The 57671-nt window shown below is 69.0% G+C and carries 48 protein-coding genes and 1 pseudogene (1 of these 49 running past the window's edge); 28 read left to right on the top strand and 21 right to left on the bottom strand.

Features of this window, described 5'->3' with window-relative positions:
* The 4 genes from ALI22I_RS19860 to ALI22I_RS19845 all read right to left on the bottom strand — a co-directional run.
* Positions 1–63, bottom strand: the 5' portion of a protein-coding gene (locus ALI22I_RS19860) for an IS256 family transposase (RefSeq protein WP_238598482.1). Its footprint begins 1149 nt before the window's first position; only the first 63 of its 1212 coding nucleotides appear in the window; its start codon is at positions 61–63; the stop codon falls past the left edge of the window.
* Between the two features lie 169 nt (positions 64–232).
* The gene (locus ALI22I_RS53770) at positions 233–1330 is read right to left on the bottom strand and encodes an integrase core domain-containing protein (RefSeq protein WP_077007024.1); all 1098 of its coding nucleotides are present in this window, start codon (positions 1328–1330) and stop codon (positions 233–235) included.
* A 192-nt stretch (positions 1331–1522) separates the two neighbouring features.
* Positions 1523–2587 carry a hypothetical protein gene (locus tag ALI22I_RS19850; RefSeq protein WP_143532308.1) on the bottom strand — a complete coding sequence of 355 codons (1065 nt, stop codon included), beginning with the start codon at positions 2585–2587 and terminating at the stop codon, positions 1523–1525.
* Positions 2584–3225: a recombinase family protein gene (locus ALI22I_RS19845; RefSeq protein WP_143532307.1), complete on the bottom strand. Its 642-nt coding sequence runs from the start codon at positions 3223–3225 to the stop codon at positions 2584–2586. The genes ALI22I_RS19850 and ALI22I_RS19845 overlap by 4 nt, the downstream gene beginning before the upstream one ends.
* Positions 3226–3432: 207 nt before the next feature.
* On the opposite strand from ALI22I_RS19845, the gene ALI22I_RS49375 reads away from it, so the two are divergent.
* On the top strand, positions 3433–7428 hold the full coding sequence (locus ALI22I_RS49375) for a hypothetical protein (protein ID WP_077007021.1): 3996 nt from the start codon (positions 3433–3435) through the stop codon (positions 7426–7428).
* A 233-nt stretch (positions 7429–7661) separates the two neighbouring features.
* Here ALI22I_RS49375 and ALI22I_RS47850 read toward each other — a convergent pair whose 3' ends face one another.
* From ALI22I_RS47850 to ALI22I_RS19820, 4 genes are all read right to left on the bottom strand, one after another.
* Complete coding sequence (locus tag ALI22I_RS47850) at positions 7662–8075, bottom strand: zinc ribbon domain-containing protein (RefSeq protein ID WP_083751861.1); 414 nt, start codon at positions 8073–8075, stop codon at positions 7662–7664.
* Positions 8076–9059 (bottom strand): recombinase family protein, encoded by a 984-nt coding sequence (locus ALI22I_RS47845; RefSeq protein WP_083751860.1) that lies wholly within the window; start codon positions 9057–9059, stop codon positions 8076–8078.
* A 170-nt stretch (positions 9060–9229) separates the two neighbouring features.
* Positions 9230–10300 carry an integrase core domain-containing protein gene (locus ALI22I_RS53765; RefSeq protein ID WP_077007020.1) on the bottom strand — a complete coding sequence of 357 codons (1071 nt, stop codon included), beginning with the start codon at positions 10298–10300 and terminating at the stop codon, positions 9230–9232.
* 194 nt (positions 10301–10494) lie between these two features.
* Complete coding sequence (locus ALI22I_RS19820) at positions 10495–13410, bottom strand: AfsR/SARP family transcriptional regulator (protein ID WP_077007019.1); 2916 nt, start codon at positions 13408–13410, stop codon at positions 10495–10497.
* A 711-nt stretch (positions 13411–14121) separates the two neighbouring features.
* Here ALI22I_RS19820 and ALI22I_RS19815 point away from each other — a divergent pair.
* The 10 genes from ALI22I_RS19815 (at position 14122) to ALI22I_RS19765 (ending at position 28623) form a co-directional block, all read left to right on the top strand.
* On the top strand, positions 14122–17004 hold the full coding sequence (locus tag ALI22I_RS19815) for an AfsR/SARP family transcriptional regulator (RefSeq protein WP_083751859.1): 2883 nt from the start codon (positions 14122–14124) through the stop codon (positions 17002–17004).
* Positions 17005–17260: 256 nt separating this feature from the next.
* Entirely contained in the window at positions 17261–18034 is a 774-nt protein-coding gene (gene thyX, locus ALI22I_RS19810) for an FAD-dependent thymidylate synthase (protein WP_202971019.1), read from the top strand.
* A complete protein-coding gene (locus ALI22I_RS19805; protein ID WP_077007016.1) occupies positions 18034–18636 on the top strand; it encodes a TIGR00730 family Rossman fold protein in 603 nt (200 codons plus the stop codon). The genes thyX and ALI22I_RS19805 overlap by 1 nt, the downstream gene beginning before the upstream one ends.
* On the top strand, positions 18633–19667 hold the full coding sequence (locus ALI22I_RS19800; protein ID WP_202971018.1) for an isopenicillin N synthase family dioxygenase: 1035 nt from the start codon (positions 18633–18635) through the stop codon (positions 19665–19667). The genes ALI22I_RS19805 and ALI22I_RS19800 overlap by 4 nt, the downstream gene beginning before the upstream one ends.
* 40 nt (positions 19668–19707) lie before the next feature.
* The gene (locus ALI22I_RS19795) at positions 19708–20961 is read left to right on the top strand and encodes an MFS transporter (RefSeq protein ID WP_077007015.1); all 1254 of its coding nucleotides are present in this window, start codon (positions 19708–19710) and stop codon (positions 20959–20961) included.
* Positions 20962–21010: 49 nt separating this feature from the next.
* Positions 21011–22246, top strand: a complete 1236-nt coding sequence (locus ALI22I_RS19790; RefSeq protein ID WP_077007014.1) for an ATP-grasp domain-containing protein — start codon at positions 21011–21013, stop codon at positions 22244–22246.
* Complete coding sequence (locus ALI22I_RS47840) at positions 22243–24540, top strand: aspartyl/asparaginyl beta-hydroxylase domain-containing protein (RefSeq protein ID WP_083751858.1); 2298 nt, start codon at positions 22243–22245, stop codon at positions 24538–24540. The genes ALI22I_RS19790 and ALI22I_RS47840 overlap by 4 nt, the downstream gene beginning before the upstream one ends.
* Before the next feature lie 55 nt (positions 24541–24595).
* Entirely contained in the window at positions 24596–25021 is a 426-nt protein-coding gene (locus tag ALI22I_RS19775; RefSeq protein ID WP_077007013.1) for a PPOX class F420-dependent oxidoreductase, read from the top strand.
* 177 nt (positions 25022–25198) lie between these two features.
* Positions 25199–26995, top strand: coding sequence for an integrase core domain-containing protein (locus ALI22I_RS52445; RefSeq protein WP_238598481.1), 1797 nt, complete (start codon positions 25199–25201; stop codon positions 26993–26995).
* Positions 26992–28623, top strand: a complete 1632-nt coding sequence (locus tag ALI22I_RS19765; RefSeq protein WP_202971016.1) for a hydroxysqualene dehydroxylase — start codon at positions 26992–26994, stop codon at positions 28621–28623. The genes ALI22I_RS52445 and ALI22I_RS19765 overlap by 4 nt, the downstream gene beginning before the upstream one ends.
* 46 nt (positions 28624–28669) lie before the next feature.
* On the opposite strand, the gene ALI22I_RS19760 is transcribed toward ALI22I_RS19765, so the two are convergent.
* Positions 28670–29272 carry a hypothetical protein gene (locus tag ALI22I_RS19760; protein WP_143532306.1) on the bottom strand — a complete coding sequence of 201 codons (603 nt, stop codon included), beginning with the start codon at positions 29270–29272 and terminating at the stop codon, positions 28670–28672.
* Between the two features lie 198 nt (positions 29273–29470).
* Here ALI22I_RS19760 and ALI22I_RS50985 point away from each other — a divergent pair, with 198 nt between their 5' ends.
* From ALI22I_RS50985 to ALI22I_RS53755, 3 genes are read left to right on the top strand one after another with little or no spacing between them, the layout of a single operon-like run.
* Positions 29471–30058 (top strand): hypothetical protein, encoded by a 588-nt coding sequence (locus ALI22I_RS50985; RefSeq protein WP_238598471.1) that lies wholly within the window; start codon positions 29471–29473, stop codon positions 30056–30058.
* The gene (locus ALI22I_RS53760; RefSeq protein WP_238598470.1) at positions 30046–30207 is read left to right on the top strand and encodes a hypothetical protein; all 162 of its coding nucleotides are present in this window, start codon (positions 30046–30048) and stop codon (positions 30205–30207) included. The genes ALI22I_RS50985 and ALI22I_RS53760 overlap by 13 nt, the downstream gene beginning before the upstream one ends.
* Positions 30208–30255: 48 nt before the next feature.
* Positions 30256–30540 (top strand): transposase, encoded by a 285-nt coding sequence (locus ALI22I_RS53755; protein WP_238598469.1) that lies wholly within the window; start codon positions 30256–30258, stop codon positions 30538–30540.
* A 259-nt stretch (positions 30541–30799) separates the two neighbouring features.
* On the opposite strand, the gene ALI22I_RS19750 is transcribed toward ALI22I_RS53755, so the two are convergent.
* Complete coding sequence (locus ALI22I_RS19750) at positions 30800–32134, bottom strand: hypothetical protein (RefSeq protein WP_077007010.1); 1335 nt, start codon at positions 32132–32134, stop codon at positions 30800–30802.
* Positions 32135–32609: 475 nt separating this feature from the next.
* Positions 32610–32762, bottom strand: a complete 153-nt coding sequence (locus ALI22I_RS50975; protein ID WP_179118286.1) for a hypothetical protein — start codon at positions 32760–32762, stop codon at positions 32610–32612.
* 273 nt (positions 32763–33035) lie between these two features.
* Between ALI22I_RS50975 and ALI22I_RS19745 the strand changes: the two genes are divergently transcribed.
* Positions 33036–34244, top strand: coding sequence for a helix-turn-helix transcriptional regulator (locus tag ALI22I_RS19745; RefSeq protein ID WP_077007009.1), 1209 nt, complete (start codon positions 33036–33038; stop codon positions 34242–34244).
* 106 nt (positions 34245–34350) lie between these two features.
* Positions 34351–35313: a phosphotransferase family protein gene (locus tag ALI22I_RS49365; protein WP_077007008.1), complete on the top strand. Its 963-nt coding sequence runs from the start codon at positions 34351–34353 to the stop codon at positions 35311–35313.
* A 61-nt stretch (positions 35314–35374) separates the two neighbouring features.
* On the opposite strand, the gene ALI22I_RS19735 is transcribed toward ALI22I_RS49365, so the two are convergent.
* Positions 35375–35803 (bottom strand): Imm1 family immunity protein, encoded by a 429-nt coding sequence (locus tag ALI22I_RS19735; protein ID WP_077007007.1) that lies wholly within the window; start codon positions 35801–35803, stop codon positions 35375–35377.
* Positions 35800–36648, bottom strand: a complete 849-nt coding sequence (locus ALI22I_RS49360; RefSeq protein ID WP_143532305.1) for a DddA-like double-stranded DNA deaminase toxin — start codon at positions 36646–36648, stop codon at positions 35800–35802. Before ALI22I_RS49360 ends, ALI22I_RS19735 begins: the two co-directional genes overlap by 4 nt.
* A gap of 614 nt (positions 36649–37262) precedes the next feature.
* On the opposite strand from ALI22I_RS49360, the gene ALI22I_RS19725 reads away from it, so the two are divergent.
* The 3 genes from ALI22I_RS19725 (at position 37263) to ALI22I_RS19720 (ending at position 41081) form a co-directional block, all read left to right on the top strand.
* Entirely contained in the window at positions 37263–38603 is a 1341-nt protein-coding gene (locus tag ALI22I_RS19725) for a tetratricopeptide repeat protein (protein ID WP_143532304.1), read from the top strand.
* 82 nt (positions 38604–38685) lie between these two features.
* Positions 38686–38823, top strand: coding sequence for a hypothetical protein (locus ALI22I_RS50970; protein ID WP_179118285.1), 138 nt, complete (start codon positions 38686–38688; stop codon positions 38821–38823).
* A gap of 1592 nt (positions 38824–40415) precedes the next feature.
* The gene (locus tag ALI22I_RS19720; RefSeq protein ID WP_077007004.1) at positions 40416–41081 is read left to right on the top strand and encodes a transposase; all 666 of its coding nucleotides are present in this window, start codon (positions 40416–40418) and stop codon (positions 41079–41081) included.
* A 939-nt stretch (positions 41082–42020) separates the two neighbouring features.
* Here the strand turns inward: ALI22I_RS19720 and ALI22I_RS19715 are convergent.
* Positions 42021–42677, bottom strand: coding sequence for a response regulator (locus tag ALI22I_RS19715; RefSeq protein WP_077007003.1), 657 nt, complete (start codon positions 42675–42677; stop codon positions 42021–42023).
* Positions 42674–43816: a sensor histidine kinase gene (locus ALI22I_RS19710; RefSeq protein WP_077007002.1), complete on the bottom strand. Its 1143-nt coding sequence runs from the start codon at positions 43814–43816 to the stop codon at positions 42674–42676. Before ALI22I_RS19710 ends, ALI22I_RS19715 begins: the two co-directional genes overlap by 4 nt.
* A gap of 210 nt (positions 43817–44026) precedes the next feature.
* Here ALI22I_RS19710 and ALI22I_RS19705 point away from each other — a divergent pair, with 210 nt between their 5' ends.
* Positions 44027–44467 (top strand): DUF6326 family protein, encoded by a 441-nt coding sequence (locus tag ALI22I_RS19705; protein WP_238598468.1) that lies wholly within the window; start codon positions 44027–44029, stop codon positions 44465–44467.
* 329 nt (positions 44468–44796) lie between these two features.
* Here the strand turns inward: ALI22I_RS19705 and ALI22I_RS47825 are convergent.
* The 4 genes from ALI22I_RS47825 to ALI22I_RS19680 all read right to left on the bottom strand — a co-directional run bounded on the left by ALI22I_RS47825 (position 44797) and on the right by ALI22I_RS19680 (position 47975).
* Positions 44797–45629, bottom strand: a protein-coding gene (locus ALI22I_RS47825; RefSeq protein ID WP_443216950.1) for an IS5 family transposase whose coding sequence is annotated in 2 segments (ribosomal slippage) — positions 44797–45285 and positions 45288–45629 — 831 coding nt in all. Because the reading frame shifts where the segments join, the coding sequence is not laid out codon by codon here.
* Positions 45630–45738: 109 nt separating this feature from the next.
* Positions 45739–46230, bottom strand: coding sequence for a gamma-glutamylcyclotransferase family protein (locus tag ALI22I_RS19690; protein ID WP_083751878.1), 492 nt, complete (start codon positions 46228–46230; stop codon positions 45739–45741).
* A complete protein-coding gene (locus ALI22I_RS19685) occupies positions 46115–47302 on the bottom strand; it encodes a hypothetical protein (protein WP_077006998.1) in 1188 nt (395 codons plus the stop codon). The genes ALI22I_RS19690 and ALI22I_RS19685 overlap by 116 nt, the downstream gene beginning before the upstream one ends.
* The gene (locus ALI22I_RS19680) at positions 47289–47975 is read right to left on the bottom strand and encodes a hypothetical protein (RefSeq protein WP_077006997.1); all 687 of its coding nucleotides are present in this window, start codon (positions 47973–47975) and stop codon (positions 47289–47291) included. Before ALI22I_RS19680 ends, ALI22I_RS19685 begins: the two co-directional genes overlap by 14 nt.
* Positions 47976–48126: 151 nt before the next feature.
* Here ALI22I_RS19680 and ALI22I_RS19675 point away from each other — a divergent pair, with 151 nt between their 5' ends.
* A complete protein-coding gene (locus tag ALI22I_RS19675; RefSeq protein ID WP_179118283.1) occupies positions 48127–48969 on the top strand; it encodes an aminoglycoside phosphotransferase family protein in 843 nt (280 codons plus the stop codon).
* A 102-nt stretch (positions 48970–49071) separates the two neighbouring features.
* Complete coding sequence (locus ALI22I_RS19670; RefSeq protein WP_238598467.1) at positions 49072–49299, top strand: hypothetical protein; 228 nt, start codon at positions 49072–49074, stop codon at positions 49297–49299.
* 11 nt (positions 49300–49310) lie between these two features.
* Here the strand turns inward: ALI22I_RS19670 and ALI22I_RS19665 are convergent, their stop codons facing one another.
* Together ALI22I_RS19665 and ALI22I_RS19660 are read right to left on the bottom strand one after the other, a co-directional pair.
* Entirely contained in the window at positions 49311–51530 is a 2220-nt protein-coding gene (locus ALI22I_RS19665; RefSeq protein ID WP_238598466.1) for a tyrosine-type recombinase/integrase, read from the bottom strand.
* Positions 51524–53080 (bottom strand): tyrosine-type recombinase/integrase, encoded by a 1557-nt coding sequence (locus ALI22I_RS19660; RefSeq protein WP_238598465.1) that lies wholly within the window; start codon positions 53078–53080, stop codon positions 51524–51526. Before ALI22I_RS19660 ends, ALI22I_RS19665 begins: the two co-directional genes overlap by 7 nt.
* 68 nt (positions 53081–53148) lie before the next feature.
* Here ALI22I_RS19660 and ALI22I_RS47820 point away from each other — a divergent pair.
* The 6 genes and pseudogenes from ALI22I_RS47820 to cas2e all read left to right on the top strand — a co-directional run bounded on the left by ALI22I_RS47820 (position 53149) and on the right by cas2e (position 57429).
* Positions 53149–53980, top strand: a protein-coding gene (locus tag ALI22I_RS47820; RefSeq protein ID WP_238598464.1) for an IS5 family transposase whose coding sequence is annotated in 2 segments (ribosomal slippage) — positions 53149–53303 and positions 53302–53980 — 834 coding nt in all. Because the reading frame shifts where the segments join, the coding sequence is not laid out codon by codon here.
* 1 nt (position 53981) lies between these two features.
* Positions 53982–54686 carry a type I-E CRISPR-associated protein Cas7/Cse4/CasC gene (cas7e, locus tag ALI22I_RS19650; RefSeq protein WP_238598463.1) on the top strand — a complete coding sequence of 235 codons (705 nt, stop codon included), beginning with the start codon at positions 53982–53984 and terminating at the stop codon, positions 54684–54686.
* On the top strand, positions 54683–55417 hold the full coding sequence (cas5e, locus tag ALI22I_RS19645; protein WP_077006995.1) for a type I-E CRISPR-associated protein Cas5/CasD: 735 nt from the start codon (positions 54683–54685) through the stop codon (positions 55415–55417). Before cas7e ends, cas5e begins: the two co-directional genes overlap by 4 nt.
* Positions 55417–56085, top strand: a complete 669-nt coding sequence (gene cas6e / locus ALI22I_RS19640; protein ID WP_077006994.1) for a type I-E CRISPR-associated protein Cas6/Cse3/CasE — start codon at positions 55417–55419, stop codon at positions 56083–56085. Before cas5e ends, cas6e begins: the two co-directional genes overlap by 1 nt.
* Before the next feature lie 8 nt (positions 56086–56093).
* A pseudogene (cas1e, locus tag ALI22I_RS19635) lies at positions 56094–56858 on the top strand (type I-E CRISPR-associated endonuclease Cas1e); the annotation flags it as partial.
* 211 nt (positions 56859–57069) lie between these two features.
* Positions 57070–57429, top strand: coding sequence for a type I-E CRISPR-associated endoribonuclease Cas2e (gene cas2e / locus ALI22I_RS19630; RefSeq protein WP_077006993.1), 360 nt, complete (start codon positions 57070–57072; stop codon positions 57427–57429).
* Positions 57430–57671 lie beyond the last annotated feature (242 nt).

Raw genomic sequence — 57671 nt, 5'->3', positions numbered from 1 at the left:
CAGCTTGAGCAGGCCGTCGGGGCCGGTCAGCGCCAGCCCGCGCGCCTTGGCCTCGGCCACCATCGCCGCCGCGGCGGCCTGCTCCGGCGACAGCTGCCGCCCGGTCCCGGTCTCGCTCTTCCGTGCGCTCACAAGCTCAGATGTCATCACTCACAGTGCCCATCCCGCCGGACCCCGGGCCCGGCGTGTCGGGCCGAACACACCGATCTTGAAACAGTCCCGTCCGTGCAGGTCAGGCGGCGTGGTGGTACTCGTTGAGGATGCCGCCCAGTCGTTGCCGTCGGCGGATGTCGAGTCGGGTGACGACTGCTTGGTCGGTGGTCGGTTGTGGCAGTGGTTGTAGTGGTCGGGCGTTGTCGATGCCTTGGTGGGGGCGGTGGGTGTTGTAGAAGTGCTCGTACTGGCGCAGGGCGTGGAGCAGGTGCCGTTGGTTCCAGATCAGCGTTCGGTCGAGGAGTTCGCGGCGGCAGCTGCGGATCCAGCGTTCCATGATCGCGTTCATCTGCGGTATCCGGACGCCGGTGAGGACGACCTGGATGCCCGCGTCGGCGAGGACGGCATCGAACAGCGCTGGGTACTTCCCGTCCCGGTCGCGGATCAGGTACCGCATGGAGCTGCCCGCGTCTTCGAGGTCCATGGCGAGGTTCCTGGCGGCTTGGGTGACCCAGGACGCGGTCGGGTGCGCGGTGACGCCCAGGATCCTGATCCGGCGGTTGGCGTGTTCGATGACCGCAAGCACATACAGGCGCGTGCCGATCAGGGTGGATGTCTCGAAGAAGTCGCAGGCCAGTAGTGCGTTGGCCTGGGAGCGGAGGAAGGCCGACCAGGTTGTCGAGGCGCGCTTGGCAGCTGGGTCGATTCCGGTGTCCTTGAGGATCTGCCATACCGTGGAGGCTGCGACCTTGACGTCGAGCACGAGTAGTTCGCCGTGGATGCGGCGATAGCCCCAGGTGGGATTCTCTCGTGCCAGGCGCAGCACGAGGAGCCGGATCGAGCGAACGGTTCGTGGACGGCCGGGGCGCTTGGGGCGGGACTGGGCAGCGTGGCGGTGGGCGAGGAGGTTGCGGTGCCAGCGCAGGACCGTCTCCGGGCGTACCAACAGCCTGAACCGACGAAGGGACTCAATCGGCAGTCGGTGCAGCAGTGCCGCGAGGAACGCCCGGTCGCCGGAGGAGAACCGCGGACGGGTCTTGCCGAGTTGGCGTTCCAGGACGGTGATCTGGTGCCGTAGCGCCAGGATCTCCGCGTCCTTGTCCCGGTCGCTCATGGGCAGCAGGCGCAGCAATGCGAAGGCGTTGGCCACGCCCAGGTAGGCCAGTCGAAGCAGCACAGCCGGTCATCATGCCGTGCTGGTCGACGTTACGACGGATGGCAACCCTGCCGGTGAGCGCTTCGAGGTCTTGAGCTTCATACGCTCTCTACCTGCATGGATGAGGTTGTCGGCAGGCACAACGTCACCCGGAACTCCCCGCACACTTATAGTGTGACTCCCGGCCGACTGACGTCAGTAAAAACAGTTGCATCAGAGCGGTAGGTTTGCCGCCACATGCTCACGAATCAACGGCATGACTGCAGGTTTCAAAGCGTCTCCGATTTCGGTTGGACTTCCAAGCAGGTCTTCGACCACGACTCGACCGGCAGATGCAGCCAGGTCCGCGAGCTGGATAGAGGGATGTTCGCGAGAGTCACCCGTCCAGAACTCCGCCACCCGAGTGCGTGGGACGTGGCCTGCAAAATCTGGGTGGACGTACCACAGCAAGGGGAAGAACTCTTGGACGAACTCAGGACTGAAGAGCTTCTGCTGGTCGTGTAGAAACCGCACGGCGCCGTGGTCGGCGTAGGCATGGTGCATCGTCATCGGGAGCATGGTGACGAGCGGATCCAGGCCAGGGAACAGCGGCGAGTGGCGCTGCGCCGTGGACAACACGAGGTCGTCGGCGTGAGCGCGGGTCTGGAGCAGCAGGTCCAGCAGCGGCTCGACCGACCGCCGCCGGCAGTGCGACTGTGCTTGGCCGAGCCGGGCGAAGAACGAGTCGACGGTTTCCTTCTTGCCTCCGCCGCGCTGGGTCGCCCTGGCCAGGCTGACGAAGCTCGCCATCAAGGGATCCCATAGTTCGCCCAGTTCGCGAGGACCGTCTCGGAAGAGGGTAAGCGCCAAGTTCCGGGCCGTACCGTCGACGTAGAGGTCAATGCCTCGCTCATGGGTCAGTTCCTCGACCAACAAGTCGATCATCTTGGAGACGATCAGGTAACGCTTGTCGGCAACTGTGATGACGACTCGGTTCTCCAGGGCACCGCCGGGTGCCAATGCGCCAGCTAGGGCTTCTCGTCCGCGTCTGGTTCTGAATTGTGCGAACTTCGCCTCGGGAGCCTGGGTGGCCCCGGCCTGCTGGCGCAGGTCGGCGAGGAGCGGACCTGCGGTCTCATCGTCGATCCGCACAGAGGCATGCGCGAACACGCCGCCTTGCGGATCGACGAGGTTCTCGCCTGAGGAGCCGGACTCATCCGCAGCTACCCAGACGGGACCGGTGTCGTCGACGGTCGCGGTGGCGGCCCACAGCGGCCACGCCCGATCCACAACCTTCATGATCTGGTCGCCACAGAGCTGCACTGGTCGTGGTTGCCCGATATGCGCAGCATGGTTACCGGGAAGGGGTACCGGCCTTTCTTCTTGCATGTGCTGATGACGAGATGGGAGACAATGTCGCGCAGGCTGACGTCCTGCTGGTCGCGCAGGTACATGGCGTAGGGGAGCATGACCTCGGCGGTGCCGCCGATACGTTCGCCGCATACCTGGGCAGCTTCATGTCCGTCGAGAGCGCGGTCGCGGTCGTAACCGCGCTTCGTCCCCGACAGCGCAGCCAATACAATGGACGCAACGCCGTCCGGTTCGCGGGAGCCTTGCAGTTCGTCGGTGAGGAACCTCAGGCCGATGCTCGCGGTACGCAACTGCTCGGCGAGCGCGGCCAGCTCAACCCTGCGGCCGAACCGCTTGTGCTCGAGTACGGCCAGGGTGACAGCTTTGTCCAGTTCAGGACGACGTAGCGCGTGGGTGGAGATTTTCTTAAAGAAGACCTGGGTGACTTTAGCGCGGGTGACCGAGTCCGGTCGGATGACCGGCAACTGGTGGACGCTGAAGGCGCTGACGTAGTCGGTCCGGAAATGTTCGGACGGCTCAGTATTGACCGTCATTGGCCGAGGCAGCTCGACCCAAGTCGCGACCATTGGCCCTCCAGAGCTCGTGTCGGACCGTCTGGTTCCTGTCACGGCATCGGACAGCTAAGGGTATACCGTCAGGCCGGATGACATTGTGACAACATGGCCAGAACACGGAGTTAGCCTCCTGAGACGTCTGTGTATGTCGAGCAGCGCAGAAGCAGAGTCCTGTTCTAGGTACGCTCGGCAAACCCATAGCGGTTCGGAGGTGTCAAGGTGGCCGATGCTGGCGAACTGAGTCGTTACGTGCTGCCCGTACAGCGACCGGTGCTGCTCGACGAGCACGGTTTCCTGCTGCCGGTGTCGGACAACCAGTGGTGCCTCGGTGAGTACGTGCGGCCGACAGCGGTCAGCGCCCTGCCGGGCACCGGTCACAGCTTCGCGGTTCTCGCGGCGGCCGGTGCGGGCAAGACGACGACCTGCAAGGCGCTCTCCGAGCATGAGCCGAACGCGACCTACCTCAACGCGGCACCGCTGACCAGGGACAACCTCGAACGGAAGATCGGTATCGCCTGCGGAGAGCAGCGTCCGGTCTACCTCGACGGCTTGGACCAGGCGGTGCTGCACGATCCTCGTCTGCTTCAGTGGTTGGAGGAGGAACTCACCACCGAGGCGGCGCGGAGTGTGCCGTGGCGTCTAGCCTGCCGCTCTGCGGCCTGGGAGGCATCGCTCACCGCGGCGCTGAAGCGCGGGTTGCCCGGCTTCGATGAGTGGAAGCTGTTGCCGCTGGACCGTGCCACTGCCGAGTCCGTCGTCTCGGTTCAGGGCTACGACGGCGTGAGGTTCATCGAAGCGCTGATCGACGCTCGTCTGGGCAGGCTGTCAGCCTGTGCCGGGCAGTTGCTTACCACCGCGCGGTACTGGACCGTCCAGGGACGGCTGCCGGCGGGATCGGTCGAGGCAATGCAGTTCGAGATCGACAGATTCCTCGCCGAGCCGAACACCAAGGTGCGGCCGAGAATGCCACTCGATCAGGCTCGCAGGATCGCCAAACGGCTCGGGGCCTTCACCGTGTTCTCCGGTACTCAAGCGCTGAGCCTGGCGCCTGCCGCCGATGAGGCCACGCTCAGTGTCGACCGCCTCCCTTCCGGCGCCGAATCCATCGAGCCCACCCGCCCGATCACTCCCGAGGACTACGGGGACGTACTGGGAACCGCGCTGTTCGATCCGGGAGCTCCCGGAGTTGTGACGTTCCGGCACCAGATGTACGCCGAGTACCTGGCGGCGGCCTACCTCGTCGATCGCGACGCCGCACCGGAGCAGGTCGCCGACTTGCTCGGCACCAGTGTCAACGGGGTGCTTCCTCCGTCCAGGATCGGCGTCGCCTCGTGGCTGGCCGCGTTGAAGCCACGACTGGTTGAACAGCTGATCGCCGACAACGTCACGACATTCGCCTTCTCCGCTGCCACAGTCGAACTCACCTCCGACACCGCTCGTGCCGCGGTCGTCGAGGCACTACTGGACACGGCGGCACGGGATGACCAAATGCCTGAGTCGGGCCTCGACCTCAAGGGACTGGTCCACTCCGCGCTGGAGGATCAACTTTCACGCCACCTGGTCGAGGGACCGGCGACCTCTCAACACCTGTGGTGGCTGGCCCGCTTGGCCGTCGCAGGCCAGTGCACGCGGCTCGCCTCCGCGTTCGCCGACGCCGCCCAGGACCGCAGGTGGTACTTCGCCCGACGAGGGGCGATCATCGCGGCCGATCGGCTCGGCGACGACACCATCCGCTGCTCCCTGCGTTCCCTGCTCGACCCGGACCCGACCGACGAGGACAACCAGGTCTACTCCACCACCCTCGACGTGCTCTATCCGCGGTTGCTGAGCACTGACGACCTCAGCGCGGTTCTACGCCCCCACCGTTCGACGTTCCACGGCAACTACCGTCGGACTCTGCACTCGCTCGCCGACCGCATCCCCGAAGACGACCTGGCCCGATTCATCAGTGCGTTCGCCGCGGGCATCGACGACGACTCGGATTTGCTCAAGCACTATTACGACCTGCCCGTCGGCCTGATCCGCCGCGCCTGGCAGCACGCCGACCACACTGCGACACGGCAGGCTCTCGCTCAGCTACTGGCGGCCAGTGTCCGCAGCCACTACTGGCACCGCGTCAAGCCACGAGAAGCAGCCGTATGGATCGAGGGGCCTGTCGACCGCCGACGCGCACTGGCCATCGATCTCGCCGGCCTAGATCCTCGAACCTGGTACGCCGTCATCAGCACCGGTCTGCTGATCCACGATGACGTGCCCTGGCTCCTGGACCGGCTTCCGGCCCTTCCCGTCGGAGTCGCCGAAACGTTGATCGATTGCCTGCCGCAACTCCTGCTTGACGTTCCGGCCAGTACGGCCGATCTCATCCTCACTCTGCCCGAGGACCATCCCGCGTACGCCGCCACAGACCATCTCCGCGGCGCCGTCGATGTGAACTCCTCCGATGTAGCTCAACATCGCAAGCTCGCGGCCGAGGATCACGCCTACGAACAAGGGCTCATCGAACAGCGCACGACCGCGCGTCGCACCGCCACCGAGCTACTCAACCACCTCGACGCAGGCCCTACGTCGTGGTGGCAGCTGACCTACCAACTGGCTGAAGGAGACTCTGATCCCCTTTTCGGGGAAGACCTCACCCAACGCCCAGGCTGGCAGCACCTCACCGAGGAGCAGCGCCACGCAACCCTGCTCGGCGGACTGCGTTACCTGCACGCCCACACACCCGACCACCAGCAGTGGTGCGGATTGGAATCGCTGAATCCCACCGTCGTCGTCCCCGACTGGGAGGGTGTGCGTCTACTCAGCACCCTTGCCTACCATGCGCCAGCGGCCATCGCCGACCTGGACCCTGCGGTGTGGGCTACATGGAGCCACTCGATCATCGCCACCTGGGTCATCCACCCGGAGCGCAACATCACCATGCGGGGAAAGCTTCTCGACGTTGCGCTCGACCAAGCTCGCCAACCAGTACTTGACGCTGCACTCAGCCACCTCGACGACCTCGAAGCAGCCAGTAAGAGCCTCAGTCCCGAGCCCGTCTACCGATACCTCGCCCCACATCTCGCGGACGACCTCGCCCACCGCCTCCTCGACGACCGCTACAGCGGCGAACTCGCCCGCGGGCTCCTCGACCTCCTGGCTCAGAAAGGCCCCACCGCCACCGCACTGGAGACCTGTCTACGTCTCACCCGCGAGAACCGCTCTGCGCTCATCGGCCGTGCCCAAGTCCACCTCGCGGCACTGGCACCCAACACGATCATCGACGAACTCGCCGCCAATCCACCCACCGCAGACACCGTGGCCGGCCTTGCCCAGCGGTTCGACATCACCCGCCTCGACCACACCCATCTGGTCAAGGCAGCCGCGGTCCTGCTCACCACCCACCCTTACGCAGACGATGACTCTCTGCGATCCGGGTACACCGACTCCCGTCACCATGCCCAGAACCTCCGCATTCGGGTCCTCCGGCAACTCGCCGACACCGGCAGTGTCGACGAACTGGTCGCGCTACGACACGATCGCCCGGAACTCGACCAACGCATCATCACCACCACCTATCTGCGCACGGCCAAGACCCGCCAAGCCGAACTCACACTCGCACGCACCACGCCACAGGATCTCCTGGAACTTCTCCGGAGCTCCGACGCACGCCTCGTCCACGACGACGCCGACCTGGTCAAGGTCGTCCTACGACAACTCGACAAGCTGCAACACACGATCAAGAACCAAGGGGCGTTCCGCGACATCTGGAACGGCAACCAGCCTCAAACAGAAGACGACATCTCCGACTGGATCGGACGTCGATGCGAAGAGCTGCTGGCCTCAGGCGTCGTGGTCAACCGTGAAGTACACGTCGTCCGGAACAGAGACCGAGGCGGAATAGGCACCCGCATCGACCTCACGGCAACTGCGCACTCGCAGTCGAGCGATCATGCCCTGGTTGCCATCGAGGCGAAGAGGTCGGACAACCACGAACTGCTCACCGCGATGTCCAACCAGCTCATCGACCGCTACCTCATCCCGATCGGACGCAGCCACGGCGTCTACCTGGCCTATTGGATCACTCCAGAGCAACGCCCACAAAGCTGGTCACGATCGACCTTTCCGGCATCGGAGGAGCTACTCGATAGACTGCGACAGCAGGCGAATGACGCACGCAATCAGGGAATGCACATCGCACCCTATGTGCTCGACATCAGTCGCCCGCGCACAGGCTGAATCCCAAGTCGGCACCGACCGCCTTCGGTGACCGACAGCAACCGATGTCGACCGACCTTATTCCGCTGGCTGAAAGTTCGAGTGGGGAATTCCCCACTCTTGCGAAGGCGCCCCGAAGGCCTGCTAAGCTGCACTTATGAGCCACTCCCCTTCAAGGGGAGTGGGGAATCGGACACAGTTTTACCCCACGGGTTCGATCTTGAGTTTATCAGATCGGACCCGTGGTTTCGTGTTTATGCGACCAGCAGGATCGGGCGGGGCATCTCGACCGACACTCCGTCGGCGGTGCACACGATCATCATGTGGCGGGCGCGGAGCTGGGCGGCGACGCGGCTCGGGCTCGCGGCCACGGGCATGTGCAAGGCGTGGCTGATCCCGGTGATCAGGTGGTCCTCACGCAGGTACAGCGTGGCCGGGATGCGCTCGGTACGCGGACCGGTGCGGCCGTGGCGGCAACGGTAGCCGGGACGGCCGTGCACCCAGTGGCTGTCCATCCGCCGGCTACAGACGCCGCAGCGCAACAGCCCGGCGAACAAGTACTCGCGGGCCTCGCCGTGCTGGTTCGGGCGACTGGAGCGCATGCGCTGGATCGCGACGAAGTCGGCTTCGCTGACCAACTGGGCGTGGGCACGCTGTCGGGACAGCACCTAGTGGTTGGTCGGGTTCCACCTCGTGACTCGGCGACGCCTGCGCTCACTCGGGGTGTGGTGGTCGTGGTCGACGCTCTGCCGGTTCCACACCTGCCAGCCGGTGTAGCGCGGATTGGCCAGAATCGAGGCCACCGACTGTGCGGTCCACCGACGACGAGTCCGATGTCGGTTGCGCTCCGGATCATGCTCAGCCGGGCAGGGCACGCCTCGCCGGTTGAGCGCGACGACCAGGTCCTTCATGCTGCGCCCGGCTCGACGCTCGGCGAACAGCCACCGCACCGTGGGCGCGGTCTCCGGGTCAGGCTCCAGGCGGTAGACACACCGCCCGCGACGGGCCTCGGCCAGATTCGGGTGCACGCCTGCGGGCACCAACTGGTAGCCGTAAGGCGCACGGCCGCCGAGGTAGCGGCCGTGGTCACGGGTCTGGATGCGCATGGCGGCCATCGCCCGGTGCCGGGCCCGGATCACCTCACGCAGCGACTGCTCCCCCAACATCCTGATCAGCGCCCGATGCTCCGGGTCGTCCAGGTCAAGCGGACCGCCCGCCTCGGGCAACCACACCTGCACACCATGCCGACGGCACAACGCGACGATGTGCTGGATCTGATCCCCGGCGAACCCTCGCTCGAACTCCCCAACGACGATCGCGTCGAACCCGCGATTCGGATCCCGGATCGCCGCCAACAACTCCGCCGCCTCCGGACGATCACGCCACCGATCACGACGCGGCCGACCGGCGTCGAAGAACTGCACCACGATCCGACCACGCCCGGCGACCAGTACCTCGCACACTTCCAGCTGCCATGCCCGCGAGGTCTCCGGGTCCTGGTGCTCGATGGTCGAGGTGCGACCGTAGAAGGCGAACCGCAACCCGCCCACCGCGGCAGGTCCTGGATGGGCTCCGCGGGCGCCGTAGGTGTCGTCCTCGGTCCACAGTCCCATCCAGTCGGTCAGCACGTCTCGGTCGCACAAGGCCGCCACGATCCGCCTCCCTCGTCCACACTCGAACTTCGAGGCTGGCACGGCGGCGAGAACGTGGATTGGGACAGGCCCGATCGGCCGCACACCATCACCCCACTGTCCGATCCGGGCCGTCACGACATCGACGCCCTGTCGGGTGCCAAAAGTCGGCCATGTGGTGTGACCTGCGGTCAGGCGGCTGCGGGTTCGTACTCATTGATCAGGCCGCCGAGAACCGGCTGACGGCGTATCGAGGTGCAGCCCGGCTCTGTGATCGGCCGGTCTGGTCGTGGTGGTGCGAGTTGCAGTGCTCGGTGGGGTCGGCGGTGGTTGTAGTGGGCCGCGTAGCGGTCCAGCACGACCCGCAGATGGCGTTCGTTGATGATGAGCAGCCGGTCGGTGACTTCGCGTCTGACGGTCCCGACGAACCGCTCGGCGTAGGCGTTGGCTCGTGGACACCCCGGTGGGATCTTCACAACCCGCATGCCTGTGCCGGAGAAGACCGCGTCGAACGAGGCGGTGAACTGGCTGGCCCGGTCGCGGACGAGGAACCGGAAGCCGTCGGCCCGGTCACCCAGATCCATGAGCAGGTTGCGGGCTTGTTGCGCGGCCCATGTCCCGTCGGGGTTGGTGGTGATGCCGAGGATGTGCACGTAGCGGGTGGCGACCTCCATCACGAAGAACACGTAGACCCGCTTGAGGGTGACCGCGCAGTCGACGTGGAAGAAATCGCAGGCCAACAGGCCGGCTGCCTGGGCGCGGAGGAACCGCCGCCATGGCATGTCGGTGTCACGCTGGGGCGCGGGCGGTACCCGCAGGCGATTGAGCACGCGGCGCACGGTTGAGGCTGCTGTCCGGTGGCCGAGTTTGAGCAGCTCGCCCTGGATCCGGCGGTAGCCCCACCCGGCGTTCTCCCGGGCCATCCGCTCGATCATCGCCACGATGGTGTCGTCGATCGGAGGTCGGCCGGTGCGGTAGGGGTAGGTCCACTTCCTCGCGACCAGGCGTCGGTGCCATCGCAGGACGGTGCCCGGTGTCACCAACCGGTGCTCGCGCAGCAGCCGAGGGAGTCGGCGAACCAGCCCGGCGAGCACAGCGCGGTCGGCCCAGTTCCACCGCGGGCGAGGGTTGGTCCGGCGCAGCACGGCGACCTCTTGCCGCAGCACCAGCAGCTCCACGTCCTTGGCCGTCGATGACCGGCCGAGCAGGACCAGCCAGCCAACGAGCCGCACGAAGATCAAGTAAAGCAGTCGTAGCGCCACACCTCACGATCATGCCCCTACACCACATGATGCGCGATTACCGCAGCTCAGCGCCCGCGCGCAGAGTTCTGGCACCCCACAGGCTCCAGCACGGCGAACCCGCGGTCGGTGATCCGGACTATGGAGTCGCGCCGGTCGGACGGCACGCCGGCCGCTCGATCCAGCCATCCGCCTCCAGCTCCGCCACCACGTGCCTACGCCTGCCGGCGGGCGGCTCCCAGGCCGGCTCGGGCGCGGTCGCGTTCGTCCTGGTCGCCGGTCTCGGTGGCGATCCGCAGGGCGCTGGTGTGGGCGGCGCGGGCCTCGCCCGGTCGATCCGCTATCCGCAGGGTCTCACCGAGACCGTTGAGGGCGGCCGCCTCCCCGTAGCGGTGGCCGATGTCCCGGAACATCTCCAGGGCGGATGTGTAGCAGTGGTGCGCCTGGGACCAGTCGCCGAGCCGGGTGTAGACGTTGCCCAGGTTGCTCAGGGTCGACGCCACGCCGTAGCTGTGGTCGAGGCGCTGGAACAACTCCTGTGCCCGGGAGAGGTGCCGGACCGCGTCCGGGTAGCGCCGCAGGCTCGCGCACACGGCGCCGAGGTTGGACAACGCGCTGGCCTGGCCGACCGCGTCGTCGAGACGGCGGAACAAGTCCAGCGCGCGTTCCAGGTACTCGACAGCACCGGCGTGGTGACCAGGGCGGCTGTGCGCGTTGCCGAGGTTGAGCAGCGCCGCCGCCTCCCCGTACCGGCTGCCCAGCCGCTGGTGCAGGGCCAGCGCCTCCAGGTGGAGTGACGCCGCCTCCTCGTACTCCCCGAGCCGCTCCTGGACGATGCCGAGGTTCGACGACGCCCGTGCCACGCCGTAGTGGTCGCCGGTCCGCCGGTGCAGCTCGATCGCCTCGTGCAGGTGCCCGGCCGCCTGGTCGTAGTCGCCGAGGAGCCGGCGCAGTGCGCCGAGATTGGTCAACGCCGCAGCGAGCATGCTGTCCTCGCCGGCCCGCTGGGCGGCGCGCAACGCGCACTCGTGGATGGTCGACGCGTCCGCGTAGTGGCCGCCCTCCAGGTACCGGTACAGCGTGTTCGCCAGGTCGACCGCGTAGCCCGGCCGGTCGTCGCGCTCGGCGAAGCGGCACAGGGCGACGAGCGTGGACCGTTCCGCGTCGAGCCAGGCGCGTGCGGCGTCGGCGGCGGGGAACGCGAGCGGTAGCGTCACGGAGACGTCGGGTCGGTAGGGGCGGTCGGCCGGGTAGAGCAGGTCCATCGCCGCCGACGCGGCCGCCAGGTGGGCGGCGAGCAGCCGCTCGACGGCGGCCGACCGCTCCGCCGCCGGATCGTGCTCACCCGCCAACTCCTCGGCGTAGGCACGCAGAAGGTCGTGCACGACGAACCGGCCACCAGACACCGGCTGCACGAGGTGGTTGCGCGCCAACACCTCCAGGACCAGGCGCGACTCCTCCGGGTCGCCCCCGGTGAGGGCGGCGAGCGCGAACGGCGTCACGTCCGGCCCGGGATGCAGACCCAACCGCCGAAACGCCAGCGCGACCTCGGGCCGCAACTGCAGATACGACCAGGAGAAGACGGTCCGCACGGCGGCGCGGGCGTCATCGCCCGCCTCGAGCACGCGCAGCCGGCGTCGCCGGTCGGCCAGCTCACCGGTCAACTCGGCCAGCGCGCTGGCCGGCCGGGACACGGCCAACTCCGCGGCCACCCGCAGCGCCAGCGGCAACCGACCACACTGCCCGGCCAACTCCGCCGCCGCCGCGGGCTCCCGGCCCACCCGCTCGCCCACCAGCGCGCGCAACAACGCCACCGAGTCCGACTCCGGCAACAGGCCCACCTCAAGCCGGCGGGCACCGTGCAACGCGACCAGACCCGCCAGGCTGTTGCGGCTGGTCACCACCACCAGACAACCCGACGTGCCGGGCAACAACGGTCGCACCTGATCGACCGTCGACGCGTTGTCGAGCACGATCAGCACCCGCCGGTCGGCCAGTTCGGCCCGGTACCGCGCAGCGCGTTGATCATGATCGACCGGGACGTCCGTGCCGGTCACGCCGAGCCCGTCGAGCAGGCGGCTCAGGGCATCACCCGCCGCCACCGGCAACCGCGAGTCGTAGCCGCGCAGATCCACGAACAACTGCCCGTCGGGGAAACGCGACCGGATCCGATGAGCCCAGTGCAGCACGAGCGCCGTCTTGCCCACACCCGCCGTGCCACACACGACGACAATGGGCACCCCGGACCGCTCGACCCCCACCACCCCGTCCAACTCGGCGAGCTCCGCCTGCCGGCCGGTGAAACCGAACACGTCTCCGGGCAACTGGTTCACGCCGGGCGACGTGATGGGGGGTTCCGCCGGTGCGCCGGCGCTATCGACGGGTGTCTCCTCGATCGCGTTGAGGTGTGCGGCGGTCAGTTCGGGTCCGGGGCCGACACCGAGTTCCTCGGTGAGGCGCCGCCGCACCGTGTCGTAGGTGCTGAACGCCTTGTCCCGCTGGCCGGCCGCGGTGTACGCCCGGATGAGCAATGCGTGCACCGCCTCGTCGAGTTCATTCTCGGCGGCGTCCTCGACGAGCGCGGGCAGCACGTCGCGCGCCGCCCCGATCGCGATCATCACCTCGGCGTACCGGGCCAGCGCCGCCCGGTGCTCCCCGGCCAACGTGACGACCCCGGGGTGGGCGGCGAGCACCTGCACGTCGGCCAGCGGACGTCCGTGCCACAACCCCAATGCCTGGCCCAGCAGGTCTGCGGCTTGCCGGGGCTCGTCGCGCAGCACGGAATCGGCGCGGGCGACCAGCGAGCGGAACCGGAACACGTCCACTGCGTCCGGGGACAGGCTCAGCGCGTACCCGTCGCCCACGGTAGGAATGGTCGTGCTCGGCGAACGGGCGCCGCGGTCGGGTTCGAGCAGCTGCCGCAGGTGCTTGACGTGGGTGTGGATGACGTTGGCCGCGCTGGGCGGCGGCCGTTCCCCCCACAACGCGTCGACGAGTTCGGCACGGGTCACCGGCTTGCCGTGGGCGAGGGTGAGCAAGCCGAACACGGCTTTGCGGCCGGCCGGGCCGAGCGCCAGCGCGGTGCCGTCACGCCAGGCCCTGATGGGGCCGAGCACCTGGACGACCAGCACTCACGACCCCCATCATGCTGATCAACGCGGCGGGAAGTGCGGAGGTTCCATGCTGGCACGCCGTCCAGAGCCGTTCCAGCGGCCATCCAGACGAGTCCTCAGGCGGCTCAAGGAACATCGACTGATCACTGTCGAAGGCGATGGGGTCCTCGGACCCACCCGCAAGGGTGCGCACCCGTGGCCGGTCGGGACCGCGCGTCGAGGAGACGAGGTGGTCGGTGAGCCGGCCGTAGTGGGTTCGCGGAGAGCCGACTGCGGGCTCCCCGCCTGGTGTCACACGTCGTCCGATCGAGTCGTCGGACCGTGGAATCAGCCTTTCCGGGCCTCGGGCGCTGTCCAGTCACCGTCCAGTCGATGTCCAGACGCGCGGATCACGGTTGTTCGTGCTTCCCGCTCCCGCTGGTGGAGGAATCGATCGACAATGTTGAGCCGACGTTCCAGAGCAACGTATGACCACGGCGGCAAGTCCGACGAAATCAGGATCCACGACGCGATCAGCTGACCAAGCCGTTCAGGCGATCGGGACATCGGCGTGCCCGGCGCCGCGCGACGAGTCATAGGGATCAGCTATCACCCGCTCGATTTCAAGACCTGGACTTCCTCGACCAGGGACGTCGAGGAAGTCGGACTCACTACCCTGCCGCTCCTGTGTTCGCAGGTCGGAGTTCGAGCACGGCCTTTCCCCCGAACCGACGGACGGTGTGAGGATAGATGGCGCGATTAACCGAACCCAGCCGTGTGCTGGTGCAGCCGACCTACCTGGTGCTCGGTTCGATCGAGGTCGACCACGAGCGGGCCGAACGGTTCCGGCTGGCGCCGGGGCGGCAGGAGATCGTGCTCACCACGCTGCTGCTGGAGGCCAACCGGGTCGTCAGCACCGACCGGCTCATCGAAGCCATCTGGGGCGACTCCCCGCCCGTCACCGCCCGTGCGCAAGTGCAGATCTGCGTCTCGGCGCTGCGCAACAACCTCGCCGAGATCGACCGGGCGGGTGCGCTGGTCACCCGCCCACCCGGCTATCTCCTCCAAGTCCGCGACGGGCACCTTGATTCGCGGGTGTTCCTCCAGCTCGTCGGCGACGCGGACGCGCTGGCCAACCAGAACCGCCTGGAAGAGGCCGAGGAGACGCTGACCAGGGCCATCGGGCTGTGGCGCGGGCCGGCGCTGAGCGGGATCAAGAGCCTGCTGCTGCGCGCCAAGGCCGCCCACCTGGACGAGAGCCTGCTCGCGGCCAAGGAGGCGCGCATCGACCTGCTGCTCAAGCTGGGCAGGTACCACGGGACGATCGGCGAGATCTCGTCCCTGTTGGAGGAGAATCCACTGCGCGAGCGGGTGCGCGGCCAGCTGATGCTGGCCCTGTACCGCTCGGGCAGGCGGGCCGAGGCGCTGGAGTGCTACCGGGTCGGCCGCGAGCTGATGATCGACGAGCTGGGCATCGAGCCGAACGCTGAGCTGCGTGAGCTGGAGCGGGCGATCCTCACCGGCGACTCCAGCCTGGACCGGTGCGGGGGCGCCGCGGAGGTGGTCGAGACCCGGACCGCCGCCGCACCGCGGCAGTTGCCGGCCGACATCGCCGACTTCACCGGCCGCACCGAGCTCACCGGCCGGATCACCGACCTGCTCACCGACTCCCGCGCGGGGCGAATCGTGGTGCTCACGGGCAAGCCGGGCGTCGGCAAGAGCACGCTGGCCGTGCACGTCGCGCGCCTCATCGGCGAGGTCCACTTCCCCGACGGGGAGCTCTACTTCGAGCTCGGCGGCACCCGGGCCACCCCGGAGGACCCCGCCGACGTGCTCGGCCGCGTCCTGCGAGCCCTGAACACCCCGTACGAGGCGATCCCCGACACGCTGGACGAGCGCGCGGCGATGTACCGCCACCTGATGGCGAAGCGGCGGATGCTGATCGTGCTGGACGACGCCGCGTCGGAGAGCCAGGTCCGGCACCTGCTGCCCGGCAACGGCGACTGCGCGGTGATCGTGACCAGTCGCGTGCGGCACACCGGGCTGCCCGGAGCGCGGGTGTTCGAGGTGGACGCCTTCGAGCCCGACGAGGCGACCGACATGCTCGTGAACGTCGTCGGCCGACACCGGGTGCTCCACGAGCCCGCAGCCGCCAAGGCGCTGATCAGGCTCGTCGGAGGGTTGCCGCTGGCGCTGCGGATCGTGTCGGCGCGCATCTCCGCCCGGCCCAGGCTGACGCTGTCGTGGATGCTGCGCCGGCTGTCCGACGAGCGCCGCCGGCTCGATGAGCTGGCGCACGGCGAAATGGTCGTCCGGGCGAGCATCGCGCCGTCTTACGACAGCCTGCCCGCCGACGCACGCCGACTGCTGCGGTTGCTCAGCACGCTCGACGGGCCGTGCTTCCCGTCGTGGGTGGCCGCCGCGCTGTTGGACGACCCGGCCGGCGCGGACCTGCTCGAACTGCTGGTCGACGCGCAGATGATCGAGGTCGTCGCGGACGACGGCGAGGTGAGCCCGCGCTACTACTTCCACGAGCTGATCCGGCTGTTCGCCCGGGACCGCCTAAGTGCCTGCGAACTCCCCCAGGACGTGGCCGCCGCGCACCAGCGGGTGGCGGCGGGCTGGCTGGGCCTTGCTCGCGAGGCCCACGGCCGGATCTACGGCCGGGACGGCAGCACGGTCCTGCACGGCTCCGCGTCGCGCTGGACACCGCCGCGCGACCAGCTCGAAAGCATCCTCGCCGACCCGCTGGCGTGGTTGGAGGAGGAGCGCGCGAACCTCGTCGCGGCCGTGGAGTCCACCGCGCGGGTCGGTTTGGACGAGCACTGCTGGGACCTGGCCGTGACGCTGGTCGCCCTGTTCGAGGTCCGCTGCTACCTCCAGGACTGGGAGAACACCCACGCCGCCGCGCTGGTCGCGGTGCGGCGCGCCGACAACGTGCGCGGCGAGGCCGCCCTGCTGTGCTCGCTGGGCTCGCTGCACCTGACCCGGTGCCGGACGGTCGAGGCACAGGACGCGCTGATGCTCGCGTTCTCGCTGTTCACGGCGCTCGGCGATACCCACGGCCTGGCGATCTCGCGGCGCAACCTCGCCATGGTCGACCAGCTCGGCGGTGACTGGTACCGGGCGTTGCACGGCTACCGACAGGCCGCCGCCGAGTTCGCCGCTGTGGGCGACGACCTGGGCCAGGCGGACGTGTGGAACCAGATCGCGACGATCAAGCTGGACCTGGACGACGTGGAGTCCGCGGAGCGGCGCCTGCGGCACGCGCTGGTGCTGTGCCCGCCGACCGGCAACCGCCGGGTCGAGACGCAGGTCCGCCACTCCCTCAGCGAGGTGCTGCTGCGCCGAGGGCAGCTCCACGAGGCCAACGAGTTGCTCATGGAGCTGCTCGCCGTGGTCCGCACGGGCCGCGACCTGGTGGGCCAGGTGCGGGTGCTGGAACGGCTGGGCGCGGTGAACGCCCGTCTCGGGCACCACTACGCCGCCGAGCGGCTGCTGCGCGAGGCGCGGGACCTCAAGGAGCTGACGACGAAAGTCATCGGTCCGTCGGAAGTCATCGGCCCGTCGGACCTCCGCGTCGGCACGGACCCCTTAGCCCACGACCAGGACGAGGCGGTCCCGTGTTCGTGAGCGGCGCGTCGACCACGCTCGACTCCCGGTATTCGATTGTCCACTTCTCGCTCCGAAGGTGCGCCCGGCGGATGTCACGGACATTACCGGGGATTCATATCGGGCCACAATCGCGCCCTTATCGTCAACTATCGGCCGGGTGATGTCCCGACAATGTCGGCACGATAGCGGCATGGGCGAGAATCCAGACCCGCAAGCCTTCCCCTGCGGACCGCAGGGTGGTTCTCCCGCGATCAGATGAAATGGATGTCCAGTCGTGACCAGTCAAGTCACAGTTCGCCCCGAGGAACAGCTCGTGCGGCCCGGCGCGGCCCCGGTGGATGAACTGAAGCTGAAGAGTGAGATCACCGTCCAGTTGGTCCAGCACCACGCCAGCGACCTCGGGGTCGTGCGCGCCGCCCGGGTCTCGACCGTGGGCGAGATCGCGCACACCGAAGACCTCACGGACGGCAACGTCGCGGGGCTGATCAAGTACCTGATGAAGTGCAGGCACGGCAGCCCGTTCGAGCACAACACCTTCACGTTCCTGGTTTCCGCGCCCATCTTCACGGTGCGGCACATGATGCGGCACAGGACATGGTCGTTCAACGAGGAGAGCGCGCGCTACCGCGAGGTGCGGCCGGTGTTCTACGTGCCCGACCACAACCGGATGCTGCGGCAGAAGGGCAAGCCGGGGCACTACGAGTACGTGCCGGGTGAGGACGGCGACCACGAGCGGCTGCTCGAAATCGCCCGGAACTCCTACGGCGTGGCCTATGCGGGCTACAACGAGCTGCTGCTGCGGGGTGTGGCCAAGGAGATCGCCCGGATGGTGCTGCCCAGCGCCACGTACTCCACGCTGTACGCGACGTGCAATGCGCGGGCGCTCATGCACTTCCTGAGCCTGCGCACCAACCGGATGGACTCCGCATACCCGTCGCACCCGCAGCACGAGATCGCCGTCGTCGCCGAGGCGATGGAGGAGGAGTGGCGCCGGCTGATGCCGATCACGCACGCCGCGTTCGAGTCCTACGGCCGCGTGGCGCCCTGATGCGGGTGACGTTGTACGCGGGGTCGGCACCGGGCAACTCCCCGGTGTTCGCCCGCGAGGCGGAGCGGTTCGTCCGGACCCTGGTCCAGTCGGGCTGCGACATCGTCTACGGCGGCGGCAGCACCGGGCTGATGGGACTGCTGGCCGATACGGCGCTGGCGAACGGCGGCAGGGTCATCGGCGTGATGCCGCGGTCGCTGGTCGACGCGGAGATCGCGCACACCGGGCTGGACGAGCTGCACGTCGTACCGACGATGCACGAGCGCAAGAACCTGATGGCCGAGTACGGCGAGTGCTTCGTCGCCCTGCCCGGCGGGCTGGGCACGTTGGAGGAGCTGTTCGAGGTCTGGGCAGCGCTCATCCTCGGCCACCACGCCAAGCCGATCGCCCTGCTGAACGTCGAGGGCTACTGGGATCCGCTGCTGGCGATGGTCGACCGGATGACCGCCACCGCTTTCCTGCGCCCGGGCGAGGACTTCTCGCTGATCCCGGTCACCGACGCCGAGGCGTTCCTGGCCGCCCTCGACACCTGGGCGCCGCCCACGCCGAGGTGGGCGACCGACGTACGGACACATCCCACCAGGAAAGGACTTTCGTCGTGACACTCTCCGAGCTGAGCGGCGGCCCGGTCACATTGGTCGACGGCTACGTGCCGGTAATCGACGTGTCCAGCGCCCGCGGCTCCGACGAGGAAGCGCGCCTGCGGGTCGCCAAGACCATCGGTCGGGTCTGCGAGATCAGCGGCTTCCTGGCCATCGTCGGGCACGGCGTGCCCGAGAAGACCATCGACGAGATGTACCGGGCCACCCGGGACTTCTTCGCGCTGCCCGAAGCGCGCAAGCTGGCCCTGCTCAGTGACCCCGCCGACCCGCTGATGCGCGGGTTCGGCCGCGAGGGCAGCCTGGCCGCGTCCAACTCCGACGCCGACGTGGAGGACGAACGCGACCTGCCTGACCTGTCGGAGACCTTCACGTTCAACCGGCTGGGCGAGCCCGGCGCGCCGGCGCTGCCCGCGGGCTCGGACCCGCTGCTCACCACACCGAACCGGTTCCCGGACGTGCCCGGCTTCCGCGACGCCTACCGCGCCTACTACGCGGCCATGGAGGACCTCGCGACCGAGCTGATGCGGCTGTTCGCGCTGGCGCTGGACCTGCCGGAGCACTGGTTCGACGACAAGATCGACGAGCACATGACGAACCTGACGGCGAACTTCTACCCGCCGCAGCTCGTCGAGCCCAAGCCGGGCCAGCTCCGCAAGGGGCAGCACAGCGACTGGGGCAGCCTGACGATCCTCTACCAGGACGACGCGCCGGGCGGGTTGCAGGTGCTGGACAAGACCGGCGAGTGGGTCGACGTACCCGCGATCGAGGGCTCGTTCGTGGTCAACATCGGCGACCTGATGGCGATCTGGACCAACGACCGCTGGGTGAGCACGGTGCACCGCGTGGTCAACCCGACGCGTGAGCAGGCGGCGCGGGAGCGGTACTCGGTGCCCTTCTTCCACCAGCCCAACTACGACGCGCTGATCGCGTGCATCCCCACCTGCACCGACGAGGACAACCCGCCCAAGTACGCGCCCGTGCAGTCCGGCGAGTACATCACGGAGAAGTTCCGCCGCGCCTACGGCGGGTGAGCGTCGCGGAGTTCCCAGCCTTTCCCTGTGAAGGACAACCATGTCTGACTCCACGACCCTGCCCGACGACGAGAAGCCGGTATCGCGGTGGGGCCTGCCGAAGGTCCGCGGCCACGCGCGCTTCCTGGCCGCCGGCGGTATCGACAGCCTCGGCAGCGGTCTGCTGTTCGCCTTCCAGGTCGTCTACTTCGCCCGGACGACGTCCATGTCGCTGGTCGAGGTCGGCCTGGCGCTGACGGTCGCGCAACTGCTGGCCATCCCCGCTCCCACGCTGTTCGGCCCGCTGGTCGACCGGTTCGGCCCGCGCGCCGTGGCCGCGAGCGGCAACCTGGTGGCCGGGGCGGGGTTCGTCGCCTACCTGTTCGCCGACGAGTTCTGGCACGTGGCCCTGATGGGCCTGGTGGTCCAGGTCGGGGTCAGCGCGTACTGGACGTCGTACGGCTCGCTGGTGGCCCTCGCGTCCACCGCGGACCAGCGCACGCGCTGGTTCGGGCTGATGCAGGCGATGCGCAACGCCGGTGTCGGCCTGGGCGGCGCGCTGGCGGCGCTGGTGGTCGGCGTCGGCGGCGTGGAGTGGATGAACTGGCTGCTGATCGCCAACGCGGTCAGCTACGTGCTGGCCGCGTGGCTGCTGATCTCGTGGCACCCCGCGCCGGTCGTCGACGAGGACGAGGAGCACGCCTCGTCCTCCGACGAGGAGGAGCGCGCCGGGTACGTCGCGGTGCTGCGCGACGGCGCGTTCATGCGGCTGGTGGCGGTCAACTTCGTCTTCGTGCTCAGCGCGATGGTGCTCAGCGTCCTGCTGGCCATCTACATCGTCGAGACGATCGAGGGCATGGTGTGGCTCGCCGGCGTGCTGCTGACCGTCAACACCGTCTTGGTCGCCGTCATGCAGCCCGCGGTCGCCGGGTGGGTGGAGCGCAGGCCGGCGCCGCGGGTGATCGCGGCCGCCGCGGTGCTCAACGCCGTCGGGTTCGCCGTCTTCGGCTTCGTCGGGATCTTGCCCGGCTGGCTGGTGATCCCGGGCATGGTGGTGGCGATCCTGATCTACACGCTGGCCGAGCTGGTCCAGTCGCCCGCGGTGAGCGCGCTGTCGGTCTCCCTTTCCCCGCCCGCGCGCCGCGGCCGGCACCTGGCGGTGTTCCAGCTCTCGTGGAACGTCGGCGGCGCCGTGGCCCCGGTCGTGTTCACCACTCTCCTGTCCTACGGATCCGGGTGGCCGTGGGTCCTGCTCACCGTCCTGAGCCTGCTGTCGGTGTTCGTGCTCGGCGGCCACCGCGGCCGGACGTCCTGATCACGTCCACGGCGGGACTCCGGAACTTTGAACGAAGGGCAATTCGGCCATGAAGAAGCTGTTGTTGATCGAGGCGAACGGCAACGCGGGCGAGGACCTGCTCCAGGCCGCGCGGAACCTGGGCGTGGCCGTGCACGTCGCCACGCACGCCGAGCTGTACGAGAAGTACCCTCGGGAGAGCAAGGACAAGATCGCCGGTACGGTGTTCACCGACTTCCGCGACCTGGAGCTGGCGCGCAAGGCGCTGGTGGAGTACTCGCGCGGCAACGACATCGACGGCGTGATCACCGGTTGGGAGTTCTTCTCCTCGCTGGCCACCCAGGTCGCCGCCGACCTCGGGCTGCCCGCCCACGACCCGGGCCGCGCGGACGGGTGCCGCAACAAGCGGGTCATGGCCGACTTGTTCGCCGAGTGCACCGTGCCGTCGCCGCGCACGGTGCACTCGGCGACCCTGGAAGGCGTGACCGAGGCGCTGGCCGGCAGCGGCCTGGACTACCCGCTGGTGGTCAAGCCGGCCGAGAACGCGGGCTCGATCGGCGTCTCGGTCGTGCACGACGCCGACGAGCTGGCCAAGGCGTTCGAGTTGGCGCAGGGCTGGCCGCTGGAGTTCCCGCACGGCACGCCGCTGGACACCACCGTGCTGGTTCAGGAGTACATCGGCGGCGTCGAGTTCAGCGTCGAGTCGGTGATCGCTGACGGCGCCATCACGCACCTGGCGGTGACGCAGAAGTTCACCACCACCGACAACAGCCGGGCGGAGCTGGGGCACACGGTGCCCGCGGACCTGTCCGCGGCCGACCGCGCCACGCTGCTCGACACCGTCGAGCAGGCGCAGGTCGCGCTGGGCCTGCGCAACGGCATCTCGCACACCGAGATCAAGCTGGTCGGCCCCGGCGAGGCCCGGATCATCGAGCTGGGCGCCCGGCCGCCGGGCGACCACATCATGAAGCTGGTAGCGGGGGCAACCGGGATCAGCGAGGCTGAGGCGTACATCACCGTCGCCCTGGGCGGCGTGCCCGACCTGGCGCCGAAGGTCGACCGGGCCGCCGCGATCCGCTTCCTCACCCCGCCGCGCGCGGGCGTGTTCCGCGGTGTCACGGGCATCCCGGAGGGCGTCGACATCGAGTCCGAGGTGTACGCGGAGGTGGGCGCGGAGGTCGGTGACCCCACCGACAACGTCGCCCGGATCGGCTACGTGATCCTCACCGGCAACTCGCCGGACGAGGTCAACCAGCTCGCCGACGACGTGGTGGACGCGGTGACGGTCGAGGTCGACGCCGGATGAGGATCGCGTTCTTACGGTCGGTCGAGGTGCAGCAGACCGTGCCGTACCTCGACCCGCTGGGCGAGGCGCTCCGCGCGCGCGGCCACGTCGGCAAGCTGTTCCACACCGACGGCGAGTGCGGTCCCGGCGACTTCCCCGGTGAGGCCGAGAAGATACCGGTCGGTGTGAGCGTGGACGAGGTCGTGCGCCGGGTGTGCGAGTGGGGCGCCGACGGCGTGGTCTCCCTGTCCATCCCGGACGAGAACGCGCTGCGCGATGCGTTGGTGTGCGAGCGGATGGGCGACCACGGCATCCCGACGGTCATGCACAGCGTCGAGGCGACCGGCGTCATGGCGAACAAGTGGGAGACCAAGCGAATCCTCGAAGCCCACGGGCTGGACGCGCCCGACGGCGTGTTCGTGGACGGCGACCTGCTCAACAGCCGTGGCCTCGCGGTGCCCGCCTACCGGGACGTACTCCGCAAGCGGGCCGGCGAGATCGGCTACCCGCTGCTGAGCAAGCCCCTGTGGGACTGCCTGGGCAACGGCATCCGGTTCATCGGCGGTCCGCACGACCTCCGCGAGTACCTCGACGCCCCGCACGACGGCAACGTGGTGCTGGAGCGGTGCCTGGTCGGCGAGCTGTGCTCGGTCGAGGTCGTCGGCACCGACGGTGACTACGTCGTGCAGCCGTTGCTGTGGAAGGGGCCCACGGGTGGCGCGCCGACGTTCGTGTTCACCACAGTGCGCTACAGCGCGCTGCGGCCTGAGGCCGAGGCGGACTTCGCGCCGGTGGCCGAACGGCTCAAGAAGCTGTGCTCGGTGCTGGACATCCGGGGCTCCGTCGAAGTCGAGATGATCTACGTCGACGGCCGGTACCAGATCATCGAGATCAACCCGCGGGTGTCGGGGTCCACGACGATGTCGATCGCGGCGTCGGGCCTGAACACCTACGTCGCGCTGCTGGACATCCTGCTCGGCCAGTGGGCCGGGCACGCCGACGCGGAGCGTCGTCGAGTCGCCATGCAGTTCCCGACCGCGCAACCCGCCGGCGCGGCGCTTGCCGCCGCACGGTCCACTTTGGACGTCGTGCGGGCGAGCAGCTTCACCGTGGAGGGTGTCGAGTACGCCAACATGGTGATCACGTGTGAGCAGTCCGACCTCGAAGGACTGGAAGACCGGCTCCACTCCTTGGCCGCTGACCACGACTTCATCGCGCCCGCGGTACTCACCGAGATAGACCGGATTCTCGCGGCCTGCCAGTCGCCGGGCGACGCTCCCAGGACATCCCCGTTCACTACCGGAAGGACCACGTCCGTGTCAGTCGACAACCCACTGCCCCCGGTGCTCGCCACCGTCCCCCCGGCGGCCCGGCTCAAGGCGACCTTCGACGCCGACCGGCTCCAGGCCGACCTGAGGACACTCAGCGAGCACCGCTGGAGCCTCCAGCGCAGCTACGCCGACGACGGCACCATCACCGAGGCCGAGGTCGACTGGCGGTGCCTGTCGCTGCGCAGCGTCGGCGCGAACCTGGAACGCACGGACCCGGGCGGCCCCGGCCTCGTCGAGCACGAGGACACCATTTGGCGTGAGAAGGCACCGTACCTGTCCGAGGTGCTCGACGCGATCCCTGCGGAGATGCGCTCGGTGCGCCTGCTGGCGCTCGGCCCGGGCGCGAAGAGCTGGGAGCACAACGACACCAAGTACGGCCCGGCCTGGGGCACCGCCCGCCTGCACGTCCCGATCACGACGTGCGCCGGCGCGAAGCTGTTCATGGAGGGCACGCTGCACCAGTGGCAGCCCGGTGAGTTCTGGTTCGGCGACTTCTCCCGCATGCACTACGTGGAGAACACCGACACCACGACGCGCGTGCACATGGTGATCGACACCCTGGTGTCGGAGGAACTGCTGGAGCTGTTCCCCGACGAGTACCTGGCCGACCTGGACCGGGACAAGGTGCTGATCAACAAGAAGCGCGTCCCGCTGTCGGCGGACGAGGCCGCGAAGCACGCGGTGAAGTTCCGCATCCCGGTGTCCTTCCCCAGCTGGGAGGAGGAGGACGGCGAGTTCCTGCGCGTGCGGGAACAGGCCGACGCCACCATCGAGGTCTCCGACGACGGCACCGTCGTGCTGACCGTGGACGGCAAGCCGACCGTCAAGCTGATCCACATCGGCGACGGCGAGTTCCGGTTCGCCGGCTGGACCGACGAGCGCACCATCGCCGTAACCCCAGGCGCCGAGCCGACGGTGACCCTGCGCTCGCGCGTGGGCACCACCGTGAACCAGCTCGACATCACGGCCGAGCCGCTGGTGTGACCACCCGGTGGGCGGGGCGGTGCGCCTCGCCCACCGGGTCTGCCCTGGGAGGACCATGCACCGCATCACCGAACTGGACTGGCGGGAGTTCGCCGGGGCCGGCACGCGCACCGGGAAGCTGGGCGTGGTCCGGCGCAACGGTGTCCCGCACGTGACCCCGATATGGTTCCTGCTCGACGGCGAGGACATCGTGTTCACCACGTGGTCGGACTCGGTGAAGTACCGCGCCCTGCGCCGCGACCCGGTCTTCACCGTCTGCGTGGACGACCAGGAACCGCCGTACTCCTACGTGATGCTGGAGTGCGAACCGCAGTTCACCGACGACCAGGAGGTCGTCCGCGAGTGGGCGACCAGGATCGGCGCGAGGTACATGGGCGAGGAGGCGGCACCCCAGTACGGCGAGCGCAACTCCGGCCCAGGCGAGTACCTGGTGCGGGGTCGCATCACCCGCGTGATCGGGTTCGCCGACGTGGCGGACTGAACGCGCCTCCTGTGCCGCTCGATAAGTCATCACAGCAGGTCAAGCGGCATGTCCGTATTCGTTGACGAGTCCACCGAGGTTCCGGGCGCGCCGGGGTCTGCTGGGTGTGCCGCTCGAAAAGTCATCGTCGCTGGTAGAGCGAGAGTGTCACCGTGTTGAGAGCATGCCTGGGTGATCATGTCCCTGCTGTACAAGGTGACCCGAAAGCTGCTGTCCGTCCCGGCGGCGCTTCTCCGCAGCGAGACGGCCAAGGATGCCAAACTGCTCGTGCTACGGCACGAGAACGCGGTCCTTCGCTGGCAACTCGCGCGTCCGGTCCGCTACGAGCCTGCGGATCGGCTCTGGTTCGCCGCCCTCGCCGGGCTGGTGGATCGTCGGCGGTGGCGGGAGGTCTTCCCCGTCACGCCGGGCACCCTGCTCGCCTGGCACCGCAAACTCATGGCCCGCAAGTGGGACTACAGCGCGCGGCGACGCGTCGGGCGCCCACCGACCCGACCGGCGATCAAGACGCTCGTACTGCGACTCGCCAAGGAGAACCCGCGATGGGGTCACCGCCGGATCCAGGGCGAACTGGCCCGGCTCGGCCACCACATCGCCCACTCGACGGTCTGGCAGATCCTGCACGACGCGGGCATCGACCCGGCACCACGCCGCACCGGCCCGACCTGGCGGGAGTTCCTCACCGCCCAAGCCCAGGGCATCATCGCGGCGGACTTCCTCCACCTCGACACCGTGCTCGGCAGGCGGCTCTACGCGTTGGCCTTCCTCGAACACGGCACCCGGCGCCTTCACATCACCAGCGTCACCGCCAACCCCACACAGGCATGGACCACGCAGCAGGCCAGGAACCTCACCGCCGACCTCGGACACCGGACGGAATCCCTGCGCTTCCTGCTCCGCGACCGCGACACCAAGTACGGCCGGACGTTCGACACCGTCTTCCAAGCCGACGACCTGCGCGTGATCAAGAGCGCGCCGCAGGCGCCCAGGATGAACGCCCACTGCGAACGGGTCATCGGCACCATCCGACGCGAACTCCTCGACCACATCCTCATCACCGGCGAGAAGCACGCACATCACGTCCTCAAGACCTACGAAGACCACTACAACCGCCACCGACCCACCAAGCCCGCGAACAACCACCACCCGAAGCCCGGCAGCACCCCACGGCGGCACACAACCTCGACACCCGCAGACTGCAACGCACCCGAGTCCTCGGCGGCCTCATCAACGCGTACAGACACTCCGCTTGACCAGCAACGACGACCTTTCGAGCGGCACACGGTCTCCCGGCCGCCGGCGAGGACCGGCGCCACCGCGTCCCGGCGGGTGGCGGGCACCGACCGGCCGCCTTCGGCCACGGCGTCGGCGAGCGCGTCGACGGCCGGTGCGCCCGCGTGCTGCCAACCGGTCGGGTGCGGGGCCGCCGAGCCCGACCGCCCCGCCGGAGCCGAGCCGACCGGATCGCGTTGCAGACCCCGGGCCGCGTCCCTCTGCACCGCGATCAGACCAGACACCGCGCGATTGCCCGCAACGCGTTGCAGCGCAAGCACACCTATGGGCGGCGCAGCGCGTCCCGACCGCTGGGACGCCCGCTCGGTCACCGGGCGAGGCTCGTCCATCGACAGCACCGACCGAGGACAGCACGATGACCGGCGAGACGGAATGACCACGGGTGCAGACCTGAGGGCCGATCGGTCCCGCCCTCGGCCGCCGCGCGATCGGGTGATTCACCGCGTCCGATCGGTGAGCACAGCGCCGACACCGCTCGTCACGCACACGTTCGGCATGATCATCGCGTTACGGTACCGGCGGACCGAAAGGGGCGTTGTGCCGTGGACAGGTTCGAACTCACTCGTCGCACTTTCCTGGCCGGCGCCACCGCCGGAGCAGCGGGACTGGCACTGCCGGGTCTGGCCGCAGGACGGGAAGGCCCGACGGTCGCCGTGCTCGGTGGTGGCATCGCGGGGATGACCGCCGCGCACGAACTGGCCGAGCGCGGCTTCGCGGTCACCCTGTACGAACGGCGCGCCCTGGGCGGCAAGGCCCGGAGCATGACCGTGCCGAGCACCGGGCGCGACGGCCGCCACGATCTGCCCGCGGAGCACGGTTTCCGCATCTTCTTCGGCTTCTACCACGACCTTCCGGACACCCTGCGCCGAATCCCGTTCCCCGGCAACACCGGCGGCGTCCGCGACAACCTGGTGACGGCGACCGAACTCCTCACCTCGTTCCCCGGTCAACGCGAAGACCTGCGCGTCCCCATGGTCCTGCCCGACGGCCTCCTGCCGCAGCTCACACCGGACATCCTGCTGCGGCAGGTCCGCGCGGCCGTCGAGACCGCGTTCCACCTGCCGCCGCACGAAGCGGCCGTCTTCGCGCAGCGCATGATGGTCTACCTCACGAGCTGCGAGGCACGCCGGCTCAACCAGTGGGAGTACACGACCTGGCCGGACTTCCTGCGCGCACAAGGGAAATCCGAGGAATACCGGCGGATCTTCGTCAACGGCCCCACCCTCGTCCTGTCCTCCACCCGGACCGACAACGCCAGCGCGCACACCGCCGGCCTGGTGTTCGAACGCATCCTGTTCACCCTGCTCGGCCGCGGCGCGGACGGGCCGCTGAACCGGGTCCTGGACCTGCCTACCAACGAAGCCTGGATCGACCCGTGGGAGGAGCACCTGCGCCGGCTCGGCGTCGACTTCCGCATCGGCTGGGCCGTCGAGGACCTGACCCTGCACAACGGCCGGATCTCCGCGGCCCACCTCCGCAACTCCCACGGCCTCACCGAGAACATCGAGGCGGACTACTACGTCTGCGCCCTCCCCGTGGACCACGCCCGGCGCGTGTGGAACGAAAACCTGCTCAACGCCGACCCCCAACTCCGCGCCGCCGCAGCCCTGGAAACCCAGTGGATGGCCGGACTCATGCTCTACTTCGACCGCCCGACCCCGATCACCCACGGCCACGCCTACTACGTCCACACCCCGTGGGCGCTGTCCTCGATCAGCCAGGCCGCGTTCTGGCCGGACCGCGACTTCCCGGCCGACTACGGCGACGGACGCACCGCCGACTGCGTCTCGGTGATCATCTCCGACTGGGAAACCCCCGGCATCCTCTACGGCCGCCCCGCCAAGCAACTCGGGCCCGAGCAGATCCTCCGGGAAGTCCTCGCCCAACTCACCCGACACCTCAACGACACCGACCACACCGTGCTCGACGAGTCCTCCCTCGTCACCTGGTACCTCGACCCCGGCCTGAACGGCCTCGGCACCCCCAACCCCACCAACGCCGACGAACTGGTCGTCCAACCCGTCGGCTCCTGGCACCAGCGCCCCACCGCCCGCACCGCCATCCCGAACCTCTTCCTCGCCGGCGACTACGTCCAAGCCCCGCTCAACGCCGCCTGCATGGAATCCGCCAACAGCTCCGCCCGCCTGGCCGTCAACGCCCTCCTCGACCAGGCCCGCTCCACCGCTCCCCGCGCGGTGGTCCACGAACTGCACCGCGCACCCGAGTTCGAACTGCTCAAGGTCGAAGACCAACTGCACTACTCGCTCGGACTACCCAACGCCTTCGACATCCTGCCTTCGGGCCTTTAACAGCGAGATCGGGACCTGACTGCGCAGCCGCACCGCACGAGGCGGCTCACTGGCGGAAGAGGAAAGCGAACTGGGCGTCGACCGGATCGCCCTGCGCCCCACGGCATACCACCTCGACCTGGTGTTCGTGCTCGACGGGCCGCCACCCGGTGACACCGCACGTCGCCGTGAAGTTGTAGGCCGACACCTGGGGATTGCCGCCCGGGCGGACCAGGCCGGGCAGGTGGACGGTGTACTTCCCGGTGGCCGTCCGGGTGACCGTGTTGAGGGCATGGGTGGAGTTGTACTGGTAGTCCTTCATCGGTGTGTACTCGGCGGCGTCGCTCTCGCTCGCCCACAGGTACGCGCCGGGGATCCGCACATCGGCGGTGGACCCGAGGTCGACCGAGTAGCTCAACGTGAAGGCCGCGTCCACCGGAACGCCGCGGAGCGTGGCGCAGGCGACGCGGACCACCAGGAAGCCCTTGCCGGTGTCGGGATTGCGCCAGGGCATCCACACGACGGGCGAGCACGCGTTCGGCGTCGACCCCAGCGACGTGACCTTGACCATCCCACCTGGGTTCCCGTGCAGCCCGGGCAGGAAGACGAGGTAGGTGCCCTCCTGTTCCCGCTCCACCGTGTTCAGCCCTGTGCATGCCGATAACCTCATCCACGCAGGTAGAACCAATAGCCTGAAGCGTTCACGGGCCACGGTTGCCATCCGCGTGATGTCGTCCAGCACGGCATGACTGGGCAAGGACCGTCCGCGGTTCTCCCCCGGAGACCGTGTGGGGTGCCAGAACTCTGCACTGGACCGCTGAGCTGCCGTGATCGTGCGTCGCGGGCCACAGGGGCATGATCGTGAGGTGTGGCGTTACAACTGCTGTACCTGATCTTCGCCCGGCTCGTCGGCTGGTTGATTCCGCTCGGCCGCTCACCGGCGGCCAAAACGTCGAACTGCCGGTGCTGCGGCACGAAGTCGCCGCGCTGCGCCGGACCACTCCCCGCCCACGGCCGGATCGGGCCGACCGCGCGGTACTCGCCGCACTCGTGCGGCAACTCCCCCCGACTGCTGCGCGAGCACCGACTGATGGCACCAGACACCGTCCTGCGATGGCACCAGCGCATCGTCTCGAAGAAGTGGATCCACCCCAACCGCACCGGCCGCCCGCCGCTCGACGACACCGTCGTGACGTTGATCGAGCGCATGGCAAGGGAGAACACCGCCTGGGGCTACCGCCGGATCCAAGGCGAGCTGCTCAAACTCGGCCACCGGGCAGCCGCCTCCACCATTCGACGCGTGCTCAAGCGCCTGCGCATCCCGCCGGCGCCAAGGCGCGACAGTGACACCTCGTGGCGACGGTTCCTCCGTACCCAGGCCGCCGGCATGGTGGCCTGCGACTTCTCCCACGTCGACTGCGCGCTCACCCCAAACGCGTCTACGTGTTCTCCGTAATGGAGGTCGCCACCCGCCACGTCCACATCCCCGGCACCACCATCAACCCCGACGGAGCATGGACCACCCGACAAGCCCGCAACCTGCTCATGGACCTGGGCGACCGGGCGGACGACTTCCGGTTCCCCCTCCGGGACCGGGCCGGGTAGTTCACCGCCTCGTTCGACACCGTCCTCGCCGACACCGGTATCGAAGTCGTGAAGATCCCGCCACGGAGTCCACGAGCGAACCGCTACGCCGAGCGGTTCGTCGGCACCGTCAGACGCGAGGTCACCGACCGACCACTCATCATCAACGAACACCACCTGCGATCAGTGCCGGATCGCTACGTGGCCCACTACAACCACCACCGCCCACACCGAGCCCACCAACTCCTGCCACCACGACCAGCCCATCCGATCCCGAACTCGAGCCGCACGCCGATACGCCGTCGACCGATCCTCGGCGGCCTGATCAACGAGTACGAACCCACGGCAGCCTAACGCGCAGGTCATCCCGCATAGCCGACTTTAGGCACCCCACAGGTGTGGCGTGACGTCCGGTCGGCAGCGGCTCGGCGTACTCACCAAGGTGGTCGACCAGGTCGTGCCATCGCTGCCGCAGTGAGGGCCGACCGTGCAGCGAGCCGCCGACGAAGTCCCTTGTACTGCCCCAGGTGTCGGTGTCAGGCGACCGCTGCGCCGACCGGTTCGCGCAGTCGAGGGAAGGACTTCCGCTGTGCTGCTTTGGCGTTGTCCAGGTTCACGGCCCGTCCCGGACGATGCGGTCCCTGGTCTGCCCGGTGGAGTCGCTCGGGTGCTTCCCCACGGTCTGCGGGGCGAGGGCTGCGGAGTCGGGGTCGAGTTGCCCGAGCTCATCGACGTGGACCGGACCGTGCTTGGCCGCCTCGTGTGCTGCGCCGATGGTCGCGTCGCCGATGTCGTCGGGTGGGGCGGCCGGCAAGGCGGCCTGTGCCGCGGTACCGGCATCAGCCGCTGCCTTCTTCCCGGCGGCCTCGGTCCGTTCCCGCTCGATCTTCGTCGCCAGCTCGGCGAGGACCTGCTTGCGCTCGGAGCCTTTGGGTACCCGCACCGGAAACGCCTTCAACCACGACACCCGGTCCAGCTGCTGCCGGTAGCCGTTGCGTTCGAGGAACGACCCGATGCCCGGCATGTGCCCGGCGCCGAACACCACCACCACCGGCGTCTGCTGTGCCTGCCGCATCGCCCGTGTCATCACGTGCAGCTCCCGCAAGTCCATCACCACCAGGTGATTCATGCGTTCCGCTTCCCGCGCCTCACGGCCGAAGCCGCCCCCGAGCAGCCGCACCGTCCGCTGCACAGCGCGCATCAGCAATGGCATTTCCCCCGGACACGCCCACCTCATCATGCGCCGGGCGTTGTCCATCGCCCGCAACCGCTGCACCGGGTCGTTGCGTACGGCGCCGGCGAGGTTCGCCGCCAACGTCGCCTTGAGTCCCTCTCCGGCCTGCGCGGTGCCGGCCGCGATGGCGTCGCCCAGCTCGGCGGACTCCTTCCGCGCCCGGTCGATGTCCGCGCCGTCCTCGACCTGGCGCGCCGCGTGCGCAGCGGCCTGCGCGTGCGGGTCGAACAGGGTGTTGCCGAACGCCGACCCGTTGATCGACTGCGCGCCCAGGCGGCGGATGCCGATCGCCCGCATGACGTCGAGCATGTGCATGTCGCCGTTGCGCCAGTTGTCCTTGGTGTACTCGGGGGCCAGTGACGACGAGTGCAACGTCAGGCCCAGCAGCCATGCCGTCTGCCTGTACCCGGCGGTGGGACCGGATTCCTGCTCGACCGCGACCGCCTTGTACTCCTGCGTGGTGAGCTTCACCGGCCCGTCCTCGCCTACACTGCCCGGCCGCAACCCTTCGTAGAGCACCACCGCGTCCGGATCGCCGTTCGCGACGGCCTTCACCCGCTCGTAGTACTGCTCGGTGCCCACGTGGTGCACGCCGATCATCGTCACGTGGTGCGAGCCGGGTGTGGGCGGCGCCCACCGCCGCACGGCCGTGACCATCCAGTCCTCCTGCACACAGAAACCGACGTGGTCCTTGCGCAGTGCTCTGCGAGCCATTGCTGTCGAGCCAACCTTCCTGGGGGACTTCACGAAACAAGGGGGACACGCGAACTACGCCGCGCAGGAGGCTCACCACACGCGGCCGACGCCACCGGGAGGTGCCCTCGCCGGCGGGTCGTCCGTGCGATTCCCGAGTGCGCCCACCGGTGGAATGGAATACAGGCGGCGCTTCGCGGACAGTTCGACGTCGCCGTACACGAAGGCGGCCGGTCCCTCACCCCAGCCCGGCGGTGGGCCTCGTCAATGAGCGCTGCGGCCGGCTCGATCGCCGGCCACAGATCCTTGTCGAGGACGCACGCGGAGCGGGATGGGCACAACACCGCCAGGACGGAACCGGGTCGGCAGAGCGGTTCGGCGACGGGCCTGCACACCACGTCGCAGGCCGCCAACCGGACACGTTCGCCGTGCTGGTCGAACCAACCGCACGGTTCGATGGAACCTGGACCGGTGCCCCGTACGACCGCTCGTCGAGTCACGGCGACTCGGCATCGTCCGCGGGCTCCGGCGCCGTGCCGGACGCCCTCAGCGCCACGGCCACCAGCACCGCCAGGACAAAGGTGACCACCACCAACGCCGCGCAACAGACAGCCGACAACCGGGCCGCCGAGCGGCGGACAAACGTCATGATCAGTGCTCTCCGTGAGACTCAGTGCTTACCAACAGAGGGGATACAAGAATTTCGGCGGCCTCGGGACCTCGTGGCCGGTGCGATCGCGGTGCAAGCCAACCGTCCAGCCCACGGGCGGACCAGGTGCGCAACCGGCGATCTTGAGGAGATATTGCGGCCCTCCTTCCTCGACCGAACGGGTGATCTGTCGACCAGGAACACTGTGTGACCTGCTGATTTCAGTGGGTGTCGGCTAGCGTGTCCGATCCGGGTACGGGAGGGCACGTAGCGATGGCGAAGCGGGAGACGCTTCAGCGGCGGCGGATGATGTACGGGCTCAGCCAGGAACGCCTCGGCGAGCAGGTCGGCGTCAACGCCAGGACCGTGCGGACATGGGAAGCCGGCACCAGCACGCCCTCTCCCGAACAGCGCCCAGCCATGGCCGAGGCACTCCACGTCACCATGGACGATCTCGACCGCCTCCTCGCCGGGCTCCCGATCACCAGCGAACCCGGCACCCTGGTGGTAGGCGGTGGTGACGCCGAGCGGTTGCGGATGCGGCTGGACGCGTCGTTGTCGGGTACCGCGTCACTTGCCCGGCTGGAACTGGTCGAGCAGCAGGTGCTCGACCACCTCACCGAGTACACCCGGATCGGCCCGGCCGAAGCCCTGGCCTCGCTGATCCCCGATCTCGACGAAGTCCACACCCTGGCCGCGCGCCGCCACCCGATTCCGGTCCACCGGACGTTGTCCACGTCGGTCACCATGCTGACGCTGCTGGTGGCCGACGCGCACATGAAGCGAGGGCTGATCGTCGACGCGCGTCGTTGGTACCGCACGGCGCTGTTGTCCGCCCGCGACGGCGACGATCCGCTGTTGACCACGCTCGTGCTGGCCCAGCAGACCATGCTCGCCTACTACTACGAAACACCGGAACAGACGATCGGCCTGGCCCGACGCGCCCGGGAGTTGGCCGGCGACACGGTGTGCGACGCCGCCGCGCTCGCCGCCGCCGCCGAAGCCCGCGCACTGGGCAAGGTCGGCGATGCCCGCGGGGTCCACCGGGCGCTCGCCGACGCCCGGCGCCTGACCGACCGGCTCGCCGACCTGCGCGCGGGCGACGATCCGCACGCCGCCTACCGCTTCAACCACGCACGACTGGCGCTCTACGCCTCCGGCGCACTGTCCAACCTCGGCGACGCCGCGCACGCCCACGCGGCCCAGGACCAAGCCCTGCAAACCTACGCGGCGGATCCCCGACTGGTGATCGACCCGGCATTGATCCGCCTGGACCGCGCGTTCACCGAGACCACCACAGGCGACCCGGCCGCTGGTGCCGACCTCGCCGTGGCCACGCTCACCGAACTGGAGCCGGCCCACCGCACCGCCGTCGTGCTCACCCGCGCCCGCGACGTCGTCACCGCCGCCGAAGCCCTACCGGGCATGCGCAGCAACGCGGGGCAGGCCGTGGAACAGCTGCGCGAACTCACCGCAGTGTGACCCTGCCTCTGACGGCCATCGGCCCGAGCGTCCCGAAGAACACCACCGCCGTTGCACGCGTCACCCCGTGCACGCCGCCGGAGCGGGCCGCCGGGACACTGGAGCGGTGACTTCAGGGCCGTACGAGGCGACCGCGCGCGACTTCACCGTCGACTCCACCCGCCCGCTGCTGGAGCGGGCCTGCCGCATCGCCGACCTGGACAGCCGCCACACCCGTGTACTGCGCCACCACAGCAACGCCGTCTACCTGGCCGGCCGACCTCCCCACCAGGTCGTGGTCAAGATCGGCAGGCCCGGCCCCGATCCCGACCAGGACCTGCGCGACGCCCACGCCCTGGTCGAACTCACCGAGTGGCTGGCCCGCCACGACGTCCCCACCACGACGCTGCTGGACACCCTGCCTCAACCGCTGTTCATCGACGGCCACGTGGTCACCCTGTGGCACTACCTGCCCCAACAGCAGCCGATGACCACCCGCGCCATCGCCGCGCCGCTGCACGCCCTGCACCAGGCTCCCCTTCCCCCGATCACGCGTCCACCGCTCGACCCGCACACCGCGATCACCCGCTCCATCGCCGCCGGCCGCATCCTCACCCCCCGACAACGACATGTGCTGCTCGACCGCCTCGACCGCCTGATGCCCGCCTGGACCGCCCTGTGCTCCGACTCGACGGCCAGGCTCGTCCACACCGATCCCCAGCACCGCAACACCCTGTGGCGTCACACCACCGACCGGCTCCGGCAGCACGCCGAACACGCCGCAGACCCCGCCGTGCTGTGCGACCTGGACGACGTCACCCTCGGCCCCGTCGAGTGGGACCTGATGACCATCGAGATCCACAGCCGCCGATTCGGCCACCCCGACACCGACTACGACGCCTTCTGCCACACCTACGGACGCGACATCCGAGACTGGCCCGGCTACCCCGACCTCCGAGACCTGCGCGAACTCCGCATGGTCACCACCAACGCACGCAAGTCCGCACCCGGCAGCCCCCAGGCCGCCGAAGTCCAGCGCCGCATCGACGGACTCGACCACGACCCGAACCAGCAATGGCGGATCCTGTAGAGCAGGCCCGACGACACACCCCTGGTGCCCCAGACATGCACGGCTGATCAGGTAGGTGCGCTCACGCTGTTTCGGGCACCCAGTCCACGCTCGTCGGCCGCCGGCCGGTACGGACGAACTCCGACACCGCCTCCAGCACGCGCTGCACCGGCAGCTCCGCCCGCGGCGGCATCCCCTGGTCGATACCGCCCCACAGGAAGTACTCCGCCCAGTCGGGATTGAGCCCGTCGACGGGGACGAACCGGCCGCCGCCCGCGTGGTCGATCCACTCCAGCGCGCCCACCTCGCCGCGCATCCCGACCGCCAGCGTGGGCAGGTCGTCCTCGACACCGGCCCGCAGCAACCACGCGCGCCCGACGCCGGCACCCGTGGCGGGGTTGGCGGCCAGCAGCAGACGGGTCAGGTCCTCGGGCGTGGCGTAGGCGGTGACGTCGACGGTGACCTGGCCGGTCTGCTCGCCCCACAGGGATGGGTGCTCGGTCGCGGTCATGCCAGTCCTTCGTAGGTCTGGGCGAACGGCTCGCCGTCCGCCGTCGTGCCGTACACGGTCAGCGTCTTACCTCGGGGAAGGTACCTCGGCAGTACCTGGTGGCAGGCGACCGTGCCCAGCTGGAAACCCGGCGAGCCGCACGGCTGGTGGTTGATCACGACTTCGGCGTGGATCGCAGGGGTGTCCACCAGCAGGTGGGCGACCTTCATCTCCACGTGCCTGCCCAACCGCATGGTCGTGGTAATGCCGAGTCGGGCCATGCGGGCGTCGACGGCCGGGTTCCAGGTGCCGTCCCTGCCCGACGTCATCACGCCGTGGTCGACCTCGCCCACACGTACCCGGCCCACGGTCGTCTCGCCCTCGACACCGCGCCGCACCCGACGGGGCAGATCGTCCACGGCCCACTGCGCCTGCACCGGGTAGCGGGAGCCGTCGCGGGCGGCGGCGTGGCCGACAGCACCCGACCACGGACCCGGCGCGCGGACCGGCGCCGGTCCGGGTGGTCGCGCAGGGTCCTGTCGTTGCCGGGGCGGCCGCGCGGGTGCGGATCCCGGTGGTGGCGGGACGGTGGTGGACGCGGGTTCGCGGAGCCTGGTCAGCAGCGTCTCCAGTGCCGCTCTCCACGCCCCGAGCGCGTCCCGCAGCGTCGTGAACAGATCCTCGGGGTCGAAGTCGTCCCCGGCGCCCGCGGCCCACTCGTCGGCCAGGTCGTGGCGTGCCGAACCCCGCAGCGCCTCCAGCAGGCCGGTGTAGGCATCGGCCCACAGCTGCTCGGCGTGCCGCAGCACCGCCAACGCCTCGTCGGCTTTGCGTTCGGCCGCGCCCAATCGGGCGGTAAGACTCACGCGTCGCCGCCGTGTTGCCGACCGGACCGTGCGACATCGACGGTGGTCATGTCCTCAGCAGGGTAGGGAGGCCGTGAACCACACGGACCTCCGGCCCGGGACAGTGGTCGGCACCCACCAGACATCTTCGTGGACGCGGACACGCTCGGCCTCCCCGGCTGTGGACCATACCCGCGCAGCGCACTCTGCCGCACCATGATCACACTGTCGGCGACGTGTGGATCAGGATCGGTCGCGCCGTACGGCGCGCTCCCCGATCCCGGCGGCACGGAGTCCGACACTCCTGGCGGAACCGCCCGAACGAGCCACCCGACCACCACGGGGAGCGCGAGGCAGGCCCGATAGCCGCGTCATGCCCCACGCCGCCTGCGCACGGCGGCCTGCCGACGTCGTTTTCCGCAAGATTGCCGCTTCATCGCCGCTGGACGACCTGGTCCTTCCGGCCCGCGGAGAGTTGGCTCTAGATCAACGGCATCCGACACCGGACCTGCCCACGCAGATCGCTTCCCGCCTCCCAGCTCGATCGGAAGCGATGGCCACGCCCCCGACCCCCCGGTGTCGGATGCCACCCCAGGCGTCCCTCGGGACTCGCCAAGCCGCGTCACGGAGGTGTCGTGCCCACCAACGCCCCCGCCTCTCCGGCCCCGGTGGCGACCACCGCACCACGGCGCCCGACGAACGTGACGACGCGCAACGACGGGTCCGCGCCGGCTTCCCGCGCCGAACTGCTGGTGCGGGTGCTGTCGGTGCCGACCGAACCCGTGGCCGCGGTGCCGGTGGAACTGGTCGCCTGGATCATCCGAGGCTCGTTCGCCGACGCCCAAGACGTGCTGGAGCGCCTGACAGCGGCGGGCCGCGCCACACCGATCGACTGCGGAACCGCGTACCGCATCCGCCGGGCGCGACACCCCGGACCGACCGACGATCTGTTTGATCCGCTGCTGCGCCACATCCACTGGTTCCTGACACGAGCACTCGCGGCCGACCAGGCGATCCATCCGCACGACCGCCGCCCGGCCCCGTTCCCGACATCCACAGCCACGCACATCTTCGACTCCACAACGAACGCCACCCGGTGGTACACCGACAACGCACGCCACCTGCACGGCATGCTGCCGCTGGTGCTCACGCTGGATTACGATCTGACCTGGTGGTTGGCCCAGGCCCTGTGGAGCCTGAGTCGCTGGACCGGCGACCACCGCAGCGCGGCCGAAGCCCAGATGATCGGCCTGAAGGCCGCGCAGCGATCCCCGGCCCTGCCCCACCGCGCACGCCTGCTCGCCCGCGCCGACCACCTCGCCCGCGCGGCGATCTCCCTCACCGACACGGGCAGGCACCAAGCGGCGCTGCCGTTGTGCGACGAGGCCGTCACGATCGCCACGACGATGAACGACCCGGCAGTGCTCTCCACCACCCTGTCGGCACGCGCCCACGCGAAACGGGCGGCCGGCCACACCGAGCAGGCGCTGTCGGACCTGTTCCGCTCGCTGGAACGGGCCGACGACGACCACAGCCGCGCACTGCGCCACCACAGCCTGGCCACCGCGCTGACCGACCTCGACCGGCACGACGAAGCCCTGATCAACCTCGGCCACGCCGCGACGCTGATGCTCGCCGTCGGCGACGACCTCGGCCACGCCCGGGTGAGCACGACCCTCGCGGACGTGCTCATCCGCGCCGGACGCCCCACCGACGCCGTCCCCCTGCTCGCGAACGCGCTGCCGGTCGTCACCCGATCGGGTTCCCCGCTCCACGTGGCCGACATCCAAGCGGCCTTCGGCCGCTGCGCCCAAGCCACCGGCGATCCCGACCGGGCGGTCGAGTGGTTCACCGCCGCCCGGTCGAACTACCTCGCCGCGCGCCACGGCGGCCGCGCCGACGCCATGAGCGTGGCGATCGCGTGCTGCGCAACCACAGCCGACCGCCGACCTGGATCACGAGACCGACACCGCTGAGCAGCCGTCACACCCGCTCCGACGCACCCACTGCGGCAGCGTGAAGAAGGTGCCGCCCGGCACCGTCGCGCGGTGGTGACGCATGCACCCGACAGAGCAGGCCTCCGTCGTAGTCATGCTGCCGGTGTTCGCGGCCGTCCTGATCACCTGCCCGACACCGCAGGACGACCGCCGCACCACGAGCACGCCGAAACACCGCAAGCGGTCCGGACGGCCCTGAACCACACGGCGGGTTCGTCGCCACACCCACCCGGTGTCCGGCCCCGGACACGACGGCACCGCGGCCGCACAGACCATCCGGACGCGCACAACGGCGTGCCCGCCTGGCCCACGGCCGCCGACCGCCGCCGCTCTGCCCCGTCACCAGGCGCGCAACCGCGTCCTGGTCGACTCGCGTTGCGACCCGGCTCCGGCAGTGACACGGCGAGACCGGAATCCCCGACATCCGCAATCACCGCGCTCCCGCCGGGATCAGGACGGCACCATGATCACTCCCCGGTGACACCGGCCGGTCGACCACCGACGGGGTGATCATGGTGCCGCCCGCACGCACCTTCAACCGCCCGCACCGCCAGGCATCCCCGCAACGTCCACCGCAGCACCGCGCAAGGCGGACCGTCGCCGGCCGCGACCATCGCGGGCAACGGACCCGCTCGGCCGACACCAGCGGCCCCATCCGCTTCGTCAGACGCCGTCGATGCCGCCCACTCTCCGAACACGACTTGGACCACACCCATGACCGCACTCACGGTCGCCGATTCCGCCGCTGTCCGCGCCTCGGGCCGGGAGCGCACGCCCGCCCACTGCCCCGACGCCCGACAACGGCTGCACCACCGGGAAACGCTGCCGGTGCCCGTGGACGGCGTCGCCGTCCAGTGCCGCTACACCGACTGCCCGTCACGCCGGCCGCATCCGAGGACACCGCCCTGGTGCTCTACCCATAGCCGCGAGCAGCCCGTGACAGATCATCCCGATGTGCCCGCGACACGTGACACGCACAACGGGACGGCGCTTCCCGGCGGCGACAGGAAGTCCGCCGGAAGGACGGCACCACCCATCCGCACCAGGCGGCCGCGAAGGCCTCGGCGACCCGACGGGCGACCCCACCGGTCGGCAGGGATGCGGTTCGGTGCCGGGCACATCGGGCTGGCCCGGCACCGAAGCTCCGCTACCGGGGCAGCCTCAAGCTTCACGCAGGGTGGTGCCTCACCCGAGGTCCGGCCAGGGCGGCGGCACGTACCGAGATCACCAACCGACAGGAGGCAATGCCGCCGCCACTGGCCTCTAATAAGCCTCGACCTCCGTTGGATGGCGCGGCAACTGCATCTCACGGGCTGTGCTCTCCGCCCGGTCGGGTCCGAGGAACCGGCGGGGGTTCGAGCCGAGGCAGGCCACGAGGCGGCCGATCGTGCGCAACGACACGGTCATGCCACTGCCAGCGAGTTCCAGCCCGTTGATCTCCTACGGGGGCGAAGACGCTCTGGTCGCACATAGGCCCGCTCTCACCGCACGAGCACCCGACGGTTCGAATGCTCGCTTCGCGGCATAGACAGACGTTCTGCGTGTTGGTCTGGACGCGGGAACGTCCTCCTGATGCGCTGTCGGGCTTGGTGTCCCATCGCAGTAGGAGGACGTTCATGGGCAACGGTAGCGGCGTGTCCCGGGGTGATCGCAACCGCAACGCCCGCCTGACCCGCCTGCGGGCGCTGGTGCCGGTCGGCAACGCGATCGTCGGGATCGACCTGGCCCGTCGACGAGACGTGGGGACGGCTGCGGCACCTGGGCACCCGCCGCGACCAGTTGATCGTCACGATGACCGGCCAGGTCCAGCAGATGCGGTCGCTGCTGGAGTGCGTGTGGCCGGCGGCGCTGGACACCGCCAGGCAGCCGTTCCGGTCCCGTACCTGGCTCGCCGCGCTGACCGTGGTCTGCGACCGCGACGGCGGCGACCTGGAACGGACCCGCCGCCTGGGCATGGACCGGTTCGAGCGGGCCGTGCGGCGCGAGGTCGTCCGCCGTGGCGGGCTCAAGCCCTCGCTGCGGATCGTGCGCAACCTGTTCGCCGCCCTGACCGACCCGGCCGGGGTGATCGCGCACCGGCGCGGGGCGCTGGAACGGGTGCGGTTCCTCCTGGCCGACCGGGACCACGCCGGTGCGAGTCTGGTCGAGGTCGAGTCGCTGATGACCGGTGTCGTGGACGAGCTCGGTCTGACCGTGCTGGTCGGGTCGATCACCGGCCTGTCGGTGCTCGGGGCTGCGGCGATCCTGGCCGAGACCGGCGACCCGACCCGGTTCGCCTCGGCCCGCGCCCTGGTCAAGCACGCCGGCCTGGCGCCACGGGAGAAGTCCTCCGGGGCGTTCACCGGCCGCACGAAACTCACCGGTCAGGGCCGCCCGGGCTACGCCTGGCCGCCTGGCGGGCGGTCTGGGGCGCCCAACGCGCCAATCCCGTCTACGCCGCCCGCTACCGGCACCTGACCGGACGCGACACCAACAGACTCACCCCGACCCAGGCCCAGGCCGCCATCGCGGCGGCCATCCTGCGGCACCTGCACGCCGTCATCGCCACCGGACGGAGCTGGAACCCGGACATCGCCACCCACGGCGCCACACCGACCGCCACGGCCACCGCGGCCTGAACCGCGCGACCGCGGCCACGAGCAGGGCCGGGGCGAGCCCCACGCGGCATGGAGACACGACCACGTGATCTCGACGCTCATCACGGGCAGCCCCACCCGTCGTCACACAACCCGATTACACGCTGCCGGGACCAACCCCATGCCGCTATGCAGGGAACGACGACGACCCGGCACAGGCCGATCCCTTGACACAAAACGACTTACGTTGATGAGCGGATGTTCGTAGTAGGGCGAACAGGTGGACTGCCTCGGTCTGTGCGAGGAGGTGTCGGGTCGGCGTGTGTCGGTGCTCGTTGCCCTTGCCGCCCATGGGGTAGTGCCGAGAGTGTTCGCTTCGCTACTGTTCTCGTGGAGTCGGCGGTAAAGGGAAAGGGGTCCTCACCATTCCGTTGATCGGCTTCGTGGCATCCCTGTTGCTGCCGTTGTTCGCGGCTCGATCTCGTTCCCTGCTCTGGCCCCTGACCTCCCCGATCATGAGGCACCTCTCCGTGGCACTCGCCGTCAGTGCGTCCCCGTGGGAGCAGCGCTGGTGGTACCCGTTGTGTTGGCCGTTGCCGCCTACCTCATCGGCACCACCGTCGGCGTCATCCTCCGCACCCCTTGTCATGGGTCATCGGCGAGTGGACAGCGCCACTGGCCTATGCGGCGGCCAGTCGTTGGCTGGTCGACTCTAGGTTCGTCGCCTGAGCTCACTGCCGGCACCAGGGACGACTGCAGGCCGTCGCGTTGCAGCCAATCGGCCGGGAACCAGTTGTCGTGCATGCACGTCAGGTTCGGTTCAGCCCCCCACCCGGCCGGTGTCGTACGCCCACATCGCGATCTCCACCCTGTTTCGAGCGCCGATTTTGGTCAGCAGGCTGGCGACGTGGGTCTTGGCGGTCGTCAGGCCGATGAATAGCTCGTCGGCGATCTCGGCGTTCGTGCGGCCACGGGCGACCAGCGTCAGCACGTCCTCCTCGCGTTCGGTGAGCGGCTCGATCGGTTGGGTCCGTCGGCTCGACGGTTCCCTGGCGGCGAGGGTGGCCAGCAGCCGCCGGGTGATGTTCGGCGCGATCAGTGCATCGCCGACGGCGGCGGCATGGACGGCCTGGACGAGCAACTCCGGCCCGGCGTCCTTGAGCAGAAAGCCCCGGGCGCCGGCCCGGAGCGCGCCGTGGACGTACTCGTCGAGGTCGAATGTCGTGATCACCACTACCGCGATCGGGTCCGGGACGCCCCGGCCCGCGAGGAGCTCGGTCACCTGGATGCCGTCGAGCCCGGGCATCTGGATGTCGACCAGGCACACGTCGGGGCGGAGCCTATGCGCCAGCTCGATGGCGGCGTGGCCGTCGGCGGCCTTGCCGACGACCTCGATGTCGGGCTGCGCGTCAAGGATCATCGACAGGCCGGTGCGCACCAGATCCTGGTCGTCGGCCACCAGCACGCGCACCGTCATCGGCGTACCTTAGTCGGCAGTTCGGCGTCGACCGTCCACCCGCCCTCGGGCGCCGGCCCGGCACGCAGCGTGCCGCCGAGAAGCTGCACGCGCTCGGTCATCCCCAGCAGCCCGAAGCCGTGGTTCACCGACCGCGCCGGGTCGATCTGCCCGTCGTCGGTCACGCGTAGTCGCAGCCTTTCCGCGCCCTCAACGACCCGGATCTCCACACGCGAGGCGTCGCGGGCGTGCCGCAGGGCGTTGGTCAGCGCCTCTTGCGCCAGCCGGTAGACCGCCGCGTCGACCTGGAGCGGAAGTTCGCCCAGGTCGTCTGGCAACTCCACGTCGACGACCGGGACCGGGGCGCGTCGGGCGAGGGAAACCAGGTCGGCGACGCCGGGCTGGGAGGCGTACTCCGCCGGCGCTCCGTCGCGCAGCACCCGGACCATCGCCCGCATCTCCGCGAGGGTCCGCGACGCTTCCCCCTCGATGACCGCCAGCGTCTCGAGCGCCGCCTCAGGTCGCTGCCCGGCCATCGCCCGGCCCGCCTGCGCCTGCACGGCGATCGCCGAGACGTGGTGGGCGACGATGTCGTGCAGCTCGCGCGCGAGGCCGACCCGCTCCTGGCTGCGGCTCTGGTCCAGCGCCCGGCGCCAGCTCTCGGCGCGGTAGCGGAACGCCGCTCCGCCCGCCGCCGCCGCGGCCAGGATGCCGAACCCGCCGATGACCTCGGCCGGCCCGATGTGGTCGGGGACCATACCGATTCCCGCGGCGACCGCCACCGCCGCCAGCCCGATCACGATCTCGCGCCCTGAGCCCCAGCGAACCAGCGCGTAGACGAGCACCAGGACGTAGATCATCGTGTCGAGGCCCACGCTCGGAACCCCGCCCAGCAGGCTCGCCAGTCCCAACGCCATCGCGGTGCCGAAGGCCACCACGACACAGGCCAACGGGTGGGTACGCCGCCACAGCAGCACCGGCGCGAGTCCGACCGCCACGATCGTCGCGAACGGCCGCCAGGCGACGTCGTCCCGGAGGACGCCCTCGAGCAGCGCCGACACCATCAACACCCCGACCAGCACCCAGTCGCGCGACACCCGTTCGGGCGCTTCCGTGGCGCGGGGCTCGGCCCACAGCGAGCTCAGGGCGTTGGTGGTCACCCACCCAGCCTAGGGACCGCCGAGGCGTCTGGGACCGACCGAAAGAACGAGACGCCGGTCCTCCCGACGGGTGTCGCGGGTCCGGCCTCGATGCCGATGTGCCCGCCGCCGGGCTCAGCGATCGTTGGCCTACCGATCCTCACCACAACGACGGAGCCCACGTTGAGAACACGTCAACCCACCACCACACTGGAAGATCCGCGGATCCCGGTGAAGGCCAAGCTCGCCGCAGCGTGGACAGGCGTCATGTTCCTGTACGCCTACGTAGACATTCTCGCCTTCTTCAAGCCCGGGGTCGTCACGGACATCCTGGCAGGCGTCGTCTTCGAGTTCGACATCAGCCAGCCGTTGTATGTCCTCTTCCTCACGCTCATGGCGATCCCGATCTTCATGATCGTGCTGTCGATGACGCTGCCCGCCAGGGCGAACCGCGTCACGAACCTCATCGTGGCCTCGGTGCAGATCCCCTACGCGGCATTCAACGTGGTGGGCGGGTCCTGGACGTACTTCTACGGCCTTGGCGTCGCCCTGGAAGTGATCCTTCTCGCCCTCATCCTGCGGTACGCCTGGACCTGGCCCCGCACCGCACCGTCGGCGACCACGGCGACCATGGCCACCAGCCCGGACCGTGAAACCGTTCGCGCTCAGTAGCAAGCGTGAACCCAAGCTCAGTCCCCGTCCTGTTCGGAGCCATCTGCCTCGGTGCCGCGGTGTGGGCCTGCTGGCGTGGGACACCAACTACCACTGGGACGTCGCGTAGGGGCCTTCCAAGGCCCCTACCGGCAGGTCAGGTCATCGGATGCGCACACAGGCCCACTGCATCGTCGACACCGACCCCAAGCGCGGCAACGTCGTCGTCCGCGTCACTGGCACCCGCCACGACGAGCCGACGTATCAGGTCCGCCAGTCCCCACGAACACCCAGGAGGTCCCGGTCATGATCCAGGCACACCAGCTCACCAACTGCTCTTAGACCACATCTCATTTGGAGGTGTTGTGGGTCAGCAGGCCCAGCTTGACGGCTCGGCGGTAGCAGATCACCGCGCACGCCAGCTGGGCGAATGCCGTGAAGTGGGCGGCCTTGCGTTCGTAGCGGCGTGCCAGGCGTCGGAACCGGGAAACCCACTCCAGGGTCCGTTCGATGACGTACCGGTGGCGTCCCAACCGCCTGGCCGACTCGATGCCCCGACGGGCGATCCGGGCGGTGACACCCCTCCGACGCAGCCCGTTTCGGCAGACCGGGTAGTCATAGCCCTTGTCCGCGTGGAGCTTGTGCGGCCGACGCCGAGGCCGCCCGACGGGTCCCCTGACCGGCACGACGGCATCCACCACGGTCTCCGACTCCAGGTGGTCGTTGCGGTTGGCCGCGGAGACGACCACGGTCAGCGGAAGGCCGCCGCGCTCGCTCATCGCGTGGATCTTCGAGCCGGGCTTGCCCCGGTCCACCGGGCTGGGGCCGGTCAGGTCCCCCCTTTGACCGCGCGGACGTGCATGCTGTCCACCGACGCCCGCGACCAGTCGATCGCCCCGGCCGAGCCGAGCAGGTCCAGCATCGTCTCGTGCAGCCGGGTGAACACCTCCGCCTCGACCCACTCGGTGAACCGGCGGTGCGCGGTCGGGGCGCTGACCCCGAACGAGGTCGGCAACGCCGACCAGGCACACCCGGTCCGCAGCACGTACAGGATCGACGCCAGCACCGCGCGGTCGTCCAGCCGACGCCGACCGCCGCCCTGGTGGCGTTGCGGCGCATCGGGCAACAACGGACGCGCCAAGAGCCACAACGGCTCCGGACACCACTTCTCCACATCGCTCATCGTGATCAACAATATCGGCTACCTGGCAACCCACCCAAATGAGATGTGATCTAAAGAACGGACTTCGCAGATCGCGTGCTGGTAGCCGCTCCCCACGGGTGGGCGACCATCATGGACTCGACGTCTGCGACTCGTACCAGCGTCGCCACTCTCGACAGCGTTCCACGTACAAGGCCAGTTCCCGATCAGCGAACTTCGCCACGTCCCAATCGTGGGGGAGCGCGTCGGCCTCGTCATGACAGACGTAGGCCCATCCGGTCCGCTCGTTGTCGAGAGGCAGGCGGTGAAGGTGGTAGAGGTCGTTCTCGAAGGCATCCAGCGTTGCCCACTCGGTGCTGGTCAAGCCTGTAAGCAGCAGCCCGTCGGCGTGCCCGGCGGCCGGCACGAGCACGGGATAGACATGGTCCCGCAGCGCGGCCACGCGCCACCCTTCGGCGCTGGCCACGGTGCTGGGCGGCACGCGATCGAGGAGCGTGTGCAGGACTTCAGGAAAGCGGAGGCTGCCGTAGACGAACAGCGGAGCCGTCTCCCCTGATAGCTGGTCCAGCCGGCCAGCGCGCTGCGAGGTCACGCGGCGTGAGTGGGTCGCGATACGCGGCATGAATTACCTCCGTGGCCACGGTACCTGGCGCCTCGGCCAACGCCACGAACCAATCAATACCGGCCGGGTAGGACCACAGATAGGAGCGGAGTAGCGGATCGGTGCCGTAGTCGGTCAGGTGGTCGGCAATCGTGGCGTCGCTCCAGAACGGCACGCGGGCGTGGGCATGAGCCGCGCACGTCGCGGCGCTGACCCCCTCGTTGATGGCGAGATGCAACTCGGCCTCGACCAGCCGGAGATAGTGATCAAGCCGGACCCGGGCCGTCAGGCCCGGGTCATCGGGCGTCACGAACAAGGGCATCGCCTGGGCCAAGCCCTCGAACACCATTTGCTGGGGCGAGAACACCGACAACAGACGGACCCACGGCACCTCATCCTTGGCGCAGCGCTCAGCGAGGCTGGCGTACTGCAAGCCATGTCCCAGGACTTCGTGCAAGGCAAACTGACGGGCTCGGACCGTGGTGAAGCGCGCCCGGCGCAGATTGAGCCGGAGCCGCACATCCTGGCCTGCGCCATCCAGCCAGTACGCCCAGTAGGCGTCGACGTCGGCGGTCTCGATTCGGAGGCGGAACTCCGCGGTCGCACCGGTTGCGTGGCGTACCAACGGTTCCAGTTCGTCAGCCGCCTGCTGGATGGCCTCCGGCGCTTCGTCCGGGGTCAAAGGCCCCTCCAAGGACTCAAGATCCTGGTCGGTGGTGCCGTGCCACCCGATCCCCAGTTCGGCGAGACAAGACCTCGCTTGCTCGCCGCGCAGGGCGATGTACTCGCCCGACCAGCCGTCGGCAGCGCAGCCTTGGGTCAGCTGGAGATAGTCGCCGAGCGGCAGCCGTTCGCCGAGCAGAGCCCGCAGGTAGGCCAGGTCGGCCGCCAAGCGCTCCGACAGAACCGCGTCACCCGCGGCGGCTTCGCGTAGTTCCACGAGCTGACGGTGGACTTCGAGCCGGTCCGTCACGTCCGGTGCTGCTTGCCCGGCCGGATGGCAGTCGAAATCAATGACGGCCGGCGCGCCTCTGCTGAGCTCATAGGTGTGCCACGAACGCAGCACCTGTTCGAGCTGGTCACGCAGAGCCACGGGCAACGTCCCATCGCAGCGTGATGATCTGGTTCGGCAACAGGAGCTTCCGTCGCAGCGTCAGCACGACGTCGCCGTCCTGCTCGTCCCATTCCAGGGCCTCGGTCGCCGAGTTTTGTGCTCCGTCGGGATGCTCTTCGACGGCGGTGCACGTCACCAGTTGCCGCGCTCCTCGGTGCCGGAGACGGATCGAGAGTTGCCGGATGTAGCGCGAGGCTGTCTGCTGCCAGTAATGATCGCTGACGAAACTCCCGCCGTCGCAGGTGTACCCCACGACGGCCGCCTCCCCCGGCTGGATCGCGGGCGAGACCAGGCAGGCGAACTTGGCCAGGTTCTCGGTGTCGTGGACGCGTTGAATGGCGACCCGGTGCCCGCCCTCGTACAGCGGACTGATGCGCAGCGGCCCGTCGGTGTGCTCGAACCACAATTCACGAGCGAGCCGCGCGACGGGCTTGGCGCTCAGGTTCAACAACTCGTGGCGTCCGGTCAGAGTGGCGCGGCCGTCTTCAGCGATGTCGAAACTGATCTGGACATCCAGCTCGATCGACGCGTTGGCCTGGCGGACCAACTGTTGCCACGCTCGCTCGGCGTCGTCGTCCGGTGGTGCCAGGCCCGCCGGGACATCGGCCTCACGGGCCGGTGGGTGCGGTTCGTCTGGCTCGACGGCCAGCAACGCCGGCGTCGGGCTCGTCGATGAACCGGGCCACGGTCTCCACCCGACCAACCTCATTTGCCAAAGCGAACGGGCAAGTTATTGCGAATATCAGGTAACGATGTTGCAGATTGGCTGCGTGCCTCGATCTCTTGGGGACGGTGGCCGTTCGATGGCCTTCCTGCTGGGGGTGTGGCGGAAATGGTTGGGAGGGTGCCGGTGGCTGCGGGTAGGGTTCGTGCGTGTGACCGGTGATGACCTGTTGCAGGACCAGCCGCATCGGCGTGTCGTACGGGTCGGCGACACTGTCCGCAGGCCTACATACCCGTGGTCGCCGGCGGTCCATGCTCTGCTGCGGCATCTGGAGGCTGTGGGCTTCCCGTATGCACCTCGTGTGCTGGGTCTTGACGAGGAAGACCGCGAGGTTCTGACGTATCTGGAGGGCGAGTCTGGCCCACTGGGCTGGGCTAAGGTGGTCGATGATGCTGGTCTGACGAGGTTTGCGCGGTTGCTGCGGGACTATCACGATGCGGTGGCCGACTTTCGGCCACCCGATGAGCCCAGATGGTTCACCGGTGAGAGCGGCACCGGCGGCAACGAGTTGATCTGCCACGGCGACTTCGGTCCCTGGAACATCGTTTGGCAAGGCGAACAGCCGGTGGGAATCCTTGATTGGGACTACGCCCGTCCTGGCACCCGGATCCACGATGTCGCCTACGCCTTGGAGTACGTCGCCCCCTTCCGAGACGACGCGGAGTGCCTGCGGTGGCTGCGTTATCCCAATTCTCCCAATCGGCGGCACCGCTTGGAGTTGTTCGCCAGCGTCTACGGCCTGACGTCCACGTCGGGATTGGTCGATGCGGTGATCGAGGCCCAGCGGGACGGCATCGAGCAGGTCCGGAGGCTGGCTAACGCGGGATATCAGCCCCAAGTCGACTGGGTCGCCAACGGCCTTCTCGAGGAGTTGGCGAACAGGCTTGCCTGGAGCCAGGCCAATCGGCATTTGTTCGAGTAGACGGCAGGTTGTGAGGCAACGGTCGCTCGCAGCCAGAGTGTGCGTGCGTCCACGCGCCAGGTCTCGGATGTCGGCGCCGTCAGATGACCGAAGATAGGACCCGTGCCTACAGTAAACCTGGACACCGGCGACGTCGCTGAACTCGCTGAGCTGTTGCAGTTCCTGCACGACTGGCTCGCCGCGGATGCCGCTCGACTCGACACGTGGCTGGGCGGCTTCGTAGAAAACCGCGCCTACGACTCCGTTGCGCTTCGCGCTGATCTCACCCGGTTCGTGTTTCTGCTCGGCGGCAGTGACGGCGAGGTGCTGTTCGGGCACGCATCCGAGTAGCGGCTGGGTGTTCATGGTCGTTCTCCGGTGAGGCTTTCCTGGACGGCGGTGAGTGCGACGAACGCGCGGTCCGTGCCGAGTTGCTCCGGGGTCGGACCGGCCGGGGTGGGGACCGTGGCGAGGCGTTCGGCCAGCGCGGCGATGGCGTCGCGGTCGCCTTCGAGGGCGGCGCGTTCGTCGTCGGTGAGGGTGAGACGTTCGAGCATCTGCTCAACACCGTCCTTAACAGCCAGCAACTGCCCAGTGCTGGACTGTTTGGGCAGGTAGAAGGGGCAGCGTGCGCAGGCCAGCCGGTGTGGGCACTTGGCGAAGAAGTCGTAGGTGCAGTAGCCATCGCCCAGGTCGTAGTACTTCCAGGGCTGCTCGCCGGCGGTTGCGGCGCCGGACAGGATGGTCTCCCGGTCGATGAGGACCTGGATGGTCCGCACGTTGCGGGCGAAGTAGTCGGCCTTGCGGTAGGCGGCGGTGAGCCGGCGTTGCAGGATCGCCGCGTAGTGCCGGGTGCTGGAGAAGTGCTTGTGCCCCAACCATTCCTTCAAGTCCGCGATAGACAGTGGCTCGGGTGCGTTCAATAGTTGGGTGGCGATGGTGGACCGGGCACGGTGGCTGGTCAACGCGCCACGCGAGTCGGACTCGGGGATGCCCGCCTTGCGGCAGAGCGCGGGCAGCACATGGTCGTTGAGGTAGGCCCGACCGATCTGCAGGCCGCGGACGCAGAACAGGAACTCACGGTGCTCACCGGTCTTGCGGTCCACGATCTTCGGTTGCGGCGGGCGGACATGGCGCCAGGCGTCGATGAGCTGGCCGACGATCGGGTCAACCGGCTTGGTGAACGGCCTCGAGGTCTTGTTCTGCGGCACCCGCAGCAGACAGATCGGGAACGTCTCGCCGGTCTTCTCATCGCGGCCCTCGTCCCGATCGACGCAGTCGACTTCGAGCCGGCGGATCTCGTCGATGCGGCACCCGGCGAACAACCACGCACCGACCAGTGCGCGGACCATCTCGATCGGATAGTACAAACGCCGCCCCTCGGCGGCCGCCCTCGCCCGGGGTGTGCCGTATTCGTTGAGGTCCTCACTGTTCAATGTCAGACCGGCGGCCATGAGCTTGGCCCAGGAGACCTCGTCGATGATCCGCGGGTTCGGCCCGATCTGCGCGCGCACCGACAGCGGCCCGGCGAGGACCTTGCGCGGGTCGAACTTGGGTGTGATCCACTCCCAGTCGATCAGGTCGCAGAAGAAACTACGCAGGTTGTCGATGCGCTGCACCTTGCCCACTGCCGACAGCGGCTGGCCCTTTCTGGTGGTGTTGCGGTTGTGCCCGGCCCACTGCCCGTGCACCGCGTGCAGGGTGTCGGCGACGTACTCGGCGGCGATGTCGCGGGTCCACAGCTGTGGTTCCAGCGCCTCGGGATGCTTCTCGGCCGCCCAGCGCCCGGCGATAAGGATCACCAAGAACATCCCCCGGATCGTGCCCGGTTCGTGGGTGGACAGCGCCCGCCAGCGCTGCGCCCAGGCCAGCCAACTCGGCGGCACCGTAGACAGGGTGTCCGGCCGAGGCCCCCGCTGGGGATCGTTGTTGTGCAACGGCTTGGCGATGATGCCCTGGTGCGCGAGCACTCGGGAGACTTTGATCAGCCCACTGCGCCGCGCGCCTGTGGGATACCGCTCGGCCAGCGTGCGGATCTGCTGTTCGGTGACATCCTCGAGGCGAGGCGTGCCGGAGACGAGCAGCAGGTCGCTCAACGCGGCCGGGATCTGACCGACAACGGTGTGCTGGGAGGCGTCCCACGAGCGCAGCGTGTCGACCACCTCGGCGATCACGGTGTGCATGGTGTCGCGACCGAAGACCAACTCGGCCACCGGCGGCTCCTGAACCTGCACGTGGTGGTGCAGCGTTCGGTGCAGACCCAACAGGTTCGCCACGGCAACCACCGGCCCGCGGCGGCCGCGGTCGCCGCAGGTGCCGGCCTGCTCGGCGACGTCGATCCAGGTCGCCTCGTCCCAGCACCAGTACGGCCGCTGCACCTTGTGCACCCGGCCCAGCACGCCGTTGCGAACCCGGGCCACGGCGGTCTCGTGCCAGTGGCCGGTCACCTCGTCGATCGGCTCCAGCAGCCGATGCAGCACGCGTCGGCGCGCCTGGCTGGACCGCGGGTAAGGCTGCCCGTAGGTCTTGGCGAGTGCCTCACGCTCGGCAGCAGTCAGCTCGTCGTTCCGCATGGTCACCATGCCTCCACCAGTGTGGCGAGACGGCGTTCGCGGTCGGCGTGCAGCGAGCGGGTGGCCTTGTGCAGCTTGGCGGCCAGCTCCCGCCCGGACAGGTGGATGTACTTCAGCGTCGTGGACAGGTCGCGGTGGCCGGCGTACTGGGCGATCTCATCGATGCTCCAGCCGGCTCGGGCCAGGTCGGTCAGCCGCAGGTGCCGGAAGGTATGCGTGGACAGCTGCGGCACCCCGGCCCGCTTCGCGATCCCGGTCACGATCTTCGACCAACTCGATCGCCCAACCGGTTCGCCTCGGTTGCGACGCGACTCGCTCAAGAACAACCCGCCGTCAACCCGGCCGAACCGCTCACCACGCTGCCGCAGATAGGCCACCAACAACTGCGCGGACGTGGCACCGAACGACACCTCACGAGCCCGCCGAGACTTGGTCGTTTCCGCCCGCAGGTGGATCAGCGACCAGGCCGGCTCCAGGTCACCCGGCTCTAGCGACACCAACTCCTCGCGGCGCAGCGCACCGTCATAGGCGAAGGTCACCATCAGCCGGTTGCGCACCGGCTCGGCCTCGCACGCCCGCAAGATCCGGTCCCACGCGTGCTCGTTGGGGATCCACGGCGCCTTCTCCACCCTGCGCACCAGCCCCTGCTTGGCCCGACCACCGCGCCGGCTGGACTGTCCACGCCGGACCGGATTACGTTCCCGGATCCCCTCCTCGACAAGGAAGTCATAAAACGACCGCACCCCGACGATCCGCACCTGGATCGTCGAGTTCGCCAACCCCACACCACCGTTGGGGTTGGGCCGCTGATGCATGTCGCCGATCCACGCCGCCAAGACATCCGGCCGCGCCGCCTCCGGAGTGGCACCGACGGTCAGGCAGAACGCGAGATGGTCATCCACCGCACGCCCGTAGGCGTCCACCGTGTTCCACGCCCGCCCGATGTTCGCCGTGAACTGCAACCACCGACGGGCTACAGGATGCTGGTCTACCAAGGGATAGCGCTCCCAGCGCACTGTGATCATGAACCAGCAACGTAGCCAGCTCAGATTCCACATAAGACAGTAGGTGCAAGCGCTCTTGATCCACTCGACGCCGAAGGTCTTCCGCAGGAACGTCCGCGCGCGGGCGCGGTCCCAGCCCCCGTCCCACTCGCGCAACGGGTACACGCCGGTGCGCAGCTCGGTGTCGTACTCCTTGTCCCGCTCGGCACGGCGCTCTTCGCCCAGTTCGTAGCCCATGACCTGCCGGTAGGGCCGGCCCTGGGTGAGCTCGGCGATGACCAGGTCCAACGGCCACGCCTTGAAGTGCTGGCTACAGATTCTGTCGCCGGTGGTCTGCGGAACGGTGCCGCCGTCGAACATCTCGTGGGCCAGGGTCCAGGCGCCGACCGGGTGCAGCCGGTCGGGCGCGCGGGTGTCGGACAGGATGTCCACCCCGTCGGCCTGCAGCGGGCCGCGGCGGGCGACTTGGATGTAGCGGACCCGCGCCCCGGCCATTAGAGGTAACAAATGCTGCTCGACCAGGCGCCGGGTGGCCGGCCATTCCTGTCCGGTCATCCCGGTGATCACCGCTAAGACCGCATCTCATTTGGAGTGCTACCGGGCGGGCGATATCTTGATCAACGATGAACGACGTGGAGAAGTGGTGCCCGGAGCCGTTGTGGCTGTTGGCGAAGCCGTTGTTGCCCGACGTGCCGCAACGCCACCAGGGCGGGGGCCGTCGTCGGCTGGACGACCGGACCGTGTTGGCGGCCATCCTGTACGTGCTGCGGACCGGGTGCCTGGTCGGCGCTGCCCGCCTCGTTCGGGATCAGTTCTCCCACCGCGCATCGCCGGTTCGCCGAGTGGGTCGAGGCGGACGTGTTCACCCGGCTGCACCGCACGACGCTGGACCTGCTCGGCTTCGCCGGGGCGATCGACTGGTCGCGGGCGTCGGTGGACAGCATGCACGTCCGCGCGGTCAAAGGGGGGGACCTGACCGGCCCCAGCCCGGTCGACCGGGGCAAACCCGGCTCGAAGATCCACGCGATGAGCGAGCGCGGCGGCCTCCCGCTGACCGTGGTCGTCTCCGCGGCCAACCGCAACGACCACCTGCTGCTGGAGGCCGTGGTCGACGCCGTCGCCCCGGTCAAGGGACCCGTCGGCAGACCTCGTCGTCGGCCGCGCAAGCTGCACGCGGACAAGGGTTACGACTACCCGGTCTGCCGCGCGAAGCTGCGCAGACGGGGCGTCATCGCCCGGATCGCCCGCCGAGGCGTCGAGTCGGCCAAGCGGTTGGGGCGCCACCGGTACGTCATCGAACGGACCCTGGAGTGGGTTTCCCGGTTCCGACGGCTGGCCCGCCGTTACGAACGCAAGGCCGCCCACTTCACGGCATTCGCCCAGCTGGCCTGCGCGGTGATCTGCTACCGCCGAGCCGACAAGCTGGGCCTGCTGACCCACAACACCTCCAAATGAGATGTGGTCTAAGCAGGAGGCACGGGCACGCGCGGACCGGCAGCACTCGGTGGACGTGTCGCTGTTCGGGCGGATGGTCGCCGACGCCACCGACCTCAACGTCGATGCCGCCTGCCAGGTCGCGCACGCGTTGAGCGTGCACGCGGTGGACAACGAGTACGACTACTTCACCGCCGTGGACGACCACAAGAAAGCCGACGACGAGGAAGACGCCGGAGCCGGGATGATCGGCACGGTCGAGTTCAACTCCTCCACCCTCTACCGCTACGCCACTGTGGACGTGGACCGGTTGCACGACAACCTCGGCGACGCCGAGGCGACCCGACGGGCGGTGGAAGCTTTCACGCGGGCGTTCGTGTCCAGCATGCCGACAGGCAAGCAGAACACCTTCGCCAACCGCACCCTGCCCGACGCCGTCCTGGTCATCGTCCGGGAAACCCAGTCGATCAACCTGGTCGGGGCGTTCGAGGAAGCCATCGACGACGACGTCGAAGGAGGCCGTGTCGTCGCCGCGATCGGGCGGCTCGCCGAGCATGCCCGCGAGTTGCACGAGGCGTTCGACGAGCAGCCGGTGGACGCGTGGGTGTTCGGGGTGGGCGAGAAGAAGGTCGCCCCGCTGGCCGAGTTGGCGCGGCGCGGCACGTTCGACCCGACCGTGCGCGCGGTGGGTGCCCTGGTCGCCGACCGGCTGGCGGGGCAGGCGTGACCACCCTGCTCCTGCGGCTGGGCGCCCCGTTGCAGTCCTGGGGCACCAGCAGCCGCTTCGTACGCCGTAACACCGACCGCGCCCCCAGCCGCAGCGGCATCCTCGGGATACTCGCCGCCGCCCAGGGCCGCCGCCGCACCGACCCGCTGGAAGAGCTGCTCGACCTGCGCATCGGGGTCCGTATCGACCAGCCGGGACAGCTGGAACGCGACTTCCAGACCGCCCGCACCCGCGACGGATCCACCTCCATGCCGCTGTCCTACCGCTTCTACCTGGCCGACGCGGTGTTCGCCGTGGCCGTCGAAGGTGAGCAGGCGCTGCTGGAGAGTCTGGAGCAGGCGCTGCGTTCGCCTGTGTTCCCGCTCTTCCTCGGGCGACGTTCTTGCCCGCCGGCGGGCAAGCTGTTGCACGGGTTGCGCGAGGACGCCTTGCGCGAGCGGCTGGAACAGCACCCGTGGCTGGCCTCACCGTGGGTGCAACGCCGCCACCAGAGCCCGACCGTGGAACGGGACATCGTCATCGACTGCCCGCCCGACGCGGTCGACGCCGAACTCGTGCGGGACGAGCCGATCAGCTTCGACCCCCGCGAACGCCGCTACGGCTGGCGCTCGATCCACCGCTACCCGTTCCCGATACCCAACCCGGCCTACCGCGCCCCGCAGGCCGTGACCACGTCGCAGGCCACGGCCGATCCGTTCGACCCGATGGCGGCGTTCGAGGGGATCAGCTGATGCACCTGACCCGATTCGAGATCAACCCCTCCCGCCGCGATGCCCGCGCCCTGCTCGCCTCACCACAGAAACTGCACGCCGCGGTCATGGCCGCCTTCCCCACCACCGCCCCAGCCCCGGCATCGGGCGGGCGGGTGCTGTGGCGGGTCGACCGGCAGCAGCACCAGGTCATGCTCTACCTGGTCAGCCCGCACCGCCCGGACCTGACCCACCTGGTCGAGCAGGTCGGCTGGCCCACCACCCACACCTGGGACACCCGCGACTACCAGCCCCTGCTCGACACGCTGGCCGCAGGCCAGGAGTGGGCGTTCCGGCTCAAGGCCAACCCCACCGGCAGCCGCCGCAAGAACCCCGACGCGACACGCTCCCAGCGCTTCGGACACGTCACCGTCGCCCAGCAGACCGACTGGCTGCTGACCAGGACCGAACGGCACGGCTTCACCATCCCCACCGGCGAGCACAAGGAACCCGACGTCGCCGTCCGCGGACGCGAGAACCTCTCGTTCACACGCCAGGGCGCCGACGTCACCCTGTCCACCGCCGTGTTCGAAGGCCACCTGCACATCACCGACCCCGACGCGCTACGCGCCGCCCTGGTCAACGGCATCGGCCCGGCCAAGGGCTACGGCTGCGGCCTGCTCACCCTCGCCCCGGTCCGCCGTGCCTGAGGTGTCCCGTGCCTGACATCCCCGGCGCCCGCCCCGTCCCGCTCTCCCAACTCCTCCGCGCCCAGGACCGCCTGTCGTTCCTCTACCTGGAACACTGCGTCGTCAACCGCGACGACAACGCCATCACCGCCACCGACAAACGCGGAACCGTCCACATCCCCGCCGCCACCCTCGGCGCACTGCTCCTCGGCCCCGGCACCAACGTCACCCAACAGGCCATGGTGCTGCTCGCCGAAAGCGGCTCCACCGCCGTCTGGGTCGGCGAACACGGCGTGCGCTACTACGCCCACGGCCGCTCCCTGGCCCGCTCCTCCCGCCTGCTGGAGATCCAGGCCAACCTCGTGTCCAACACCCGCACCCGACTGCGCGTGGCCCGCGAGATGTACGCCATGCGCTTCCCCGGCGAGGACACCACCGGCCTGACCATGCAACAACTCCGCGGACGCGAAGGCGCCCGCGTCCGCCGCCTCTACCGCGAACACGCCACACGCACCGGCATCGACTGGCAACGCCGCGACTACGACCCCGACGACTTCGACTCCGGCACACCGGTCAACAAAGCCCTCTCCGCCGCCAACACCAGCCTCTACGGCGTCGTCCACGCCGTCATCGTCGCACTCGGCTGCGCACCCGGCCTCGGCTTCGTCCACACCGGACACGTCCGGTCCTTCGTCTACGACATCGCCGACCTCTACAAAGCCGACATCACCATCCCCGTCGCCTTCGACATCACCGCACGCGACGTCGCCGACATCGGCACCGAAACCCGCCGCGCCGTCCGCGACCACATGCGCGACGGCGCCTTCCTCGAACACTGCGTCCGCGACATCAAACCCTCCTCCGCGAAGACGACGGCCTGGTCGAGTACGGGCCGGAAGCCTTCGAGGACCCGGACTTCGAGTCCCGCAACGTCGTCATGCTCTGGGACGACAACGGCCGCGCCGTCGCGGGCGGCACCAACTACCACGACGAGGACGACGACCTGTGACAGTCATCGTCGTCGCGGCCTGCCCGGTCGGTCTCCGCGGCCACCTCACCCGTTGGCTACTCGAAATCTCCCCCGGCGTGTTCGTCGGCAAAGTCAGCAAACGCGTCCGCGACCTCATGTGGGCACGAGTCGTCGACATGGTCCGCACCGGGCGCGCCATCATGGTCCACCACGCCGACAACGAACAAGGACTCGACTTCAAAGTCCACCACCACACCTGGCACCCCGTCGACTACGACGGCATCCAACTCATGCTCCGCCCCTCAGACCCACAACCCGACGACGACACCACACAAGCACCCGGCGGCAAAAACTGGAGCACAGCCGGCCGCCGACGCCGCTACGGCAAACGCTGACCCACCGCCACCCGCCCTGACACCATGTCGCCGCCCACCAGGCAAGATCATCTATTGACGACCGCGGGCGGCCCTTCACCGGACCGGGCTACTCCGACAGCGGTCCCGTCTCAAGCGCAACAGGTACTCACACGACACCACCCAGCTATCGGGTTCCGCGAGCAAACCGATGCTAAAACTGGCTCCGGCGTCGTAACGTGGCTGGTCAAGAAGTGTCTTCCCCGCGCGAGCGGGGGTGGTCC

Source organism: Saccharothrix sp. ALI-22-I, assembly GCF_001984175.1.
Lineage (GTDB): Bacteria > Actinomycetota > Actinomycetes > Mycobacteriales > Pseudonocardiaceae > Actinosynnema.
The sequence above is the reverse complement of the archived record's forward strand: the minus strand, read 5'-3'. Positions and strand labels throughout refer to the sequence as shown.

What these genes read in the sequence shown, in the direction of transcription:
- ALI22I_RS19665 (WP_238598466.1), bottom strand. Translation starts at nt 51,530, where the DNA reads ATGGTGACCATGCGGAACGACGAGCTGACTGCTGCCGAGCGTGAGGCA.
- ALI22I_RS19765 (WP_202971016.1), top strand. Translation starts at nt 26,992, where the DNA reads ATGACCGCCGCGCACGAACTGGCCGAGCGCGGCTTCGCGGTCACCCTG.
- ALI22I_RS19760 (WP_143532306.1), bottom strand. Translation starts at nt 29,272, where the DNA reads ATGAGGTTATCGGCATGCACAGGGCTGAACACGGTGGAGCGGGAACAG.
- ALI22I_RS19690 (WP_083751878.1), bottom strand. Translation starts at nt 46,230, where the DNA reads ATGCCGCGTATCGCGACCCACTCACGCCGCGTGACCTCGCAGCGCGCT.
- ALI22I_RS19805 (WP_077007016.1), top strand. Translation starts at nt 18,034, where the DNA reads ATGCGGGTGACGTTGTACGCGGGGTCGGCACCGGGCAACTCCCCGGTG.
- ALI22I_RS52445 (WP_238598481.1), top strand. Translation starts at nt 25,199, where the DNA reads ATGTCCCTGCTGTACAAGGTGACCCGAAAGCTGCTGTCCGTCCCGGCG.
- ALI22I_RS19660 (WP_238598465.1), bottom strand. Translation starts at nt 53,080, where the DNA reads ATGACCGGACAGGAATGGCCGGCCACCCGGCGCCTGGTCGAGCAGCAT.
- ALI22I_RS19715 (WP_077007003.1), bottom strand. Translation starts at nt 42,677, where the DNA reads ATGACGGTGCGCGTGCTGGTGGCCGACGACCAGGATCTGGTGCGCACC.
- ALI22I_RS19845 (WP_143532307.1), bottom strand. Translation starts at nt 3,225, where the DNA reads ATGGTCGCGACTTGGGTCGAGCTGCCTCGGCCAATGACGGTCAATACT.
- ALI22I_RS50975 (WP_179118286.1), bottom strand. Translation starts at nt 32,762, where the DNA reads ATGACGTTTGTCCGCCGCTCGGCGGCCCGGTTGTCGGCTGTCTGTTGC.
- ALI22I_RS19815 (WP_083751859.1), top strand. Translation starts at nt 14,122, where the DNA reads ATGGCGCGATTAACCGAACCCAGCCGTGTGCTGGTGCAGCCGACCTAC.
- ALI22I_RS19745 (WP_077007009.1), top strand. Translation starts at nt 33,036, where the DNA reads ATGGCGAAGCGGGAGACGCTTCAGCGGCGGCGGATGATGTACGGGCTC.
- ALI22I_RS19775 (WP_077007013.1), top strand. Translation starts at nt 24,596, where the DNA reads ATGCACCGCATCACCGAACTGGACTGGCGGGAGTTCGCCGGGGCCGGC.
- ALI22I_RS19675 (WP_179118283.1), top strand. Translation starts at nt 48,127, where the DNA reads ATGGCCTTCCTGCTGGGGGTGTGGCGGAAATGGTTGGGAGGGTGCCGG.
- ALI22I_RS19720 (WP_077007004.1), top strand. Translation starts at nt 40,416, where the DNA reads ATGACCGGCCAGGTCCAGCAGATGCGGTCGCTGCTGGAGTGCGTGTGG.
- ALI22I_RS19850 (WP_143532308.1), bottom strand. Translation starts at nt 2,587, where the DNA reads ATGAAGGTTGTGGATCGGGCGTGGCCGCTGTGGGCCGCCACCGCGACC.
- cas7e (WP_238598463.1), top strand. Translation starts at nt 53,982, where the DNA reads ATGTGGTCTAAGCAGGAGGCACGGGCACGCGCGGACCGGCAGCACTCG.
- cas6e (WP_077006994.1), top strand. Translation starts at nt 55,417, where the DNA reads ATGCACCTGACCCGATTCGAGATCAACCCCTCCCGCCGCGATGCCCGC.
- ALI22I_RS19795 (WP_077007015.1), top strand. Translation starts at nt 19,708, where the DNA reads ATGTCTGACTCCACGACCCTGCCCGACGACGAGAAGCCGGTATCGCGG.
- ALI22I_RS19750 (WP_077007010.1), bottom strand. Translation starts at nt 32,134, where the DNA reads ATGGCTCGCAGAGCACTGCGCAAGGACCACGTCGGTTTCTGTGTGCAG.
- ALI22I_RS19790 (WP_077007014.1), top strand. Translation starts at nt 21,011, where the DNA reads ATGAAGAAGCTGTTGTTGATCGAGGCGAACGGCAACGCGGGCGAGGAC.
- ALI22I_RS50970 (WP_179118285.1), top strand. Translation starts at nt 38,686, where the DNA reads ATGCACCCGACAGAGCAGGCCTCCGTCGTAGTCATGCTGCCGGTGTTC.
- ALI22I_RS47840 (WP_083751858.1), top strand. Translation starts at nt 22,243, where the DNA reads ATGAGGATCGCGTTCTTACGGTCGGTCGAGGTGCAGCAGACCGTGCCG.
- ALI22I_RS19735 (WP_077007007.1), bottom strand. Translation starts at nt 35,803, where the DNA reads ATGACCGCGACCGAGCACCCATCCCTGTGGGGCGAGCAGACCGGCCAG.